Source organism: Flavobacterium sp. (genome assembly GCF_044357305.1).
Lineage (GTDB): Bacteria > Bacteroidota > Bacteroidia > Flavobacteriales > Flavobacteriaceae > Flavobacterium.
On record NZ_JBIKPS010000005.1, the window covers coordinates 115,343 to 170,631 of the forward strand.

The 55,289-nt window shown below is 32.5% G+C and carries 45 protein-coding genes and 1 tRNA gene (1 of these 46 cut by a window edge); 25 read left to right on the forward strand and 21 right to left on the reverse strand.

Translation table 11 applies throughout. The annotated features are described in order from the left end of the window. The 5 genes from coaBC to ACIQ2J_RS05590 all read right to left on the reverse strand — a co-directional run. Positions 1-783, reverse strand: partial view of a bifunctional phosphopantothenoylcysteine decarboxylase/phosphopantothenate--cysteine ligase CoaBC gene (gene coaBC / locus ACIQ2J_RS05570; RefSeq protein ID WP_396167409.1) — the 5' portion only. Its footprint begins 426 nt before the window's first position; the window shows 783 of its 1,209 coding nt (coding positions 1-783); the start codon lies at positions 781-783; its stop codon lies off the left edge, out of view. A gap of 21 nt (positions 784-804) precedes the next feature. After that, positions 805-1,110 carry a DNA-directed RNA polymerase subunit omega gene (locus ACIQ2J_RS05575; protein WP_396167410.1) on the reverse strand — a complete coding sequence of 102 codons (306 nt, stop codon included), beginning with the start codon at positions 1,108-1,110 and terminating at the stop codon, positions 805-807. Between the two features lie 8 nt (positions 1,111-1,118). Further along, positions 1,119-1,913 (reverse strand): outer membrane protein assembly factor BamD, encoded by a 795-nt coding sequence (locus ACIQ2J_RS05580; RefSeq protein WP_396167411.1) that lies wholly within the window; start codon positions 1,911-1,913, stop codon positions 1,119-1,121. Positions 1,914-2,034: 121 nt separating this feature from the next. Further along, positions 2,035-2,910 (reverse strand): 4-hydroxy-tetrahydrodipicolinate synthase, encoded by an 876-nt coding sequence (gene dapA / locus ACIQ2J_RS05585; RefSeq protein WP_396167412.1) that lies wholly within the window; start codon positions 2,908-2,910, stop codon positions 2,035-2,037. Positions 2,911-2,912: 2 nt separating this feature from the next. Next, a complete protein-coding gene (locus tag ACIQ2J_RS05590) occupies positions 2,913-3,431 on the reverse strand; it encodes a DUF6913 domain-containing protein (RefSeq protein WP_396167413.1) in 519 nt (172 codons plus the stop codon). A gap of 47 nt (positions 3,432-3,478) precedes the next feature. Here ACIQ2J_RS05590 and ACIQ2J_RS05595 point away from each other — a divergent pair, with 47 nt between their 5' ends. Beyond that, complete coding sequence (locus tag ACIQ2J_RS05595) at positions 3,479-4,258, forward strand: 5'-nucleotidase C-terminal domain-containing protein (protein WP_396167414.1); 780 nt, start codon at positions 3,479-3,481, stop codon at positions 4,256-4,258. 4 nt (positions 4,259-4,262) lie between these two features. Next, the gene (locus ACIQ2J_RS05600; RefSeq protein WP_396167415.1) at positions 4,263-5,174 is read left to right on the forward strand and encodes a bifunctional metallophosphatase/5'-nucleotidase; all 912 of its coding nucleotides are present in this window, start codon (positions 4,263-4,265) and stop codon (positions 5,172-5,174) included. A 37-nt stretch (positions 5,175-5,211) separates the two neighbouring features. On the opposite strand, the gene ligA is transcribed toward ACIQ2J_RS05600, so the two are convergent. From ligA to rpsF, 5 genes are all read right to left on the reverse strand, one after another. Next, entirely contained in the window at positions 5,212-7,212 is a 2,001-nt protein-coding gene (gene ligA / locus ACIQ2J_RS05605) for an NAD-dependent DNA ligase LigA (protein ID WP_396167416.1), read from the reverse strand. A 74-nt stretch (positions 7,213-7,286) separates the two neighbouring features. Beyond that, a complete protein-coding gene (locus ACIQ2J_RS05610) occupies positions 7,287-7,757 on the reverse strand; it encodes a DUF6495 family protein (protein ID WP_396167418.1) in 471 nt (156 codons plus the stop codon). Positions 7,758-7,912: 155 nt separating this feature from the next. After that, positions 7,913-8,353 carry a 50S ribosomal protein L9 gene (rplI, locus tag ACIQ2J_RS05615; RefSeq protein WP_396167419.1) on the reverse strand — a complete coding sequence of 147 codons (441 nt, stop codon included), beginning with the start codon at positions 8,351-8,353 and terminating at the stop codon, positions 7,913-7,915. Positions 8,354-8,418: 65 nt separating this feature from the next. Then, complete coding sequence (gene rpsR, locus ACIQ2J_RS05620; protein ID WP_007138295.1) at positions 8,419-8,715, reverse strand: 30S ribosomal protein S18; 297 nt, start codon at positions 8,713-8,715, stop codon at positions 8,419-8,421. A 2-nt stretch (positions 8,716-8,717) separates the two neighbouring features. Next, positions 8,718-9,059 carry a 30S ribosomal protein S6 gene (gene rpsF / locus ACIQ2J_RS05625; RefSeq protein WP_353083631.1) on the reverse strand — a complete coding sequence of 114 codons (342 nt, stop codon included), beginning with the start codon at positions 9,057-9,059 and terminating at the stop codon, positions 8,718-8,720. Between the two features lie 172 nt (positions 9,060-9,231). On the opposite strand from rpsF, the gene ACIQ2J_RS05630 reads away from it, so the two are divergent. Further along, positions 9,232-9,930 (forward strand): LytR/AlgR family response regulator transcription factor, encoded by a 699-nt coding sequence (locus tag ACIQ2J_RS05630; RefSeq protein WP_396167420.1) that lies wholly within the window; start codon positions 9,232-9,234, stop codon positions 9,928-9,930. Here ACIQ2J_RS05630 and priA read toward each other — a convergent pair. The 3 genes from priA to nadC all read right to left on the reverse strand — a co-directional run bounded on the left by priA (position 9,924) and on the right by nadC (position 14,345). Then, positions 9,924-12,398 (reverse strand): primosomal protein N', encoded by a 2,475-nt coding sequence (priA, locus tag ACIQ2J_RS05635; protein WP_396167421.1) that lies wholly within the window; start codon positions 12,396-12,398, stop codon positions 9,924-9,926. The genes ACIQ2J_RS05630 and priA overlap by 7 nt on opposite strands. A 108-nt stretch (positions 12,399-12,506) precedes the next feature. Continuing rightward, positions 12,507-13,454, reverse strand: a complete 948-nt coding sequence (locus tag ACIQ2J_RS05640) for a YihY/virulence factor BrkB family protein (protein ID WP_396167422.1) — start codon at positions 13,452-13,454, stop codon at positions 12,507-12,509. Positions 13,455-13,487: 33 nt separating this feature from the next. After that, positions 13,488-14,345: a carboxylating nicotinate-nucleotide diphosphorylase gene (gene nadC, locus ACIQ2J_RS05645; RefSeq protein ID WP_396167423.1), complete on the reverse strand. Its 858-nt coding sequence runs from the start codon at positions 14,343-14,345 to the stop codon at positions 13,488-13,490. 395 nt (positions 14,346-14,740) lie between these two features. Here nadC and ACIQ2J_RS05650 point away from each other — a divergent pair, with 395 nt between their 5' ends. From ACIQ2J_RS05650 to ACIQ2J_RS05700, 11 genes are all read left to right on the forward strand, one after another. Then, positions 14,741-15,634, forward strand: coding sequence for an ABC transporter ATP-binding protein (locus tag ACIQ2J_RS05650; protein ID WP_396167424.1), 894 nt, complete (start codon positions 14,741-14,743; stop codon positions 15,632-15,634). 34 nt (positions 15,635-15,668) lie between these two features. Then, the gene (locus tag ACIQ2J_RS05655; protein ID WP_396167425.1) at positions 15,669-16,484 is read left to right on the forward strand and encodes an ABC transporter permease; all 816 of its coding nucleotides are present in this window, start codon (positions 15,669-15,671) and stop codon (positions 16,482-16,484) included. A 180-nt stretch (positions 16,485-16,664) separates the two neighbouring features. Further along, positions 16,665-21,740 (forward strand): T9SS type B sorting domain-containing protein, encoded by a 5,076-nt coding sequence (locus ACIQ2J_RS05660; protein WP_396167426.1) that lies wholly within the window; start codon positions 16,665-16,667, stop codon positions 21,738-21,740. Positions 21,741-21,745: 5 nt separating this feature from the next. Continuing rightward, the gene (locus tag ACIQ2J_RS05665) at positions 21,746-21,898 is read left to right on the forward strand and encodes an SsrA-binding protein (protein ID WP_396167427.1); all 153 of its coding nucleotides are present in this window, start codon (positions 21,746-21,748) and stop codon (positions 21,896-21,898) included. A 95-nt stretch (positions 21,899-21,993) separates the two neighbouring features. Next, positions 21,994-22,067: transfer RNA gene (locus ACIQ2J_RS05670), tRNA-Arg, on the forward strand. 203 nt (positions 22,068-22,270) lie between these two features. Continuing rightward, the gene (locus ACIQ2J_RS05675; RefSeq protein ID WP_396167428.1) at positions 22,271-23,260 is read left to right on the forward strand and encodes a cation diffusion facilitator family transporter; all 990 of its coding nucleotides are present in this window, start codon (positions 22,271-22,273) and stop codon (positions 23,258-23,260) included. An 88-nt stretch (positions 23,261-23,348) separates the two neighbouring features. Beyond that, a complete protein-coding gene (locus tag ACIQ2J_RS05680) occupies positions 23,349-24,113 on the forward strand; it encodes an NYN domain-containing protein (protein WP_396167429.1) in 765 nt (254 codons plus the stop codon). Between the two features lie 136 nt (positions 24,114-24,249). Then, entirely contained in the window at positions 24,250-26,112 is a 1,863-nt protein-coding gene (locus ACIQ2J_RS05685) for a U32 family peptidase (RefSeq protein WP_396167430.1), read from the forward strand. 69 nt (positions 26,113-26,181) lie between these two features. Beyond that, positions 26,182-26,436 carry a type II toxin-antitoxin system Phd/YefM family antitoxin gene (locus tag ACIQ2J_RS05690; RefSeq protein ID WP_396167431.1) on the forward strand — a complete coding sequence of 85 codons (255 nt, stop codon included), beginning with the start codon at positions 26,182-26,184 and terminating at the stop codon, positions 26,434-26,436. Next, positions 26,433-26,687, forward strand: coding sequence for a Txe/YoeB family addiction module toxin (locus ACIQ2J_RS05695; RefSeq protein WP_396167432.1), 255 nt, complete (start codon positions 26,433-26,435; stop codon positions 26,685-26,687). The genes ACIQ2J_RS05690 and ACIQ2J_RS05695 overlap by 4 nt, the downstream gene beginning before the upstream one ends. 8 nt (positions 26,688-26,695) lie before the next feature. Next, positions 26,696-28,831: a DPP IV N-terminal domain-containing protein gene (locus ACIQ2J_RS05700; RefSeq protein WP_396167433.1), complete on the forward strand. Its 2,136-nt coding sequence runs from the start codon at positions 26,696-26,698 to the stop codon at positions 28,829-28,831. A gap of 18 nt (positions 28,832-28,849) precedes the next feature. Here the strand turns inward: ACIQ2J_RS05700 and ACIQ2J_RS05705 are convergent, their stop codons facing one another. Then, positions 28,850-29,944, reverse strand: coding sequence for a hypothetical protein (locus tag ACIQ2J_RS05705; RefSeq protein WP_396167434.1), 1,095 nt, complete (start codon positions 29,942-29,944; stop codon positions 28,850-28,852). Positions 29,945-30,093: 149 nt separating this feature from the next. Here ACIQ2J_RS05705 and ACIQ2J_RS05710 point away from each other — a divergent pair, with 149 nt between their 5' ends. Further along, the gene (locus ACIQ2J_RS05710; RefSeq protein ID WP_396167435.1) at positions 30,094-31,779 is read left to right on the forward strand and encodes a hypothetical protein; all 1,686 of its coding nucleotides are present in this window, start codon (positions 30,094-30,096) and stop codon (positions 31,777-31,779) included. A 3-nt stretch (positions 31,780-31,782) separates the two neighbouring features. Here ACIQ2J_RS05710 and ACIQ2J_RS05715 read toward each other — a convergent pair whose 3' ends face one another. The 4 genes from ACIQ2J_RS05715 to ACIQ2J_RS05730 all read right to left on the reverse strand — a co-directional run bounded on the left by ACIQ2J_RS05715 (position 31,783) and on the right by ACIQ2J_RS05730 (position 35,373). Continuing rightward, positions 31,783-33,009, reverse strand: coding sequence for a hypothetical protein (locus ACIQ2J_RS05715; RefSeq protein WP_396167437.1), 1,227 nt, complete (start codon positions 33,007-33,009; stop codon positions 31,783-31,785). A gap of 536 nt (positions 33,010-33,545) precedes the next feature. Further along, positions 33,546-33,953: a response regulator gene (locus ACIQ2J_RS05720; RefSeq protein ID WP_396167438.1), complete on the reverse strand. Its 408-nt coding sequence runs from the start codon at positions 33,951-33,953 to the stop codon at positions 33,546-33,548. 76 nt (positions 33,954-34,029) lie between these two features. Further along, positions 34,030-34,209 (reverse strand): hypothetical protein, encoded by a 180-nt coding sequence (locus ACIQ2J_RS05725; protein WP_396167439.1) that lies wholly within the window; start codon positions 34,207-34,209, stop codon positions 34,030-34,032. A 138-nt stretch (positions 34,210-34,347) separates the two neighbouring features. Then, positions 34,348-35,373, reverse strand: a complete 1,026-nt coding sequence (locus ACIQ2J_RS05730; protein WP_396167441.1) for a threonine aldolase family protein — start codon at positions 35,371-35,373, stop codon at positions 34,348-34,350. Between the two features lie 47 nt (positions 35,374-35,420). On the opposite strand from ACIQ2J_RS05730, the gene prfB reads away from it, so the two are divergent. Next, a protein-coding gene (prfB, locus tag ACIQ2J_RS05735) for a peptide chain release factor 2 (RefSeq protein WP_396167442.1) occupies positions 35,421-36,516 on the forward strand; the annotation gives its coding sequence in 2 pieces (ribosomal slippage) (positions 35,421-35,483 and positions 35,485-36,516; 1,095 coding nt in all). Positions 36,517-36,617: 101 nt separating this feature from the next. Here prfB and ACIQ2J_RS05740 read toward each other — a convergent pair. Next, on the reverse strand, positions 36,618-37,943 hold the full coding sequence (locus tag ACIQ2J_RS05740; RefSeq protein ID WP_396167443.1) for a tetratricopeptide repeat protein: 1,326 nt from the start codon (positions 37,941-37,943) through the stop codon (positions 36,618-36,620). A gap of 104 nt (positions 37,944-38,047) precedes the next feature. Further along, positions 38,048-40,645 (reverse strand): DNA gyrase subunit A, encoded by a 2,598-nt coding sequence (gene gyrA, locus ACIQ2J_RS05745; protein WP_396167445.1) that lies wholly within the window; start codon positions 40,643-40,645, stop codon positions 38,048-38,050. 262 nt (positions 40,646-40,907) lie between these two features. Between gyrA and ACIQ2J_RS05750 the strand changes: the two genes are divergently transcribed. The 8 genes from ACIQ2J_RS05750 (at position 40,908) to ACIQ2J_RS05785 (ending at position 50,046) form a co-directional block, all read left to right on the forward strand. Next, the gene (locus ACIQ2J_RS05750; RefSeq protein ID WP_396167459.1) at positions 40,908-43,451 is read left to right on the forward strand and encodes an ATP-dependent Clp protease ATP-binding subunit; all 2,544 of its coding nucleotides are present in this window, start codon (positions 40,908-40,910) and stop codon (positions 43,449-43,451) included. 36 nt (positions 43,452-43,487) lie between these two features. Then, complete coding sequence (locus ACIQ2J_RS05755) at positions 43,488-43,733, forward strand: hypothetical protein (RefSeq protein WP_396167446.1); 246 nt, start codon at positions 43,488-43,490, stop codon at positions 43,731-43,733. Beyond that, the gene (locus ACIQ2J_RS05760) at positions 43,730-44,128 is read left to right on the forward strand and encodes a retroviral-like aspartic protease family protein (RefSeq protein ID WP_396167447.1); all 399 of its coding nucleotides are present in this window, start codon (positions 43,730-43,732) and stop codon (positions 44,126-44,128) included. Before ACIQ2J_RS05755 ends, ACIQ2J_RS05760 begins: the two co-directional genes overlap by 4 nt. A gap of 76 nt (positions 44,129-44,204) precedes the next feature. Further along, positions 44,205-45,575, forward strand: a complete 1,371-nt coding sequence (gene rimK / locus ACIQ2J_RS05765; protein ID WP_396167448.1) for a 30S ribosomal protein S6--L-glutamate ligase — start codon at positions 44,205-44,207, stop codon at positions 45,573-45,575. A gap of 29 nt (positions 45,576-45,604) precedes the next feature. After that, positions 45,605-46,120 (forward strand): DUF421 domain-containing protein, encoded by a 516-nt coding sequence (locus tag ACIQ2J_RS05770; protein WP_396167449.1) that lies wholly within the window; start codon positions 45,605-45,607, stop codon positions 46,118-46,120. A 4-nt stretch (positions 46,121-46,124) separates the two neighbouring features. Next, positions 46,125-46,715, forward strand: coding sequence for a TMEM175 family protein (locus ACIQ2J_RS05775; RefSeq protein WP_396167450.1), 591 nt, complete (start codon positions 46,125-46,127; stop codon positions 46,713-46,715). A 95-nt stretch (positions 46,716-46,810) separates the two neighbouring features. Further along, entirely contained in the window at positions 46,811-47,293 is a 483-nt protein-coding gene (locus ACIQ2J_RS05780; RefSeq protein WP_396167451.1) for a T9SS type A sorting domain-containing protein, read from the forward strand. Beyond that, positions 47,293-50,046 carry a hypothetical protein gene (locus tag ACIQ2J_RS05785; RefSeq protein WP_396167452.1) on the forward strand — a complete coding sequence of 918 codons (2,754 nt, stop codon included), beginning with the start codon at positions 47,293-47,295 and terminating at the stop codon, positions 50,044-50,046. The genes ACIQ2J_RS05780 and ACIQ2J_RS05785 overlap by 1 nt, the downstream gene beginning before the upstream one ends. A 53-nt stretch (positions 50,047-50,099) precedes the next feature. On the opposite strand, the gene ACIQ2J_RS05790 is transcribed toward ACIQ2J_RS05785, so the two are convergent. Beyond that, on the reverse strand, positions 50,100-52,496 hold the full coding sequence (locus tag ACIQ2J_RS05790; protein WP_396167453.1) for a TonB-dependent receptor domain-containing protein: 2,397 nt from the start codon (positions 52,494-52,496) through the stop codon (positions 50,100-50,102). 226 nt (positions 52,497-52,722) lie between these two features. Here ACIQ2J_RS05790 and ACIQ2J_RS05795 point away from each other — a divergent pair, with 226 nt between their 5' ends. Further along, positions 52,723-54,504: an ABC transporter ATP-binding protein gene (locus tag ACIQ2J_RS05795; protein ID WP_396167454.1), complete on the forward strand. Its 1,782-nt coding sequence runs from the start codon at positions 52,723-52,725 to the stop codon at positions 54,502-54,504. The last annotated feature ends 785 nt before the right edge of the window (positions 54,505-55,289 follow it).

Genomic DNA, 55,289 nt, shown 5'->3' on the forward strand with positions numbered 1-55,289 from the left:
ATACATTTCTTCGGCAGAAACTACTTTAATTAATTGAATTAAATTGTTTTTTACCGTAATACTATTTGGACCTGAAACTAAAATAACTTCGGCACCAAGATTTACAGCAGCTTCTGCTATGTCATAACCCATTTTTCCAGAGGAATGATTACCTATAAAACGCACGGGATCTATTGCTTCGTATGTGGGACCTGCAGTAATTAGTATTTTTTTTCCTTTTAGAGGCAATTTACTAGATAAATCGGCCTCTAAGAAAGCAATAATATTTTCTGGTTCAGCCATTCTGCCCTCTCCAGTAAGACCACTTGCCAATTCTCCAGTTTCTGCTGGAATAAGAATATTTCCAAATTTATGCAATCTATTAAATGATGCAATTGTGGAAGGATGTTTGTACATATCCAAATCCATTGCAGGAGCAAAATAAACTGGGCATTTTGCCGATAGATACGTGGCAATTAATAAATTATCGCAATTGCCATTTACCATTTTAGATAGTGTATTGGCTGTTGCTGGCGCAATAATCATAATTTCTCCCCAAAGTCCTAACTCCACATGATTATTCCATTTAGAACCTTCTTCCTCATTATAAAATTTGGAATATACCGGATTTTTGGATAAAGTAGAAAGCGTTAAGGGGGTAATAAAATCTAAAGAAGCAGGTGTCATTATCACTTGGACATGAGCACCTGCTTTTATAAATAACCGAACCAAGGCTGCTGTTTTATAAGCGGCAATACCACCAGAAATTCCCAGTATTATTTTCTTACCACTTAAAACAGACATAGTTCTTTATTATTTGTTAGTCTATTTATAAAAAATCTTCCCGTCTAACCATTCTTGCACTGCAAGAGCATGAGGTTTTGGAAGTTTTTCATAAAATTTAGACACTTCAATTTGTTCTTTGTTTTCAAATACTTCTTCTAAACTATCGTTATAAGTAGCAAATTCTTCTAATTTTTCAATCAATTCTTTTTTAATTTCCGAATTAATTTGATTTGCTCTTTTAGCAATAATAGTTATCGCCTCATAAACATTACCGGTTGGCTCTTCAATAATATTTTTATTATACGTTATTGTGTTTACTGGTGCAGTGGTCTTCTTTAAATCCATGGACATTTTTATTTAGAAAATTGTTGTAAATCTTTATCAATATTAGCTAACATTTCATCAGCTTTTGTTTTAAATTTTGAATCTGCTTTAAATTTTGTCAAACTAGTATAAGCTAATTTTGCGCTTCTTAATCGATCTTCCATTTTAGATGGAATACTATTTATAGCTAATTTATAAGCTGAATCGAACTTATAGTATAATGCTTCTTCTTTAAACGGAGTTCCTGGAAAATCAGAAATAAAATTATCAAAAGCTATTTGTGCAGCTTTAAAATCGGAAATAGTATTATATTGTTTAGCATTTTCAAATGCTTTCTTTTCAATTTTATAACGCAACCCTTTCACTAAAGCATTTGCTTCCGGTAAATAAGTTGAGTTTGGATAGGTGTCAATAAAATTTTGCAATTTATCCACGGCTTTATCTGTATCGGTTTGATCTAAGCTATATACAGGCGATAGTTTGGTATAACATTGTGCTCCCAGAAAAAGAGCTTCTTCTTGTTTTTCACTTTTTGGATAACTAGAAGCAAAACTTTCAAATTGGTAGCCAGCTAGGTAATATTGTTTGGTTTTGTAATAGGCTTGCGAATACATATAAAACAATTTCTCCGCTTGTGGTTTTCCTTTATAGGAAGGAGCTATTTGCTCAAACAATCGAATCGCTTTTTCGTGTTTTCCTTTTTCGTACAATTTAACAGAAACAGTGTATTTTTCAGCAATATCTTCTGATTTTAATGCTTTTTGATATTCGCTACACGACGAAAATAAAACAACTAATACTATAAGTGAAACAATTTTTTTCATTTTTATTTTTATGAATGCAGTTTTAATTCAGAATTATTAGTCCTTAAAAAACGAACTGCAAAATTAGTTAATAATTAGATACTATGAAAGATTTTTTTTTATTGTTTTTAATTAGCAAAAACTACAATGATTTTACAAAATTTGAAATTCTATTTGCTAAATCTTCATTGACATTTACTAGAGGTAATCGCACTGTATTTTCAGATAACCCTAGTGTTTTATGGATTTCTTTGATACCCGCAGGATTTCCTTGTTCAAAAATCATATCAATAACATCGGCTAATTGATAATGAATTTTATAAGCCTCATCTACCTTTCGTTCTAAACCTAAACGAACCATGTCGGAAAACTGTCTTGGAAAACCTTCTCCTATCACCGAAATAACACCACTTCCACCAGCTAAAACCATTGGCAAAGTAACCATATCATCGCCAGAAATTACTAAAAAGCCTTCGGGCTTTCCTTGAATTAATTTCATAGCTTGCACTATATCTCCAGCGGCTTCTTTTATAGCTACAATATTTTTAAAATCAGTAGCCAAACGAATTACCGTTGCTGGAAGCATATTACTTGCAGTTCTACCAGGAACATTATACAAAATAACTGGTACTGGAGAAGCTTCGGCAATAGCTTTAAAATGGTGATAAATACCTTCTTGAGTAGGTTTATTGTAATAAGGAGAAACCGAAAGAATTGCAACAAAATCAGAGAAATCTCTGGTTTTCAGTTCTTCTACAAGTTGTAGGGTATTATTACCACCTACGCCAAGCACTAAAGGCAGTCTTTTTTGGTTTGCCGATAGTATTGTTTGAATCACTAATTCCTTTTCTTCTTGACTTAAAGTAGCGTTTTCAGCTGTAGTTCCTAAAACTACAAGATAATCAATTCCATTTTCAATTTGAAAATTTACAATTCTGGTTAACGCTTCTGTATCTACAGAAAAGTCTTTTTTGAATGGGGTTACAAGTGCAACTCCAGTTCCTATTAATGATTGCATAGTTATAGTTTGTTAAGTATTTTTAAATATTTAAATAATTCGGAAACAAAAACTTTATAATTTTCGGCATTAGTATCCACCATAAAATGGTTTAATCGTTTATCTATGGAAGTAAAACCAACTTTAAATTTTGCTTTAGAAAGATGGGTAACTAGCAACAATGCAGATTTTTCAATATCGTAATAGCTAATTAACAAATCTAAATCTTGCTGAATAAATTCAGAAACTTCCTTTTTATCAATTGTGGCAATCCAACTTAAGTTTTTGTAAGAAAAAAAAGGACTATCAAAAGTTTCATTTTTCTTAACCACATTTTTAAAAACTAGTGTAGTAATATTCTCTTTTAAAATTCCATTCGTTATTAGTTCTTCTATTAGCGCTTCTTTTTCATAAAAATAGGTTTCATCAAAAACAATTCCGACTTTTTTAATAGGAGAATTACTTGCCAAATGCTTTACATTTAGTAACTTTTTCTTAACAATTTTTTTTGTCCAAAATTCCTTAATTTTATTCCAAAACATAGTACTTTTACAAGATTACAAATTTAACTGATTTTAGTCGTATAATAATGGTAAAACTAAAAAACTATACCGTTGTAATGAAACATTTTGTTTTATTATTAACATTTATTTTCCTAACAGCTTGCTCAAGTCATCCGTTTTATGTTTCTAAAATTGAGGGAAAGAAAATTAGCATTAGCGACAAGCAAACTGGAGTTTCTGAAATTGAAAACTACATCAAACCATACAGAGAACACATTGACAAGGATTTAAGCGAAGTTTTAGCTTATTGCCCAGAAACCTTAGAAAAATCAAACGGAAAATGGCAAACCAATATTGGTTGTTTTCTTGCCGATATTACTCTTGAAAAAAGCAATCCTATTTTCTTACAAAGAGAGCATAAATCAATTGATGTCTCTTTTTTAAATCATGGCGGAATTAGAACTATTATCCCAAAAGGAAATGTTACTGCTAGAAATGCCTACGAAGTGATGCCTTTTGAAAATAGTGCTGTAGTAGTTGGTTTAAAACAAGAACAAATTTTAGAAATTGCCAATTATATTATTTCCGAAAAGAAACCGCATCCGTTAGCAGGAATGACATTTACAATATCTAAAGACAACCAACCTATTAACATTTTGGTGCAAGGTAAACCTCTTGAAAAAGACAAGATTTATTATGTAGTTACTTCCGATTATTTATCCAATGGTGGCGACAATATGAACTTCTTTAAAAATAATGTGGAAAGACACGATTTAGACTACAAGCTACGCAACATTATGATTGATTATTTTAAAGATGTGGATACCTTGAAAATTAATAACGATATAAGAATCACTAAAGAATAGCACTATGAAAAGAAGAGATTTTATTCAAAAAACAGCTGCGAGTTCTGCTTTTTTAGGCTTAACGGGTTTTTCATTAAGTAGTTTTAAAAGTGAAAAAGTAAAACATATCACCATCCTTCATACGAACGATGTACACAGTTATATTGATGCCTTTCCGGCAGACCATCCTAGAAATCCTGGAATGGGTGGTGTGGCTAAAAGAGCTGCCATCATTGAAACCATCCGAAAAGAAAACAAAAATGTTCTTTTATTAGATGCTGGAGATATTTTTCAAGGAACACCTTATTTTAATTATTATGGCGGAGAATTGGAATTCAAATTAATGAATATGATGGGTTATGACATTGTAACCCTTGGAAATCATGATTTTGATAATGGAATTGAAGGTTTGCTTTCGCAAATGCCAAATGCTAAATTTGATTTTGTGTCCAATTATGGTTTTAAAAATACCGTCTTGGATGGCCATGTAAAACCTTACAAAATAACGCATGTAGATGGTGTTAAAATTGGAGTTTTTGGATTAGGCATTGAATTACAAGGCCTAGTAGACAAGAAAAACTGCAAAGAAACGGTTTACAACGACCCTATTGAATCGGCTACGGATATGGCACGAATTCTTAAACACGAAAATAACTGCGATTTAGTTATTTGCTTATCGCATATTGGGTATAACTATAAAGAGGATCCGAATAAAGTTTGCGATCTTATTCTTGCCAAAAAAACTAAAAATATTGATTTGATAATTGGAGGGCATACCCATACATTTTTAGACAAACCGGTAATTGAAAAAAATCTAGACGGAAAAGAGGTACTAATTAACCAAGTAGGTTGTTACGGATTGAATTTAGGGCGTATTGATTTTTATCTTACTTCCGATAAAGAAATTGCAAGCCAAGGAAAATCTATTTTGGTGTAAACATTGATTTATTTAAACAATACAAGGGTAATGCAATTTATGCGTTACCCTTTACCATTTCTACAAAATCCTTTTCGGAAATTATTGGAATTCCTAGTTGGTTGGCTTTTTCCAATTTAGCAGGACCCATATTATCGCCTGCAATAACAAAATCGGTTTTGGCAGATATCGAACTCGCCACTTTACCACCATTGTCTTCAATAGCTTTCTTTAATTCGTCTCTGGAAAATAGTTCAAAGACTCCCGAAACCACGAAGATTTTTCCAACTAATTTATCCGTCGCATTGGGATTGAATTTTTCCACTAATTCCAATTGAACCCCAAAGTTTTTTAGGCGATCAATAATTTCACAATTTGTTTTGTTTTCAAAAAACTCTATAACGCTTTGGGCAATGCGTTCGCCAATTTCATCTACTAGAATCAAATCCATAAGCGATGCTTGACGTAAGGCTTCAATAGATTTATAATGTTTGGCTAATTTCTTAGCAACGGTTTCTCCAACATAACGAATTCCGAGAGCAAACAAAACCCGTTCAAACGGAATTTCTTTCGATTTTTCGATGCCATTAACTAAATTCTCAGCACTTTTTTGGGCCATTCGTTCCAATGGAATTACTTGATCTACAGTCAATTCATACAAATCGGAATAGTCTTTAACCAATCCATTTGCATAAAGCAAAGCAACTGTTTCACCTCCCAAACCTTCTATATCCATGGCTTTTCTGGAAATATAATGCTGTATTCTACCTATAATTTGTGGCGGACATCCATAAAAATTAGGACAAAAATGATTGGCTTCTCCTTCTTTTCGAGTTAGTTCGGAATGGCATTCTGGGCAATGGGTAATGTATTTTGTTGGTTCTGCTTGAGAACCTCTTTGAGCAACTCCAATTATTTTCGGGATAATCTCACCTCCTTTTTCTACAAAAACAGTATCCCCTACTCTAATGTCCAGTTTTTCAATTTGGTCTGCATTGTGCAACGAAGCACGTTTAACGATAGTTCCTGCTAGCTGCACCGGCTCTAAATTAGCAACTGGAGTTATTGCACCTGTTCTTCCAACTTGGTACGAAATAGAATTCAAAACGGTAGTGACTTGTTCCGATTTAAATTTATATGCAATAGCCCATCGAGGGGACTTAGCAGTGTAACCCAATTCATTTTGCAAATTAAAATCATCTACTTTTATTACTACACCATCCGTTTCATAAGGCAAATCGTGACGGTGTACATCCCAATAATTAATGAATTCAAAAACTTCTTCCAGATTTTTTGCCAATTTAGATTGGGTAGGAACTTTAAATCCCCAATTTCTAGCAACTTCCAAGCCTGTATGTTGTGTAGAAAAAGGTAAATTGTTTCCAATAATAAAATACAACAAGCAATCTAATGGTCGTTTGGCAACCTCGGCACTATCTTGTAATTTCAAACTTCCTGAAGCCGTGTTTCTAGGGTTGGAATAAGGTAGTTCACCAATATCCAATAATTCCTGATTCATTTTTTCAAATCCTTCTAAAGGCAAAATAATTTCTCCACGAATATCAAATTTAGGAGGATAATTTCCGGTAAGCTGCAACGGAATAGACTTTATCGTTTTAATATTATTCGTAACATCATCCCCTTGAAATCCATCGCCACGGGTAACTGCTTTTAATAGTTTACCGTCTTGGTAAGTGATGGATATGGATGCACCGTCATATTTTAGTTCGCAGGTATATTGCAAAGGAACGTTTCCTAAAACCTTTTGAATTTTAATTTCCCAATCTTGCAAATCTTCTTTAGAGTACGAATTGTCCAACGAATACATTCGATTTTCGTGCACTACGGTTTGAAAATTTTTAGTAATGGTTCCTCCAACACGTTGCGAAGGAGAATTAGCATCAAAATATTCAGGATGTTTTGCTTCTAAATCTTGTAATTGTTTTAGTTTTTGATCAAATTCAAAATCGGAAATTGTAGGCTTATCCAACACATAGTAGTTGTGGTTGTGCAGGTTAAGCTCCTCTCGTAACTCTTGAATTTTTTGTAGAATTTCCATAAAAAAATAATGGCTAAATTAGTTCGTTTCGCGTACTAAAATAGCCATTTATTTTGAATTTAAAAGAAAAAAAATTATTGAATAATCGTACTTATTTGAACATACAATTGGCCATCGCTTAAAATAGCACCTTCGGTTATTAAATTAAAAATAGCAGCATTGCGTTCTTCTTGGTATTCTTTTTTACCCAAATGCATTTCTACCGTTTCCGTAAATAAATTATCGCTCAACCAAACCATACCTTCTTTAGCCATAAAATCTACATCGGTAACTAAGGATTTTATCACCATCGATTCAATTAATTTCTCTTGACAATGGAAAAGAAAAATATGATTTTTAGAAAAATGTTCTAAATATTGTGCGTTGGTTAAGACATTATCCCAAATTAAATCGGAGAAAACATCCAGCTGCTGTTCGGCAACTTCTGGAGTATTGGTTTTTATGGTATCCCATTCTTTTTTATCAATAGACTGGGTTGCTAAGAAGGTTGCAAATTCCTGATGCAGTTCTTCAAATTGTTCTTTGGTTAATCTTTTGTATTTCATAATTGAGTTTATGAGTTTAGAAGTTTATGAGCTTAGAAGTTTAACATACTTCTAAAATACATTTTTATGCTTGGATTAGAATACATTGTTCTTCGAAAATAATTAAAAAAAAATCCCGATTTGCATCGAGATTTTTAATTTAGTATAATGAGATATTAAACCTCAGCTACAATTTCGTAAGGTAATTCAACTACTACATCTCTGTGTAATCTTACAGAAGCTGTGTATTTACCAGTACGTTTAACAGTACCGCTAGTGATGAATTTTCTTTCGATAGTTTGTCCTGCTTTTTCTAAAGCTGCAGCGATATCGATATTGGTAATAGAACCAAATAATTTTTCACCACCTGCTTTTGAAGTAATTTTAATATCTAAAGCTCTTAATGCATCTGCAATTTTGTTGGCATCTGCAACTACTTTAGCTTCTTTATGTGCTTTTTGCTTCAAGTTTTCAGCTAATACTTTCTTTGCAGAAGGTGTTGCTAATTGAGCAAATCCTTGTGGAATTAAGAAATTACGACCGTAACCAGCTTTTACTGATACGATATCGTCTTTAAATCCTACGTTTTGAACGTCTTGTTTTAATATAAGTTCCATGTTGTTGTCCTTATTATAGAAGTTAGGTTCCCTTTTACGAGAAACCAACAACTGTTGATTTTAAATTATTTTAATAAATCGGCTACATACGGCATTAAAGCTAAGTGACGCGCTCTTTTTACAGCAACGGACACTTTTCTTTGATACTTCAATGAAGTTCCTGTTAAACGACGAGGAAGAATTTTTCCTTGTTCGTTAACGAATTTTAATAAGAAATCTGCATCTTTATAATCAATATATTTGATTCCAGATTTTTTGAAACGACAATACTTTTTAGTTTTGTTAGTCTCTATGTTCAAAGGCGTTAAATATCTAATATCTCCGTCTTTTTTTCCTGAAGCTGATTGTTGTAATGTTGCCATGATTAAGCTTTTGCTACTTTAAGTTTTTCTCTTCTTCTTTCTGCCCAAGATATTGCATGTTTATCAAGACTTACAGTCAAGAAACGCATAACTCTTTCGTCACGTCTAAATTCAGTTTCAAAAGCAATTAATACTTCTGGTGACACTTGGAATTCAAATAAATGGTAAAAACCACTTTTTTTGTTTTGGATTTCGTAAGCTAATTTTTTTAAGCCCCAATCCTCTTTGGATACCATCTTTGCTCCTCTACTTGTAAGAAAATCTTCAAATTTGCTTACTGTTTCCTTTACCTGAACTTCAGATAAAACGGGATTTAAGATGAAAACAGTTTCGTAATGATTCATAATAAATATGTTTTTAATTATATAAAATTGGGTGCAAAAGTAACAATAAATTATTAATAAACAAGCGAAAACCAATATTAATCGCTAAAGGACTAAAAAAATCTACAAACATTAGGTAGAACTAAAAAAAAAAAATACTTTAGCGTATCAATATCAAAAAGTTGTATAAATAATGAAATTAAACTGTGTAGTTGTTGACGACAGTTCTTTACAGAGAATAGTCATTACAAAATTGGTTAACAATCATCCAAATTTACATTTAGTAGGTGATTTTTCAAATGCCATCGAAGCAAAAAATTGCATTACCGTAAATTCTGTAGATTTAGTTTTACTAGATATAGAGATGCCCATAATTAATGGGTTTGATTTTATTGATGGATTAAAATTAAAACCTCAAATTATCTTCATTACTTCCAAAGCGGAATATGCATTAAAAGCATTTGATTACAACGCTACCGATTACCTTCAAAAACCTCTTTTATTAGAACGTTTTAATGCTTCTATAAAAAGAGCGATGGATCTTTATTTAATGAAACGGGAAAGTATTGAAGAAGAAGGAGATCATATTTTCATAAAAAGTAATCTGAAAAAACTTAAAATATTCACTAATAAAATTAAATGGATTGAAGCTTATGGCGATTATGTAAAAGTAGTTACCGAAGAAGACACAAACCTTGTCTTATCAACTATGAAGTCTTTTGAAAAAGATTTGCCTTCCGAAAAATTTATAAGAGTTCATAAATCCTACATCATCAACATAGGAAAGGTGGAGCGCTTTAATAGCAAGTTTGCAGAAATTGGCAAGACCAAAATTCCGCTGAGCAGAAATAAAAAAGAAGGCTTGATTAAAGCCTTAGCAATAGATCAATAATAATCTACGTTTGCAACAACTTTTATAACTCTATATTGAGCAATAGCTTCAAAACTATTTAGAATTTTCTGAATAGTTTTTTTTGTATTTAACAAAGAACCGTTTTGCGGAATTTTTATCATAATAGTTCTAATATATTCATTGCGGATTCTATTAATTCCTGGTTCTTCTGGACCAAGCACAGGCATTTGCAAATTTTGCTGCACTACTTGGTACAACCACATAGATCCTTCTTTTAATTTATCGAAATCCTTGTGTTTTAAAGTAAGTTTTATCAAACGAAAATACGGCGGATACCTGTAAATAAGTCTTTCATAGAGTTGTTCTTTATACATTCCTTCGTAATCATTATGAGTAACCTGCTGGATTACATTATGATTAACATTATACGTCTGGATAATAACTTTCCCACGTTTATCTGCTCTTCCTGCCCTACCCGCTACTTGAGTCATCATTTGGAAACTTCGCTCAAAAGCTCTAAAATCAGGATGGTACAGCATCGTATCGGCATTCATAATTCCAACCAAAGTAACGTTGTCAAAATCCAATCCTTTGGCAAGCATTTGGGTTCCAACCAAAATATCTATTTCTCTATTTTTAAAACTATCAATTAATTTTTCAAAACTATATTTCCCGCGAGTGGTATCTTGATCCATTCGTTTGATGTTTTTGGTGGGAAATAATTCTGCTAATTCCAATTCAATTTGCTCGGTACCAAAACCTTTTGCCGAAATATCAACACTAGAACAGGCATGGCAATTGGTAGGTTTTGCAATAGAATAGCCACAATAATGGCATCGCAATTGGTTTTTGAATTTATGATAGGTCAAACTCACATTGCAACTGGTACATTGCGGAATATGTCCACAGGTAGTACATTCCAAAACAGGAGAAAAACCACGTCGATTTTGAAAAAGAATAACTTGTTCCCCCAAACTTAAAGTGTCGGTAATTGCCTCAATTAAAGTAAGACTAAAATGTCCTTTCATTCTTTTTTTGAAGTAATTTTCTTTTAAATCTACCAATTCTACTTCGGGCAAAGGCGCTTTACCAAAACGTTCTTTAATGGAAATCATTCCAAATTTTCCAGATTGGGCATTAAAATACGTTTCAATACTTGGTGTTGCCGAACCTAATAAAACTTTTGCTTTTTGGGCTTGCGCCAAAACTATTGCCGCATCTCTTGCGTGGTATCGTGGTGCCGGATCTTGCTGTTTAAAGGTTTGCTCGTGTTCTTCATCAATTATAATCAAACCTAAATTGGAAAAAGGCAAAAATAAAGCCGACCTCGCTCCTATTACAATTTTTGCTTTATCCGATTTTTCTAGAACTTGGTTCCAAACTTCCACCCTTTCGTTATTGGAATATTTCGAATGAAAAACAGCAACTTCATTTCCAAAATGCTGCGTTAATCGAGAGACCAATTGGGTAGTAAGTGCAATTTCGGGTAACAAATACAATACTTGTTTGCCTTGCGCCAAATAATCTTCAATAAGTTTGGTGTAAATTTCGGTCTTTCCGGAAGAAGTTACTCCATGCAAAAGCGAAACTTCTTTAGTTTTAAAACTTTCTCCAATTTCAATATAAGCCTGCTGTTGCGCCTCACTTAAAACTAGATTTGTCTCTGTTTTATTTCTATCAAAATTTACTCGGTCTTGTTGTAAATGGTATTCTTCAAAAATATTTTTATCAATTAATGCTTTAATTACCGCTGACGATGCTTGAGAAACTTCCGTTAATTGTTTTACCGAAATTGGCTTTTTTTGCTTCGCCAGTTCGCTTACGCTTGTGCCTTTAGCATTCAACTGAAAATAATGCATCAGTAAATCCTTTTGTTTGGCTCCTTTTAAAGAATCCAATAATGCCATCAAATTCGCATCGGAAGTATAATCCTCATGCAAACGGATGTATCGAATTAACTTTGGTTTGTATTCTTCCTGCATTTCTTCTTGCAAGGAAAGTATGTTTTTGTTGAGCAGTTTTTGAACAATAGGAAAAATATTTTTCTTGTTCAGAATTGCCATAATATCTTGCACTTTCAACGAACTTTGCTGTTGAAGTGCTTCGTAAATCAAGAATTCATCATCGGATAATTCGTTGACTTCAATAACAGCATCTTTACTAGGTGAGATTATAGTTTCGCTTTCTAAAATAAAAGCCGATGGCATTGCACCTCGATACACATCTCCAATCGAACACATATAATAAGAAGAAATCCATTGCCAATGGGCTATTTGAAATTCATTTACAATGGGTTTTTCGTCTAATATCTGATGGATTTCTTTGGCTTCGTATAATGTAGGCGGCACCTGATGGAGGTCAATTACCAAGGCCGTATATATTTTGCTTTTGCCGAAAGACACCGCAACACGCATTCCTTTTTGAATATAATTATACTCGGCTTCCGAAACTCTGTAGGTGAAAGTTTTTGGTAATGAAAGCGGTAAAAGTACTTCGATGAAATGCATTTTAAGTTTTGGGTTTATTGTATATTGTTTATTGTTTGTTGTTTGTTGTTTGTTGTTTGGAGTTTATTGTTTGGAGTTTTCAGTTTTCAGTTTTCAGTTTTCTACATACTAATTACTGCTTATTGTTTCCAATTCTCTTTCGTGTTTTTGCTTTAATCGATTGATGGTAGCATTTAGTTCAAATCCTAAAAGCAGAATCATACTGTTAATCCATATAAAAAACATTACAATTAATAAGGTTCCAATAGAGCCGTAGAGTTCATTGTATTTGGAAAATTTAAGAACCCATATTCCGAAAAAATAAGAGGTTACAATGGTTAAAAGGGTAGTGAATACCGAGCCTATCGAAATAAAAGAGCGTTTTCTGTCTTGTTTGGTTCCGAATTTAAACAATAAGGAAGTGGTAATAAGAATCATTAAAACCACAAAGGCATACCTTCCCATTTCTATTAACGGGATATTATCGGACAACACATCTTGAATTTTTGTTTTTTGAATGAAAACTTCAAATATTACTATGGCTGCAACAGTTATTATCAAAATTAATGAAAGTATGATTGACAATCCCAAAGAGATGAAATATTGTCGGAAATATTTACGTTTTAAGGTTACGTGATGCGAACTTTCAAAACCTCCTAAAATAGCATTAACGCCATTTGCCATAAGGAAAATAGCCATAAAAAAACCTGTAGATAATAAGCCCGAATGGCTGTTGTGTAAGATATCGTTTAATATTTTAGATACGGCATCAAAGGTGGTTGGAGGCAAACTTTGATGTACAAAATTCATGAAATCTTCTTGAAACCCTACTATCGGTATGTAGGGAATTAAGTTTAAAATAAATAAAGCAAACGGAAACAGCGCCATAAAAAAACTGAAAGCAATGGCGGTAGCACGATAGGAAACCGCACCTTCTACAATTCCGATAATGTAAAGCTCCAATAAATCATAAAGCGATAAGCCGTGTAACCAAGGTAATTTTATAGATTTACCTAGCAGGACTAATTGCCTCACTATCGGAATTTTCATTAATTTATCTTCAATTTCTATACTCATATTTTTATTTCCAAAAAGATACTTGCATTTTGATTAAATTGCTTTCAAACTCAAATCCATGTTGTAAACCGAATGGGTTAAAGCACCTGAGGAAATATAATTTACTCCGCATTCAGCATATTCACGAATAGTTTTTTCATTAATATTTCCGGAGGATTCTGTAAGACATTGGCTACCTATTAAAGCAACTGCAGTTTTAGTATCTTCAAAATTAAAGTTATCAATCAGTATTCTATAAACACCATCGTTTTGTAGGATTTCTTTTATTTCATCTAGATTTCTAGCTTCTACAATTATTTTTAAATCCTTGTTATTGGATTTCAAATATTCTTTGGTTTTGGTAATTGCATTGGTTATTCCACCTGCAAAATCAATATGGTTGTCCTTTAGCATAATCATATCGTACAAAGCAAAACGATGGTTTTCGCCACCACCAATAGTCACTGCCCATTTTTCGCAAGCACGAAATCCTGGAGTTGTTTTTCTAGTATCTAAAATTTTGGTGTTTGTACCTTGTAGAATATCCACATACTTCTTGGTTTTAGTAGCAATAGCACTCATTCGTTGCATCGAATTAAGAACCAAACGCTCCGCTTTCAGTATGGATTGGGAACTTCCGGAAACATAAAAAACCACTTCACCATGTGTAACCGAAGCACCATCTTGAATAAGAGTTTCTACCTTTAAATTAGCATCCACAAAATTAAAAATCATTTTTGCAAATGCTACTCCAGCAATAATTCCGGCATCTTTCACTAATAGTTTGGCTTTTCCTTCTGCCGAAGCAGGAATACAAGACAAGGAAGAATGATCGCCATCGCCTACGTCTTCGCGAATAGCATTTTGGATTATTAATTGGAGTTCGTTTTGAAATTGTATTTCAGAAATCATAATCGTAATTTGAAATGCTAAAATAATTAAAAATCTTGATTAAAAAGTAGATAAAAAGGTAAATTGATTTAAAGTTTCTAAAATTAAAAATACACCTCCAATCAAAAAAAAATATACATGTTATAGGATTTTTTAAAAAAAATATTTATATTTACCTATTAGCAATTTATAAAAATACTAACCATGGCAAAAAGTCAAGACGCAAAGAAAACAGAAAAAAAAGAACCTCTTAAAACTGCAAAAGAGAAGAAGGAAGAAAAAAGAATTAAGAAAAATACTCCTAAAAGAGATTAAAACAGTACTCCTCAATTGTATTTCAGTTGGGGAGTTTTTTTATTTCAAAAAACCAAGTAACAATTTCCATCCTTTCTCGTCTTATTTTAAAATAATATTCCTTGGAAACAATACTATCAATAAAAAATCTGCACAAGCGTTACGGCAAAGTACATGCTGTGAATAACGTATCATTTGAAATACTAAAAGGAAATGTCTATGGCATACTTGGCTCTAATGGCAGCGGAAAATCGACGACTTTAGGAATTGTATTGAATGTTGTCAATAAAACCTCGGGAGAATATTCTTGGTTTGATGGCGCTATGCAAACGCACGAAGCCTTGAAAAAAGTTGGCGCTATTATTGAACGACCAAATTTTTACCCCTACATGACGGCAGAGGAAAATTTGAAATTAGTTTGCAAAATTAAAGGCATCGATTACTCTAAAGTTACCGAAAAACTAGAAGTTGTTGGTTTGCTAGAGCGAAAAGACAGCAAGTTTAACACCTTTTCTTTAGGGATGAAGCAACGATTGGCAATAGCATCGGCATTGTTAAACGATCCTGAAATATTGATTTTAGACGAACCTACTAATGGTTTAGATCCGCAAGGAATTCATCAAATTAGAGATATTATCAAGCACATTGCAAGTCTAGGAACTACTATTTTATTAGCATCGCATTTATTGGATGAAGTAGAAAAAGTATGTACTCACGTTGTGGTATTACGTAAAGGAGAAATCTTATATTCTGGAAATGTAGCAGGAATGGCGTCTGGCAATGGCTACATTGAAGTGCAAGCAGCAAATACAAAAGCATTAATTGCAGCACTAGAAACTTACCCACTCATTGACCGTATTACCGAAGCTAATGGAAAAGTAGAAATATATTCGAAAACCGATATCGATACTGCGCTTTTAAACCATTTTTTGGTAGATAAATCTATTTACCTCAACCATTTAGTGCAACGTAAAAATAGTTTGGAAGATCATTTTTTACAATTAACTGGTAAATAAAAGCAAAAGAACTCTTTATTCTAAAACAAAAAAAATGAAACGATTACTCTCTATAGAATTACAAAAAATATGGAAAAACAGAGCCGGCAGGGTATTAACTATTACTTACTTTGGGTTACTTAGTTTAATTGCTTTGGTGGCTTCCATAAAATTTGATGTTGGTCCGATTCACATTGACATTGCCGATCAAGGCGTTTTCAACTTTCCTTTTATATGGCATTTCAACTCGTTTATTGCTGTGTTTGCCAAAGTATTTTTTGCAATAATTATTGTGTCGATGATGTCTAACGAATACAGTTATGGCACTTTGAAACAAAACTTAATTGATGGCATGAGCAAACAGGAATTTATTGCATCTAAATTCATTACAGTGGTAGCATTTTCGTTAGTTTCTACCATTTTTGTGTTTCTGATATCCTTAATTTTAGGTTTGGTTTTTTCATCTTATACCGAAGTGGGAATCATTTTCTCAAGGATGGAATATTTAGTAGCCTATTTTGTAAATCTGGTTGGTTTTTTTTCCTTTTGTTTATTTATAGGAATACTAATAAAGCGTTCGGCTTTTGCTCTAGGATTTCTATTTATTTGGTTTCTAATGGAGTGTTTCCTGGTCTATACGAAATTTGGATGGAGGCATTCTTTCAATAGATTCTTACCATTAGAATCCATGTCACAACTATTAATTGAACCCTTTACCAAACTATCGGCAATAAAAAACATCAATTCCCAAATTGGAATAATAAATGTAAAAAATTATGATGTTCATTTCACAACCATCCTAATTGTTTTAACATGGACTGCTATTTTCGTTTATTCCTCTTATTTACTTTTGAAAAAAAGAGATTTGTAGCATTTTAAATACCTAATAAACTGCATTTTTTTTCTAGTATTTTAAAAGTAAGACCTATTAAACCCTAAACCGTTTTTTAGGTCTTACTTTTTTAAAAATTGTTTAATTACAAATAGAAACAAATGTTAAAGGAAAAATTTCTATTAAAAAATATTTAAAAAAAATAGTACTTTTATGCCCATGAAAAAGACCCTACTTCTATCTATTATAATTACTGCATTATTTTCAATAAATTGTTACTCGCAATTTAGTAAAACGCATTATATACCACCTTTATCCAATTCGGATAATCAAGAGCCTCAGGGTCAGTATATTTATATTTCCTGTCCAAGCGTAACGCCTGTAAGTTTTATTATTCAAGAAATTGGAGGTACTATTATTTCTGGAACTGTAAGTAGAGATACTCCATATATATATAATATCGGTTCAGATTTTGACACACAATTATTAATTTCAAGAAGCGATGTAAACTCTATAAAAAATAATAAAGGATACATCATTAATGCTCAAGACTTAATCTACGCCAATGTAAGATTAACTTCTACAACTCAAAACTATCAGGCTGGAGGCTTAGTTTCAAAAGGTGGTGCAGCACTAGGAACTCATTTTAGAATAGGTGGGTTTATTAATACAGGAGCGCCCTCAACAACATCCAATCATTATACTTTTGCTACAATATTAGCAACAGAAAATAATACTACCATTTCATTTGCCGATATAAAACCTGGAGTGCAACTTATTAATAATACGGCTGCAGGAAGCAATCCTTCCAATATTACATTAAATGCAGGACAAAGTTTTGCCATAGCTGTAGAGGGTCCGAATGTTGCAAATAAAGACGGCTTAATTGGAGCTTCTATTACTTCAAACAAACCAATAGCAGTAAATTGTGGCTCTTTTGCAGGTAGTAATGGTTCAACATCCAATCTAGATTTAGGAATGGATCAAATTGTGTCTGCAGAAAGGACTGGAATGGAATATATCTTTGTAAAAGGTTCTGGAGTAGATGTAACCGAAAGACCTTTATTGATAGCCGATCAAGATACTACCGAAATTTACCTAAACGGAAGCACAACTCCCATTATAACTTTAAATTCGGGTCAATATTTGGCGCTGAGCGGATCCGATTTCTCTGCCGATGGTAATCTGTATGTAAGAAGTTCCAAAAATATTTTTGCCTATCAAGGAATTGGTGGTTCTAATAGCCAAGCCAATCAAAACATGTGTTTTGTTCCTCCGTTAAGTTGTCAAACGCCTAAATCAATAAACAACATACCACTTATTAATGAAGTTGGTGATTTAACAGATTTTTTAGGAACCGTTTGTATAGTAACTAAAACGGGGGCAACTTTAACTTTTATTATCGATGGGGTAAATTATTCTTTTGCTACATTACCATCAAGCCTTAACATAAATGGTCCTTTGAATGTTACCGGGAACCCTGATTTTGTGACTTACAGTATTGAAGGATTGACCGGGAATGTTTCGGTTTTTTCTACTGAACAAGTATATGTTTCTTATTATGGAACGAGTGGTGCCGCTACTTATGGTGGTTATTATTCTGGTTTTACTTTTAAACCAGAAATTGTATTCCAACCTACGGTCACTAACCTATCAGATTGTATCCCTAATATAAATCTTAATGTAAATTCAATTAGTAACTTTGATGTTTACCAATGGTATTTTAATGGAAACCCTATTTCAGGAGCAACTTCTAATAACTATATTCCTACTCAGCCAGGATATTATAAGATTAAAGCATCACTAACTGCCTGCGGAATTGATTTTTATTCCGATGAAATTCCGGTAAGTTCTTGTGCATTTGACACCGATAATGATAGTGTAAATGACAATATTGATATTGATCTCGACAATGATGGTATTACAAATTGCAACGAATCACTAGGAGATCAAGTTATATCTCTAGCAAATACAACTACAGGAACTATAAATGTAGGTACCTATTCCAATACTTTTAATGGAATTATAACCACCTCAACAGCAACAAGTACAACGCCATTCACTGGAAGTTCTGATGGAAGTTTTATTTCCGATGTTCCTATAGGGAAAACCAGTTTTGTAAAATACACCATGAGTTTTACACAACCTATTTCATTGGCTATGGAATATGTTACCACTGCAAACTCAACTGATTTATTAGATTCCAATGGTGATTTTATCTTGAATTCTCCTATTAATAAAACCATAACGGTATTAAATCCAGACAATCAATTATTGATTGATACTAATTATGATGGAATTTATGAAAGTGGTGTCACCCAATATTCCTCTTTTGAAATTCGCTTCCGACTTAATAGCACGGTTCCATTAGCAGCAGGAACAGGAACTTTCCAATTTTTGACTAATAATTCTAGTACCCTAATTTTTACACATAAAAATCTTTCAGAAACCATTGGTGACAAAGCAACTTTCAAATTAATTGTTACTTGCCTAGCTAAAGATTCCGATGGAGATGGTGTTCCAGACCATGTCGATTTAGATACTGATAATGATGGGATTTTAGATCCTATAGAAGCACAAGGCGCAATTTATACCTCTATTTCTAACGTGGATACAAATCATGATGGAATGGACGATGCATTTGGAACCGGAATAACTCCAGTAGATTCGGACGCCGATGGAGTTGCAGATTATTTAGATTTAGATTCCGATAACGACGGAATTTACGATATAAACGAATCGGGTTCAACAGCATTAGATGCTAATTTGAATGGTGTTATAGACGGAAGTGCTTTTGGAATTAACGGTTTAGCAGATGCAGTTGAAACCTCACCAGATAACGGAGTTTTAAATTACACCCTTGCCAATACAGATTCTGATGGACTTAACAATTATTTGGATAACGACAGTGATGCTGATGGATGTTTAGATGTTATTGAAGCTGGATACACACTATTTAATGCAACCTTTGGCACATTAGGTCTTACAGCTCCGCCAACAGTAAACGCAAACGGAATTGTAACTAGTGGCCCCGCTTACTTAGTTGCAAGTCAAGATTATGTTATTGGAGCTCCAATAACCATTACTGTACAACCCCAAGCTATGGTAACCTGTGAAAATCAAAGTGCTACTTTTACTATTACTTCCAATACTGTTACTTCCTACCAATGGCAAGTATTTAACGGAACCACATGGGCAAATGTGGTTAATAATGCTATTTATTCTGGAGCAACTACTAACACAGTATCAATTTCAAATGTTAGTCCATCCATGAGTGGTTACCAATATAAAGTTATTTTAAATAAAAACGGAAATAAATGCGGAAGTGAATCTATCCCAGCTGCACTAACAACATATGCTTTGCCGGTAGTAACAAGTCCTATTACCTTAAAACAATGTGATGATGATATTGATGGAATATCCGATTTTAATTTAACCGTAAATAACTCTCAAATATCAACCAATTTTGCCAGCGAAACGTTCACTTATTTCACAACACTAGCCGGAGCAAACACTAATGATCCCTTGGTTAAAATACCTAATCCTATAGTTTACAACAGCGGAAGCGGAACCGTTTGGGTGCGAGTAGAAAATATACACGGCTGTTTTAGTGTGGCGCAAATAAATTTAATAGTTTCGGTTACCCAAATAAACGCTGCAACTTTTCATAGATATTTCACTCTTTGCGATGATGCTGTTACCGGAATTTCAACAGATACGGATGGAACTTCCTTATTTAATTTTAGTAGCGTAACTAATGACATCAATGCTATTTTGCCGATACCAAGTACCAATTATACTATAAAATATTATGCAAATAATGCCGATGCTTTAGCGCAAATTAATGCAATTAACCCAAGTGCGTATAGAAACACCACTATAAACCAACAATTAATTTATGTAAGAATTGATAGTAATAATTACCAAGGATGTTTCGGATTAGGCCCTTTTATAACTTTAACAGCAGAAGCACTTCCTATTGCAACCCCTATTAATGCTACCAATACCATAAGACATTGTGATGACGATCAAGATGGCGTTTATATTTTTGACACTTCTACGCTTCAAGCAGCAATTTTAAATGGTCAAACCAACAAAACAGTAACTTATTACGATGCAACTGGAACTGTAATAAGCCCTATTACAACCTTCACAGTAAATACTACCCAAACTATAACTGTTAGAGTTACTAATAACCTTACTCAAGCAACCGATGGACCTTGTTATGACGAAGAAAACATAACTTTTATTGTTGATAAATTACCTCAAATTTTCACTGTTCCTCCAGCTCAATTAAACAAATGTGATGATGAATCCGATCCGGCTTTACAAAACGGAAGCTATCCATTTGACACCACTAGCTTTGAAAGTATTCTTTTAGGAGCACAAACTGGGATGAACATTACATTTACTTTACAAAATGGGCAAGTACTTCCGCACCTTCCAACAACATTCAATACTGCAACACAAAATGTAGTAGTAACTATTACCAATCCAATAAATCCGAGTTGTCCTGCAACTGCTACTTTAAATTTTGTGGTTAATCCAATTCCAAATATTGATTTAAATCAAAATGGTTGGGCAAACCAATTAGTGTGTACTAACCTTCCAACCTTTACCGTAACTATAAATGCGGGAGTTCTTAGCGGAACACCTATTAGCAATTACACCTACCAATGGTATTTAAATACTGTTTTAATTCCTGCAGCAACCAATTATTCTTTAACCGTTAATGCTGGAGGTACCTACTCTGTAATAGTTACAAATGCAACAGGCTGTACCGAAACTAGAACTATTGAAGTAACTACCTCAGTAATTGCCTCTATAGACCACATTAATATTGTAGATTTATCTGATTTAGATACTGTAGAAGTTATAGTTACCGGAAATGGAAATTATGTGTACAGCATTCAGGATCCTTATGGACCCTACCAATTTTCTAATTTTTTCGAAAATGTTCCTATGGGAATCCATACCGTTTACATAAAAGATTTAAATGGATGTGGTATTGCACAACAAACTATTTCCGTCCTTGGTGTACCAAAATACTTCACTCCAAATGGTGACGGGTTTAACGATACTTGGAATATCAAAGGCGCTAGCTATAAATTTTATTCCAATTCGATAATTCAAATTTTTGATCGCTACGGAAAATTTATCAAACAAATTTCCCCAGTAGGAAGTGGATGGGATGGTCTTTACAATGGTGCATTAGCTCCAGCAGATGATTATTGGTATAATATCCAATTAGACGATGGCAGAACCACTAAAGGACATTTTAGTTTAAAACGATAATGAATATGCAACTAGTTTTTAAATTTATTGCCCAATTAAACAAACTCTTATTACCAAGTTTCACCAAAAAACAACTGGATATCACCAACGCCAAAAAATGGCAAATGGCTCTTATTGGCTGGCGGTATTATGTAACTAAAAGAGCATTAGGAAATTAAATAATACAATAATAATTAAGCAATAAGTAATATTTAATTTTCTTCAAATGATTTGCAGATAACATAATAATCCCTATATTTGCACCCACAAAAAAGGCCTCGTGGCGCAACTGAATAGCGCACTTGATTACGGCTCAAGAGGTTACTGGTTTGAATCCAGTCGAGGTCACTAAGAAAATCCTTAAACGCACTGATTTCAGTGGTTTAAGGATTTTTAATATTAATAAATGTACGATTTTTGTATTGTTAGATAAATAATACTTGTATAATCATTACTAATATTTAAAAAATACTCAAAATTTCAATTTGACCTACTTATTTAATTAAAAAAGACTTTGAATTCATTACTTTTGATGCAAATTAAAACTCCTAATGTACAAGTCTAAAGAAAATTTTGAAATTCAAAAAAAACTAACTTTCATTATAGTATTTTTGTTTTTAATCAAATTAACCGCTTGGTATTTTACTAATTCTGTTGCTATATTAACCGATACTTTAGAATATACCATCAATGTCATTAGTGGTTTTATTGGACTATACAGCTTGTACCTTTCTGCCAAACCAAAAGATAAAAACCATCCTTATGGCCACGGAAAAGTAGAGTTTCTATCGGCAACTATTGAAGGAACCCTAATGATAGTTTCAAGTTTTGTAATTATCTACGAAGCTATAAACAATTTAAAACATCCACACGAACTAAAACAACTTGATTTCGGGATATATTTAGTAGGGTTAACAGGAATTATCAATTACATAGTTGGTCATTTTTCTATAAAAAAAGGCAAGAAAAATAATTCCTTAGCACTAATTGCAACAGGAAAACACATGCAATCCGACACCTACGCAACCCTAGGCATTGTAATTGGTTTAATTCTAATTTATTTCACGCATTATACCTGGATAGATAGTGTTGTAGCATTTGTTTTTGCTGTCATCATAATTGTTGCTGGATATAAAATATTACGCACCTCTATTGCTGGAATCATGGACGAGGCCGACGATGAATTGTTAGAAAAAATGGTAGGTTATTGCCAATCTAAACGTCGCGAAAATTGGATTGATTTGCACAATTTAAGATTTATAAAGTATGGAGGAACACTACATCTAGATTGCCATCTTACCATTCCGTGGTATTTCAATATTCACGAAGGGCATTTGGAGGTTGATGAATTAGAGAAAATTGTAAAAAACAACTTTGGCGACAGTGTGGAACTGATGGTGCATACCGATGGTTGTTTGGAGTTTTCTTGTGAAATTTGCAGCAAAAAAGAATGCCATGTGCGTAAACACGAATTTGTTAGAACCATTGAGTGGACTATTGAAAACATTTCGTTAGACAACAAACACCGAATAGATAATTAATCCTCCGTTTTTCTTATTCTAGTCGTTTCATATTTTTTAATTATTTTTTTTCTATATTTATATCAGAAATTAATTCTATTCTTTGCTTATGGAAACCAAATTAGACTTAAAACTTGCAGTATTAATTGATGCCGACAACGTTCCTTATGCTAACGTAAAAGAAATGTTTGAAGAAATTGCTAAATACGGCACACCAACTTTCAAACGTATTTATGCCGACTGGACCAAGCCTACCGTTTCTGGATGGAAAAATGTTCTTTTAGAAAATGCCATCACTCCTATTCAACAATACAGCTACTCCACTGGGAAAAACGCAAGTGATAGCGCATTAATAATAGACGCCATGGATATTTTATATACTGGAAAAGTGGATGGCTTTTGCATTGTTTCTAGTGATTCTGATTTTACCAGATTAGCAACCCGCCTTAGAGAAGCCGGCATGAAAGTAATTGGAATTGGTGAGAAGAAAACCCTTACACCATTCATTACCGCTTGTGATAAATTTATTTATATTGAAATTTTAAAGAAGCAAACTTTTGAAACACCAACAGGCACTAAAAATACAAAACCTTCCAGAAGCTCTAAAACACAAAGCAACAATGCTATAAGCAAAATTGATCCTAAAATAATTCAATTATTTTCAGATAGTATTGACGATTTAGAAGATGAAAATGGATGGGCATTTCTTGGAGAATTAGGCAATTTAATGCTTAAAAAGAAACCCGATTTTGATCCAAGAAATTATGGCTTTCCTAAAATGTTAGCGCTTATTAAAAGCATGAACCAATTTGTAATTGACGAACGGGAAAGTGGAAAAAATAACATCAAGCACATTTATGTTAGAAGAAAATAAGTAACCCACCTAGTAACTTAATGAGTCTTTATAAAATAATTCGATTTACGATTAGAAATCTCCAATAAATTATTAGAACTTTGCACACTTTTTTATCGTAAAACACAACAACTTACGATTAAGAGATTCCCAACAAATGAAAAAGAAAATAGAAATACTTGCTCCTGCTAAAGATTTAATTCAAGGAATGGCAGCCATTAATAGTGGTGCCGATGCAGTTTATATAGGGGCTCCACAATTTGGAGCACGTTCCAACGCTACCAATTCTATTGAAGATGTGGCCGAATTAGTAAAATATGCCCATTTGTTTTACGCTCAAGTTTTTGTTGTTATCAATACCATTCTGTATGATAACGAACTAGAAACCTGTAGCAAGATGATTTGGGAGTTATACAATATAGGTGTCGATGCCCTTATTGTGCAAGACATGGCAATCATGGAAATGGATTTACCTCCAATTATTTTACACGCTAGTACGCAAGCCAATAATCGAGATCCAAAAAAAATAAAATTCTTGAAAGAGGCAGGAATGAAACGTGTGGTTTTGGCTCGTGAATTAAATTTGCATCAAATAAAAGAAATCAGCGATACGACAGATGTAGAATTGGAATTTTTTGTGACGGGTGCCTTGTGCGTGTCCTTCAGCGGAAATTGTTATATGAGTGTTGCCAATGGTGAACGGTCTGCTAACCGCGGATCGTGTGCACAAAATTGCCGTTTGCCTTACAATTTAATTGATGGAAATGGCGATACTTTAATAAAAAATAGTCACCTTCTTTCTATAAAAGATTTTGATGTTTCCGATCAAATTCCGAATTTAATTGAAGCCGGAATTTGTTCGTTCAAAATTGAAGGTCGATTAAAAGATATTGTTTATGTAAAAAATAACGTTTCTTATTTGAGACAAAAATTAGATAGTTTTTTAGAAGGTAATTCCGATAAATATACCAAAGCATCTTCTGGAAAATGCACTTTTACTTTTGATTCTTCATTAGATAAAAGTTTCAATCGTGGGTACACCGATTATTTTGTAAACGAACGATACCAGTCTATCGGATCTTGGGAAAGCCCAAAATCAAAAGGACAATACATTGGAAAACTAATTCAAACTGTTGGAAATTCCTACCAAATTGAGAATGGTGAATTGTTAAACAATGGCGATGGTCTTTGTTTCATCAATGAAAATAACGAAGCCGACGGAATATATGTTAACCGCGCCGAGAATGGCTTTGTGTTTCCAAATGTATTGAAAGAAATTAAAGACGGCACTTTTATTTATAGAAATAATGATGCCGCTTTTATTAAAGTTGTGGAGCGGGAAGATAGTGCTGTTCGAAAAATTAGCATCTCCTTATTATTATTTGAAAATGAAAATGGTTTCGAATTAACTGCCACCGATGAAGACGGAAACGTAAGTTCAGCAACTTTAGTACATCCAAAAGAGGCAACCAAAAACAACGAATCAATTGAAGAAAACTTCAAAATTAATTTGGCTAAAACAGGTTTTACTCCTTATATAGTAGATGAAATTACAATTCAATTTTCTGGAAATTGGTTTCTTCCTATTTCCAAAATAAATGAAATGCGAAGAACAGTATTAGAACAACTATCTGAAACTCGTTTGGCAAATTACCATAGAGAAGAACAACCCATCGTAAAAACATCGCATCCTTATCCCGAAGAAAAATTGGACTTCATGTATAATGTTGCCAACAAATTGGCACGCAAATTTTACGAACGCCATGGCGTAACCGAAATTGAAAAAGCATTCGAATTGCAATGGGATCCAGGAAAATCTCGGGTAATGACTACCAAATATTGCATCAAATACGAATTAGAAAAATGTCCAAAATACCACAAAGATACTTTAGGCGTTAAAGTTAAAGAGCCTTTGGTATTAAAACAAGGCGAATTGGAATACAAATTGAAATTCAATTGCAAACCTTGCGAAATGGAAATTTGGGAAAAAGATGCCGAATTTGAAATTGAAGAAGATTAGTTTTAAAAATAACTTAAATAAGTACTTTTTTAAGTTATTTTTTATTAATTTTGAGAAAAACAAGTACTTATGAAAGTAATAAATTATACTGACTTACGTCTTAACTTAAAAAAATGGATGGACAGTGTTACCGACGATAGCGAAGAGATTATCGTAAAACGAAAAGATAATAAAGATTTAGTTTTAATTTCGCTTGATGAATACAACTCTTTAAACGAAACCAACTATTTACTGTCAGGAAAAAATAGAGACATTTTATTGAATTCTGTTAAAGATGTTAGAGAAAATAAGGGATTAATTCAAAATGAATTAATTGAATTATGATACTTTCATGGCAAAATCAGGCATGGGAAGATTATCTATATTGGCAAAAAACAGATAAATCAAAACTCAAAAGAATAAATGAATTAATAAAATCTTGCCTAAGAACCCCTTTAGAGGGTATTGGAAATACTGAGAGTTTAAAACACGATTTACAAGGATTTTGGTCAAGAAGAATAGATTCTGAACATAGGCTAGTTTACACTTTTCAAAATAAAAATATTATCATCGTATCTTGCAGATACCACTACTAAATAAAATCATGACTAAAAAAATCATAGCATTCTTAAGTTTATTTATTGTGCTTTCAACACAAGCACAAGTAAAGAAAATCACTCTTGAAGAGGGAGTTTTGCAACAAGGAAGAAAATTTGGAGCTGATAAACTAACTGGTTTTCAATGGATTCCAAACACAACTAAGTACGTTTATTATACCGATGCTTGGTCAAAAATGGTTACTGCTTCTACTGCTGATGCAAAAGCTACAGAACTAATTACTTTGGCAGAAATCAATTCGGTATTAGGAACCAAACTGAAAAATTTCTTTGGAACACAATGGATAGATGCTACTACCCTTTTAATTTCAGAAAACGGGAAGTATTACTCTTATTCCTTGATTTCAAAAAATGGAAAAAATATTCAGGAAACTTCTGAAAAATCAGATAATCTAACTTTTGATTCTAAAAAGGAGAATTTAGCATTCACAGAAGATAACAATTTATATTTCTTCAACAAAAACAAAGAAAAAGTTGCTGTCACATCTAATTCAGATAAGAATATTGTATCTGGTCAAACTATTTCTAGAAGTGAATTTGGAATTTCGGGAGGAATTTTTTGGTCGCCAAACTCAAATTATTTAGCATTTTACCAAAAAGACGAAACCGAAGTTGCCGATTATCCATTACTGGACATTACTGAGACTCCTGGTAAATTAGTGAATCTTAAATACCCAATGATTGGACAAAAATCAGAAAAACCAAGAGTTGGAATTTATAATCTAACAACGGGGAAAACTGTGTTTATTTCTCCTAAAAGTGGTGATGTAAATGATTATGTAACCAATCTTTCGTGGTCACCTGATGAAAAATATATTTTGATTGCCGAATTAAATCGGGGTCAAAACGACATGAGTTTGAATGTGTATGATGCAAATACCGGTAATTTTGTAAGAACTATTTTGAATGAAAAAAATAATGCGTGGGTAGAACCAGAGCATGACGCCTATTTTCCGAATGCTAAATCTAATAATTTTGTGTGGTTTAGTGAAAAAGAAGGATTTCAAAATCTGTACTACTATTCTATTGAAGGAAAATTAATCAAACAATTAACCAATAATAAATTTCCTGCAAGAGAAATTATAGGATCTAATCCAGCTGGAACTGAACTATATTTTAAAGCCACAGGCGAAAACGGAACCAACATGTTGGTGTATAAAGTTGATTTAAATGGCAAACAAACATTAATCACTAAAGATTTAGGAGTTCATAATGTAGCGATTTCAACGGATGGAAATTGGTTTTTTGATGAATATTCCAATCATGCAACACCATCGAAATCAATTTTATATAATAAAAACTTAAAAGCTACTACTTTATTAGAAAGTAAAAATAAATACGAAGGTTATGAAATGGGAACTTCCGAAATCAAAACCATCAAAGCAGCCGATGGCACAACCGATTTATATACACGATTAATCAAACCAAGTAACTTTGATCCTTCCAAAAAATATCCAGTAATGGTTTATGTTTATGGTGGTCCGCATGCTCAAATGATTACCAATTCGTTTTTGGATGGTGCTAATCTTTGGATGTATTGGATGGCAGAACAGGGTTATTTAGTTTTTACAGTAGATAATAGAGGTTCTGATAATAGAGGATTTGCTTTTGAAAGTGTAATTCATGGAAGATGTGGAACAAACGAAATTGAAGACCAGATTAAAGGAGTGGATTACTTAAAAACATTACCATACGTAGATGAAAATCGTTTGGCAGTGCACGGATGGAGTTATGGAGGATTTATGACAACTTCGTTAATGTTAAGAAAACCAGACGCTTTTAAAGTTGGAGTTGCCGGTGGACCAGTAACCGATTGGAAATGGTATGAAGTTATGTATGGCGAACGATATATGGACACACCTGCAGAAAATCAAAAAGGATTTGATGAAGCAAGTACACTTAATTATGTAAATAATTTAAAAGGGAAATTGCTTTTAATTCACGGAACCAGTGACGATACGGTAGTGATGCAGCACAATTTTGCTTTAGTGAAAAAATTTGTGGAAGCAGGTAAGCAAATAGATTTCTTTCCCTATCCAATGGCGAAACACAATGTGCAAGGGAAAGACCGTGTGCATTTAATGACTAAAGTTTTGAATTATATTATTGAGAATAATAAGTAATTCAAATCCAATTAATTTTTAAAGGTTTATCGGACGGTAGAGCAATAATCCATTTGCTGAAAAATAGGGAAGAGCATATTGCAGTGGTTTGTCAAAAACATTTTTGGGTATTTTAGAGAATTCATCTTTAAAAATATTTTTTAATTCAAGATGATAATCTAAACTTAATGAAGAATAACAGAAAACTTCTGCTACGGTATGAAAAACAATTATTTTAAAATCTGAGTCATGAGTGATAGTTATGATTTTGCAATATTCTAATAATTCATTAGCATATTCTTCAATTTCTTTTTTTGTTTTATTAGTAATTTCTAAAAACCATAATTTATAGGCTTTGAATCTAATAGTTGGAAAAATAAAAATTTTCTCTAAATCTTCCTGATTAATAGTTGTTGAAACAAAGGTTTTTTTTCCTATTATTAGTGCTTCCGGAATATTTTTTGAAATAAAATAATACCGAAATAATACCGATTGGGAAAACACAAAATCTTGTAAGGACTCTAAGGAGTCGTTCTTTTTTATTTCGTTCGGATATAATTTATAAGCATATTCATAATTTTTAATTCGGAAAGCTGGATCAAAGGCATCTTCTAAAACATATTCTTTAACAAATTTATTTTGGATGAATTCTTCAAAAAAAAGTTCCGGTTTTTTTGTTTTCAACAAACTATCATAAACATCTAAAGCTACATTTACTTTATAGGAATGCTCTTTATTTTGAATACTATTAAAGAAATCCCATAATGGCTTATAGCTTTCATTTTCAATACAATGAAATAATAAAGAATCGTTTTCTTGATTTCTTTTTTTCATTATAATTCCATCATTATAAGAGTTAGATTCTACAGTATCTATAAAATTTTCCCAAGAATCATATCCGATAAAACGTGCCAATACCGTTAAAGTATTTTTGTAAGGAACAGCACCATTATAATTAATAAATAAACGGTATAATGTTGTCACTGAAATACTTCCAAAGCCTTCTTTTAAAAGAATTTCGCTTAGCTTTTGGCAATCTGACTTATTAGAAACTACAAAAAAAAGCTTAAGTGCAAGCTGGCTTTTTAGTTCTAATAGAGTATAAGTATTTAAAGTGAATCTTGTTTTAGACATGTGTAAAAAATTTCATACAAACTTAACTATTTTTGATGAGTTGATAAACAATATTTTTTTTGCTCAAAATTTTAATACTTATCTTTGTTACATAAATTATTACTAATTGTTAATTTATAATAAATTTAAACAGAACTTTTTATAAAAATTTGAAAAAAAAGACACGAAATTCTTTGAAGTTTTCAACTCATTTATTTTATTCTAAAAATGAATCATGGTGGTTGATAGGCTTTTCAATGTTACTTGCAGGTGGGATAATTGTAGAACCTCAGTTAATTTGTTCTGCATTAATTAAAGGCCAATTGTCGGACATGTGGCTGTATTGGAGTGCCGCAATCGGTTCGGCCTTTAGCGTTTCCTTTTTCGCTCATTTATGGCAAAAAATCCCTGTAAAAACTGAAAATGAATTTTTGCTTTTTCGTTTCTCAGGATTAGGAGCTAAAGTTCTACACCAATTTAGAAGCTTGTATTTAGGTGTTGTGGTAATTCCACTTATTATAAGTTTTAACGTGTTAGCTTTTAGTAAAATTTTAGGGTCTATTTTAAATTTAGAACTTCATCAAGCCATTTTAGTATTAATGCTTTTATTAATTATTCTAACCTTTTTTAATAGCTTGAGAACTCGACTTCGAATGGATTTTATATTGTGTATAATTTTCATTATTCTATTCACTATTATAATATTAAATCTATTCTATTTAACCGGAGGATTAACTAATTTATCCAACACTGTTAGGTCTTCTAAAATTAATTTTACAATCATTCCTTCTATAGGATCTAAAACCTTTAATGCTTTCCTAGTTTTTATTTCTGTTCAATGGTGGTCTGCAAATTTATTAGATTATCCCGATATGAATGGGCAAAAATTAATGGCTAGTAAAAACAGTGAAAACATTGTTAGAAGCATCTTCTTGCCCTCTTTATCCATTGTGCTTTTTAGGGTATTGTTATTTACTTTGCCTTTTATGGCAGTAGTTTATGGATATACTAATAACTGTAGCGATAGCGAATTGGCATTTACTTCACTCTTTACAAAAACATTACCATCTTGGATGCTATTATTTGTTTTGATACTTTTTATGATCCCCTTTTTATCCATCGTACAAAATCTGCAAAATTGGGGCGGATCCTTATTAGTAGAAAATTTCTATAAGCAATTTATAAACCCAATTGCAGATGAAAAAAAACTTAACAAATTAGGGGTGTTAGCGATGAATTATTTAATAATTTCTGCTAGTAGTATTGCATTTTATTCAAATTCGTTAGTAGAAATAACTAAATATTTACTTGCAATTACTGCTGGAGTTGGACCTGTTTTTATGTTACGATGGTATTGGTGGCGTATTAATGCCTGGTCGCAATTATCTGCAATGCTTGCTGCACTAATCTATCCTCCTCTTTTAGATTGGTTAGTAGACAATAATAGTACTACACATTTACTATTAATCCACTTAGAAAGTAAATTAGGGATGGAGTATTATCCTATTAAACTAATTGTATTAACAATTATAGTTTGTAGTACTTGGCTGACAGTTACTTTTCTTACAAAACCAACGGACAGATTGGTATTGGAAAATTTTGCCAACACCATTAAACCTGGTGGTTTCTGGAAGGGTTTTGGCAGTAAAAGTAAAAGTTTTTCTAAAGCAAGAATATTGGCATGGCTATTACAAAGTGCCAATAGTTTTATTGTATATTTTATGTTTTGGAACTTTCTAATCGGAAATTATAATGTTTTTATAATATTATTATTAATTTTCTGTTTAAGTTTTTTTATAGCATACAAATTAATTCAGAAAGCTAATAATCTTTATGAAATGGAATTACTAAAATAAATACTAATCAATTAATTTTAATAACCATACAGCTCCTACTTTATTACAAAAGGATTTTAAGTTTTTTTTCATTATTTTTTTATTATCCCCTGTCGCAAAAATTGAGGCAGTAGCTAATTCTATTGCAATTTTCTCATTACTATCGTTTTCAAATAAAGCATATGATATTCTAAAAGGAGTATATATTATTTTATTTTTAAAATATTTCGATTTATAAATCCAATACAGCTGAATTACATATAAAGACATGTAATGGTTATCTTTTTTCTGATTAATCATCAATAAATCAATATAATCATTAAATTCTTTATGTATCAAAATCTCATTTTTTAGATCAAACAACAATAATGCTTTAAGCGATCTAGAAATAATCCAGCAACTTTCATTATGGCAGTATATTTTAGATTTATTTAATACTCTATTTAAATGTTCTTCCCAAGTGTTTTGTAAATTTCCGTTAAAGCCATCTATTAGAATTAAACATTCTAACCACCTAGATAATTCATGAAAATGACATTTGTTTTTATCTAGAGAAACAATCAATTCCTCAAACAAAGGAATGGAATTGCTTGGCTTTAGTTGTTTATTTGCTTTTTGACTAATATCGAAACAATAAACATATAACTTTTTATAATCATCTGTAATTTGAGGTAAATAATAACGAATTAACGCATTTGAAAAATAGTTGTTTAAATTATTTTCATCCACAAAACATTCATAAAAATACAACTGCCCAACACCGATTTTAGATAAGATATCAAGTAATTCATTTTGTTTATTGCTTGATCGAACATAATTCCCTATAATTTCAGCTGCAGTAAACAATGTTGTTGTATCCGTTGATCCCTTAGATTTTTCAAGAATAATTTTTAAAGAATCAAAATCTTCATTAATCAAAATTAATTGCAATATAGATAAGGAAAACCCATCTGTTGCTTCAGTTAAAAAATAATTGGGATCAAAAGGAATATTAGTTTGACTAATACAAAAATCCTCCCAATTGGAATAATTTACAAATTGTGACAATAAATTTAATGTACTTTTATAAGGAGACCTATAGGGCTTTATTAATCCGAATAATCGTGAAATTGTATGAGAAGATATTTTTATTTTATTTTCTTCTAAAATTACACAACATTTTTTCGAGTCGGAAATATGATTTATCTTAAAGTTTAACTGCTGCTCAATTTGACTACATAAAGAGATAAGATAAGGGTTAGTCAAGTTCATTGAAAAATATAGGTTATAGGAATATTAAAAATTCTTAATTATGAATTGAATAATTTGGGCATTTTTTTATTAGTTTAAACATTTATGTGTAAAATTTAAATAAATTTATCTAATTTGTTTAACATAAAATATGAAATAAAAAAATATTCGTGTTAATTATACAATAAATTAGTAACTTGCAGCAAGTTAAACTAGATATTGAAAAATAAACAAACAAATTATGTAATTAATCGGGATGATTATTACTATTAATCGTATTATTAATATTGGGTTATTATTTCCATTAATAAATTAATATTGAGTTTGTTTTTTAATGAAACAAAATTATAGTACTTATTTACAATGAAAAGCAGAAGGAAAACTAAACATAAAAACAAAAATAAAAAGACGAAGTTTGTATTTGGCATTTTATTAATTACTGGTTTTATTATAGCCGTACTATATTTATTGATAGAATTGTATACACAATTCATGTTTACTAAATAATTTTAAATAATATTATATACATTATTTTTTAAACAACTTTATTCTAAAAATCACGAATACATCTCTTTGATTGCTATTATCCCATCCATCATAAGTGGTTTTGCAAAATAATTAGTAACAAAATTATTGTTTTTAGCTTTCTCTACATCTTCTGGATTAATTGAAGAACTTAGTATAAATATTTTAACTTCAAACTTTATTAATTCATTTATTTTTTTAAACTTTTCTAAAAAAGCCCAACCATCAACATCAGGCATATTTATATCTAAAAAAACATATACCATATCACTTTCAGAATGGGTGTCCTCAAGCTTAATCATACCCTCTAAAGCAGCATTGCTATTACTAAAAGTAAATACATTTCCACCTAATTCAAGTTTTAAAAACAAACTCTTGTGAAAATAATTTATTGCTAAATCATCATCAATTAAAACTACGCTTTTTATATTATTTTTCATTTTTTAATATATATATTGAAATGGTAAAATTAAATTTCCTACCAAATCATAAAAAATTGCTCCAAAATTTTCAGATTCAATACTTAGTAATAGTACTTAATTTTAATTCCGGAAGCAATAAATTTATTGGGTGTAAAGAAAAATTATTTTCAGAAAATTCTAGAAATTGCAATCCAATTTCATTAATAAATGCAATTAGATTTTCTTTAATTACCATGATTTTTGGTAGTGAAATAAGGACGAAAAAATCTAACATAATTAAAAGTTTAATTAATTGAACAAACAAGAAATTAAATTTAAAATTACAAATTGAATAATCTAATTCAAATCGTTGAAAGAATTAATTTTTAAGTTGAAAATACATTAAGTATCGATTAATAAAAAATAGCTTTGGTTAAAACTGCATTTTTCCTAATGCTTCCATTACATAATTATGCATTACTTCTTTATAATCTAAGTGGGTTACAATTCTTAGCTTACCAAGTCCCATGGAACTAATAAATATGTTTTTTTGTTGTAATTTTTCAATTACCCATTTTTCTTCTAATGAAGGACGAACTGAAAATATTAAAATATTGGTTTCTACAGGCTCTACCTTTTCTACCCAATTCAAAGTACTCAATAATTCACCCAATTCTTTTGCTCTGCGATGATCTTCTTCAAGTCTTAAAATATTATGCTGTAGGGCATACATTCCTGCAGCAGCCAAATAACCCGCTTGACGCATTCCTCCACCAAATATTTTACGGATGCGCAAAGCTCGTTTCATATCGGCTTTACTTCCCAATAACACAGAACCTATTGGTGCTCCAAGTCCTTTAGATAAACATACCGAAATGGTGTCAAACAATTCTCCGAATTGCTTAGGATGTTGTTTTTTAGCAACCATGGCATTCCATAATCGAGCTCCATCTAGATGGTATTTTAGATTATTATCTATACAAACTTGTTTGATTTTTTTTAATTCCAAAATATCATAACAAGCTCCTCCCCCTTTATTGGTAGTATTTTCAATACTAACTAAAGAAGTTAAGGGTGCATGATAAAATTCGGGATCGTTTATGGCATTTTTCACCAATTCGGCAGTGACCATTCCGCGGCTTCCATCTACCAAACAACAAGATACGCCACTATTAAAAGAAGCTCCACCACCTTCATAATGATAAATATGCGAATATTTATCACAAATTACTTGTTCTCCTGGGTTGGTATGAAGTTTGATTGCCGTTTGATTTGCCATAGTTCCAGAAGGAAAAAACAAAGCAGCTTCCATTCCAAATAATTGGGCAACAGCAGTCTCCAATTCATTTACCGTTGGATCTTGTTTATAAACATCATCTCCAACTTTGGCATTAAACATGAACTGCAACATTTCGTTGCTAGGTTTTGTTACTGTATCGCTGATTAAATTTATTTCCATATCAAATTTTGAAGCATTATATTTGCGTTTACAAATTTACATAATTTATGACAAATACCGAACAAATAAAAGGTATTGTAGAGCGTCTTGGTGCGTTGAGGAGGTATCTTTGACATTGATGCCAAGCTTATCGAAATAACCAATGAAGAAGAAAAGACCTTTGCACCCGACTTTTGGAACAATGCCAAAGAAGCAGAAATACTAATAAAAAACTTACGCCAAAAGAAAAAATGGGTGGAAGATTTTGAAAAAGGTATAGCATTGGCAGAAGAACTTCAAATTACTTACGAATTTTTTAAAGAAGGAGATGTTTCGGAAGATGAACTAGATGCGCAATATGATTTGACTAACACTCATATTGAAGATTTAGAATTTAGAAACATGCTTTCGGAGGAAGGTGACAATATGAGTGCCGTGCTTCAAATTACAGCAGGTGCTGGAGGAACAGAAAGTTGTGACTGGGCATCGATGCTAATGCGTATGTACATGATGTGGGCAGAAAAACAAAAGTATAAAATTAAAGAATTGAACTTTCAAGAAGGAGAAGTTGCCGGAATTAAAACGGTAACACTAGAAATTGAAGGGGATTTTGCTTTTGGCTATTTAAAAGGTGAAAATGGCGTACATCGATTGGTACGAATTTCTCCTTTTGATAGTAATGCCAAACGTCATACCTCTTTTGCATCGGTTTATGTGTATCCTTTGGTAGATGATACTATTGAAATCGACATAAACCCAGCGGATATAGAAATCATTACTTCTAGATCAAGTGGTGCTGGCGGACAAAATGTGAACAAAGTAGAAACTAAAGTACAATTATTTCACAAGCCAACAGGAATTCAAATTCAGTGTTCAGAAACCCGCTCGCAACAAGATAACCGGCAACGAGCTATGCAAATGTTGAAATCGCAATTGTATGAAATTGAATTGAAAAAACAATTGGCACAACGTGCAGATATTGAAGCTGGAAAAATGAAAATTGAATGGGGATCTCAAATTCGAAATTACGTAATGCAACCATATAAACTAGTGAAGGACGTTCGTTCTGGATATGAAACTAGCGATGTAGATGGCGTTATGAACGGTAATATTGATGAATTTTTGAAAGCCTATTTAATGATGATGGGGCAAAAGGAAGAATAGTTTCCAAATAAATAAATTTTAGAATTCTTAATTCAAGTTATACCTAAACTAAATAGCCGACTTTACAGGTCGGCTATTTAATGAAGTATTAATTTAATAGATTAGTTTTCAGCTTTTAAAGCTTTTACTTTATCTGTCAATTCAAGGTAATTATATACAGATTTTAAATTACTTTTAACCAAATCATCTTTAGGGTTTAACTCGTGAGCTTTCTCATATAGAGGCATTGCTTTAGTAAATAATTTTTGTCTTTCTGCTTTTAATACATTATAACGTTTTAATTCACTATCACTTGTTCCCTTAATTTTATTCATATCTTCCACAAGCTTAGCATCTGGTTTTAAGACAATATCGGCTAAGTTTAAATAAGCATCTATAAAATCTGGTTTTAATTCGATGGCCTTTCTATAATATTTTTCAGCATCTTGAAATTGGTTAGAGTTGGCGCTAGTAACTCCTAAATTAAAAAACAAAACCTCATCGTTAGGACTTTTTACAAGAGCCTCAGAAATTAATCTTTTATAATTTGCAGTATCATTTAATTTAAGATAAATATTAGCCTCACTAACAATTAATCCGGCATCTTCTGGATTTTCTTTTCTTGCCTCTTGTAGTGCAACTTTAGCTTCTTCAATTTTTCCTTGATCGATCAATATTAAAGCAATATTTCTAACTATTTCTCCTTTTCTTGAAGGAATAATTTCATCTCTTGGAGAAATATGCGTTCCTAATTTAACAAAATTATCTCTTACATTCTTGGAAGGATAATTTTCTTCGATTCCCGAAGCTTTATTTTTAGCATAATACAAAGTTCCTTCTCCAGTATAATTTAATGTTTTTAATTCTTGGTAATATTGTAAAGCTTTAGCATAATCATTACCGTTAGTAGCATAATTAGCAGCATAATATAATGTTTGTTGGTCTTTTTTATCTAACTGGTATATAGAATATAAAACATCTGCAGATTCTTTGAAATTCTTATTATCACCTAATTTAATTGCGAAATTTATAAGCTCTGGTTTAAATGAAGTTATTGTTTCGTTTATATCATCCGTTTGGATTTTTTTACCAGTCTTTTTTTCATAATCTAATGTAGCGTTTAATCCAGAAGCTAAATCGGAAATAGATTTAGGATTAACAAACTTCAACAAAGCCATTTGAATTTGTGAAGGAGCCATCGTTTTATCAATAGCATTATATTCCAATACAGGAATCATGCATTTGTAAAAATTAGCATAAACTTTATCTGCTTCTTCAACAGCTAATGGTTGCACTTTATCTGCAAGCGATTTAAATTCAGCCAAATCATCTCCTTTTATAACCTCTTTGTTATAAATCTTTTTTAATGCTTTTAATTCGTCTTTCTGAGCGAAAGAGGTAACAGAAACTAATAATGCCCCTGCAATTACTATTTGTTTAATTTTCATAACGGAAGTTTTAATTGATTTTACAAATTAATAAAAAAGCCATGCTATCTAAAATAGTATTAGTTTCATGGCTTTTTTTTATCTCATTTTAATAATTTATTTATTTATTCTTCAGAATCGTCTTCGTCTGCAGCTTCATCTTCTACTTCATCTACTTCTTCGTCTTCCGAATCGTCTTCAATTATTGCATTAGGATCTATTTCTAGTTCTTCTCCGTCAGCAGCAATTGCTTCCTCTTCTTCATCTTTCATAACCTTAGTTACGGCAGCGATAGAATCGTTTCCTTTGATATTTATCAAACGAACACCTTGAGTTGCTCTACCCATAACACGAAGCGTAGAAACATCCATTCGTATGGTTAAACCCGATTTGTTGATGATCATTAAATCATCGGCATCGGTAACGGAATTAATAGAAACTAATGCTCCTGTTTTTTCGGTTATGTTTAATGTTTTCACACCTTTTCCTCCACGATTGGTTATTCGATAAACTGCTTCCCCTTCGTCTTCTAGTTTGGTTCTTTTTCCATAACCATTTTCAGTAACAACTAATAATTGCGTTTCATTAATGTTATTTTCATCCACAGAAACCATCCCAATCACTTCATCCTGATCGTCTCTTAAAGTAATTCCTCTAACTCCAGAGGCAGTCCTACCCATTGGACGAGTTTTAGCTTCTTCAAAACGAACTAACTTACCGGATTTAACAGCTATCAAAATTTGACTATTTCCATTTGTTAACTCTGCCGCTAACAATTCATCACCATCTTTAATGGTAATTGCAGCAACACCGTTTACTCTAGGTTTAGCATATTTCTCTAAAGAAGTTTTCTTAACTTGACCTTTTTTAGTCGCCATAATTACATAATGGTTCTTAATATAGTCTTGGTCTTTTAAGTCTTGCGCGCAAATAAATGCTTTTACTTTATCATCACTTTCAATATTGATAAGGTTTTGTAATGCTCTACCTTTACTTGCTTTGGTTCCTTCTGGAATTTCGTACACACGCATCCAATAACATTTACCTTTTTGGGTGAAAATTAATAGATAGTTGTGGTTGGTTGCAACAAATAAATGCTCTAAGAAATCTTGATCTCTTGTAGCAGCCGATTTTTGTCCCACTCCTCCTCTATTTTGTGTTTTATATTCGGTTAACGAAGTACGTTTAATGTAACCTGCATGCGAAATTGTAATTACTACGTTTTCATCGGCAATTAAATCTTCAATACTTACATCACCACCAGAATATTCAATAACAGAACGACGTTCATCGCCATATTTATCGCGGATTTCAATTAATTCTTCTTTAATTAATGCCATTCTAAGTTCTTTACTAGCAAGTAAATCTTTTAAATGGTTGATTAACTTCATTATTTCTTCATATTCTGCACGCAATTTATCTTGTTCCAGACCTGTTAATTGTCTTAAACGCATTTCAACAATAGCACGCGCTTGAATTTCCGATAATTGGAAACGTTCAATTAATTTCCCTCTTGCTTCTTCTCCATCTTTAGAAGAACGAATTAAAGCAATAACTTCATCAATATTATCGGAAGCAATAATTAAACCTTCTAATATATGCGCTCTTTCTTCTGCTTTTCTTAATTCGTACTGCGTTCTTCTGATAACAACATCGTGACGGTGTTCTACGAAGTAATGGATCAAATCTTTTACGTTTAACATTTGTGGTCTTCCTTTTACCAAGGCAATGTTATTAACACTAAAAGAAGATTGAAGTTGGGTATATTTATATAAAGTATTCAAAACTACATTCGGAACTGCATCGCGTTTTAATTCATAAACGATACGCATCCCAGTTCTATCCGATTCATCCCGGATGTTTGAAATACCTTCAATTTTTTTATCATTAATTAAATCGGCAGTTTTTTTAATCATGTCTGCCTTATTCACTTGGTAGGGAATTTCGGTTACAATGATTGCTTCTTTACCGTGAATTTCTTCAAAATTAACTTTGGCACGAATAACGATTCTTCCACGACCTGTTTTAAAAGCTTCGCGAACTCCTTCGTAACCATAAATAATACCTCCAGTTGGAAAATCGGGAGCTTTAATATGCGTGATTAACTCATCAATTTCAATGTCGTTATTATCTATATAAGCAAGAGTACCATCAATAACTTCTGTAATATTATGAGGCGCCATGTTAGTCGCCATACCTACTGCAATTCCAGATGCTCCGTTTATTAACAAATTAGGAACACGAGTTGGCATTACGGTTGGCTCGTACAAAGTATCGTCAAAATTCAATTTGAAATCTACTGTTTCTTTGTCAATATCTGCCATTATGTCTTCTGACATCTTTTTCATTCTAGCCTCAGTATAACGCATTGCTGCAGGGCTATCTCCATCTACCGAACCAAAGTTACCTTGACCGTCTACTAATAAATAACGCAAACTCCATTCTTGAGCCATACGAACCATGGCATCATAAACTGAAGTATCTCCGTGTGGGTGGTACTTTCCTAATACTTCTCCAACAATTCTGGCAGATTTTTTATGGGCAGATTTGGAAGTTACTCCTAGGTCATACATTCCGTACAACACCCTTCTATGAACTGGCTTTAAACCATCGCGAACATCGGGCAGTGCTCTAGATACAATAACCGACATCGAATAATCGATGTAAGCTGATTTCATTTCGTCTTCAATGTTAATAGGAATTAACTTTTCTCCGTCAGACATATTTATAAATTTTAAAGTATATTAATTTTCAATTCAATCGTGCAAGTTACATTTTTTTAATTCTTTTAAAAGTGTTTTCAAATACTTATTTCAATGATTTATTAACAAATTAGCAACCCTAAATGGTTAATAAATTACCAAGTTGGGAGCGTCATATATAATTATTTTTTTGTCAATTTACTGACAAGTGTTTTTCTTAGGAATAGTATTTGTGTTAACGACAGTAATTCACTAAATTTACAATTATAATAATAAAACAATGATGGATGATAATTTTTCTCCTAGAGTAAAAGATGTTATAACCTACAGCAAAGAAGAAGCTTTGCGTTTAGGACACGATTTTATTGGCACAGAACATCTTATGCTTGGTATTTTGAGAGATGGTCATGGCAAAGCTATATCTATTTTAAATAACCTTTCGGTAGATTTAGAACATTTAAGAAAGAAAGTGGAAATACTAAGTCCACCGAATCCAAATACCGAATTGAGTTTAGAAAAGAAAAACTTACACCTTACCCGTCAAGCAGAACGGGCGCTGAAGACAACTTTTTTAGAAGCAAAAGTTTTTCAAAGCACTTCAATTAGTACGGCACATTTATTGCTTTGTATTTTGAGAAATGAAAATGATCCAACAACTAAGTTACTCAATAAACTTAAAATAGATTATGAAGTAGCTAAAGAACAATATTTAGATATGACACCAAAAGAAGAAAATTTTTTAGAAAATTTGCCAAAAAACGAATCTTTTAATGAGGATTCAGGGCATGATGAAGGTTTAAAAGGAGAAAGTTTTAACAATCCTGCTAATAAATCCAGTAAGAAATCTAAAACTCCAGTCCTAGATAATTTTGGTCGCGATTTAACCGAAATGGCCGAAGAAGGAAAACTAGACCCTGTTGTAGGTCGTGAAAAAGAAATTGAACGCGTTTCCCAAATTTTAAGTCGAAGAAAGAAAAACAATCCATTGTTAATTGGAGAACCAGGTGTTGGTAAATCTGCCATTGCTGAAGGTTTGGCCTTGCGTATTATCCAAAAGAAAGTATCTCGAATTTTGTTTAACAAAAGAGTCGTTACTTTAGATTTGGCTAGTTTAGTTGCGGGTACCAAATACCGCGGACAGTTTGAAGAACGCATGAAAGCCGTGATGAACGAGTTGGAGAAAAACGACGACATTATTTTGTTTATAGATGAAATTCATACTATTGTAGGTGCTGGTGGCGCTACGGGCTCGTTAGACGCGTCAAACATGCTTAAACCTGCTTTATCCAGAGGAGAAATCCAATGTATTGGCGCAACAACTTTAGATGAATACCGCCAATACATCGAAAAAGATGGCGCATTAGAACGTCGTTTTCAAAAGGTAATTGTTGAGCCAACTTCGGTTCCAGAGACTATTTTGATATTAAATAATATAAAAAACAAATACGAAGACCACCACAATGTAACTTACACACAAGAAGCAATTGAGGCATGTGTTAAATTAACCGATCGATATATGTCGGAACGATTTTTACCAGACAAAGCTATTGATGCTTTGGATGAGGCTGGTTCTAGAGTTCATATCACCAACATTGATGTTCCTAAACAAATTTTAGATTTAGAGCGCCAGTTGGAAGAAGTTCGGGAACTTAAAAATTCGGTGGTAAAAAGACAGAAATACGAAGAAGCTGCAAAACTTCGCGACGACGAAAAGAAACTTGAAAAAGAACTTGCCATAGCACAAGAACAATGGGAAGAAGATTCTAAAAACAATCGTATAGAAGTTACAGAAGATAACGTTGCCGATGTAGTTTCAATGATGACTGGAATTCCGGTAAATCGTATTGCACAAACGGAAAGTAACAAATTAGCTAGACTACCCGAGTTACTTCAAGGCAAAGTAATTGGACAAAATGAAGCGGTAATGAAAATTGCGCGTTCCATTCAAAGAAATCGTGCTGGATTGAAAGATCCAAATCGACCAATTGGTTCGTTTATTTTCTTAGGACAAACAGGTGTAGGTAAAACCCAATTAGCGAAAGTTTTGGCAAAAGAATTATTCGATTCTGAAGATGCTTTGGTTCGAATTGACATGAGTGAATACATGGAGAAATTTGCAATTTCCAGATTAGTTGGAGCGCCTCCGGGATACGTTGGTTATGAAGAAGGTGGTCAATTAACCGAGAAAGTTAGAAGAAAACCCTATTGCGTAGTGCTTTTGGACGAGATTGAAAAGGCCCATCCCGATGTATTTAATATGATGTTGCAAGTTTTAGATGATGGGTATTTAACCGATAGTTTAGGACGTAAAATAGATTTTAAAAATACGATTATCATCATGACCTCTAACGTTGGTGCACGCCAATTGAAAGACTTCGGACAAGGAGTTGGATTTGGTACTGCTGCCAAAGTAGCACAAGCGGATGATAATTCAAAAAGTATTATTGAAAATGCTTTAAAGAAAACTTTTGCTCCCGAATTCTTGAACAGAATTGATGATGTAATTGTATTTAATGCGTTAGAAAAACACGATATAGACCAAATCATCGAATTGGAATTGGAAAAATTGTATGCCCGAATTAAAGAATTAGGGTACACTTTAAACCTTTCCGATAAAGCAAAAGCATTCATTGCTGAAAAAGGTTTCGACAAACAATTTGGTGCGCGTCCTTTAAAAAGAGCGATACAAAAGTATGTGGAAGATTCTTTGGCAGAAGAAATTATCACTTCTAAAATTGGTAGTGGCGATGAAATCTTTATGGATATTGAAGAAGGTGCTAGCGAATTAACCGTAAAAGTGCAGAAAAAAGAAGAGCCTACTAGTTAATTTTTATTTGAGTCGAAAATTATTTAACGAAGAAATATGGAAAGCATAAGTTTTAAAGAAATTAAGAAAATGTTTCCTGATGAATGGGTTTTATTAGGAAATCCAATAATGGATGAAAGTAAAGTTTCAATTCTATCTGGAATTCCTGTATTTCATAGTAAAGACAAAAAAGAAGTTTGCTATTTGGGAAGAGACTTAACTAATGACTATAAAACGGTAACCATAGTTTTTGCAGGAGATTTCAAAAAGATCAGACGAAATGGAATTTTAAGACGTTTATGAAAAAGTTTGGTTTTGAATTAATTTCTGAAGAAGATGTCATTATTGTTAATGCAAGTATTTCAGATCATTTTAAATTTAGACTAGCCCTTGATACGGCTGCTACACATTGTACGATTGATAGTAATGTTTTATATTTTGCTGGTTATGATTTAAAAAACAGCAAAGGAGAATATGAAGTAGAAACTGCAAATGGAATAATACGAGTAGAACGTTTTGAGGTTGAAAAATTAGAATGTTTAGGAATTATTAAAAATAATTTTGAAGTACAAGTTTATGATTTCCTTGCTCACGGGATAATATCAGAATACGATGGAGTAATTGGTTTAAACTTTTTAAAGAATAATAAATTTTGTATCGATATTCCCAATAAAGAAATAAGTATAGATTTAAAATAATAATACACATTTAACCACGAAATATTGGAATTTCTATAAAAAATTCCTGTAATTCGTGGTTTTAAATTTACATAAAATGCCTCAAGACAAAATCATATTAGGATCAGAAGAGTGGTGTTCCTTTCCAGAACTTGGAATCCCAGCAATCAAAGCACGTGTAGATTCGGGTGCCAAAACATCGGCTTTGCATGCTATCAACATAGCTCCATTTGTAAAAGAAGGAATCAATTGGGTGAAATTTGATATTAACCCGATTCAGAATAATCTAAAAACGGTTATTCATTGCGAAGCCTTGTTAATAGACAAACGCGTGGTTAAGAGTTCTAGTGGTTTTCGGGAGCAACGCTATGTTATTCAATCCAAAATAAATATTGGAGGTGATCTGTGGGCAATTGAAATGACACTTACCAATCGTGATTCCATGGGTTTTCGAATGCTTTTAGGGCGCGAAGCTATGAGTGGCAGAATTTTGGTAGATCCACAACAGCAGTATTTATTAGGACAAAACACTACCGAGAATCTAAAAGATTTATACGTAAATGCTATTCCTAACAAGTCGGGGTTGCGCATTGGTCTGTTAGCCAGTAATCCCGAATTGTACAGTAATAAACGAATTATGGAAGCGGGTGAAATGCGAGGTCACGAAATGCACTTTCTAAACATCAAAGAATGTTATATGAAATTGGATGCCGATAAACCCGAAATTCATTATCGAGGCGGAAAAGTTTTAGATAATTTTGATGCAGTTATTCCTAGAATTCGTCCGAGCATTACGTTTTATGGTTGCGCATTGACACGACAATTTGAAGCAATGAAAGTCTATTGCTTGAATTCGGCCGCAGCCATAACCCAATCTCGAGATAAATTATTTTCCTTACAATTATTGTTACGAAATGGAGTGGATATTCCAACCACGGGATTTGCCAATTCTCCTTTAGATACGGACGATTTAATTAAAATGGTAGGCGGTTCTCCCTTAATTGTAAAACTACTAGAAGGAACACAAGGAAAAGGAGTCGTTTTGGCAGAAACGAAAAAGGCTGCCGAATCGGTAATTAATGCTTTTAAAAGCTTAAATGCCAATATATTAGTGCAAGAATTCATAAAAGAAGCTAACGGAAAAGACTTACGATTATTTGTAGTTGACGGAAAAGTAGTTGCAGCAATCCAACGAGAAGCAGCACCAGGAGAATTTAGAGCCAACATCCACATGGGCGGTACGGCATCTATTGTAAAACCTACAACAGATGAAAAAAGAATTGCCATTAAAGCTGCAAAAGCAATGGATTTAAGAGTTGCAGGTGTCGATATTATTCGTTCTGCAAAAGGGCCTCTTTTATTAGAAGTAAATTCATCGCCTGGCTTAGAAGGTATTGAAGGTGCTACCAACAAAGATATTGCAGGAGAAATGATTAAAGCAATTGAGAGTAATATTAAGAAGAAGTAGTAATTAGTTATCTAATACAACAATAATAAATGAACCCCTACCTAGACATAATTATTCGAAGTGTTTCCGTATATCTCTTTATGATAATTGCTTTACGGATTTTTGGTAAAAAGGAATTATCCCAATTGAATACTGCCGATGTAATTTTAATTTTACTTATTAGTAACTCGGTTCAAAACGCAATGGTAGGGAGCAATACCTCTCTTTTAGGGGGGATTGTAGCGGCTTTTGCTTTGTTTATTATCAACATTATTTTTAAGAAAACGATGTTGCATTCTAAATTTATTAAAGAAATGCTACAAGACAAGCCTGAAATCCTAATTCATAATGGCAAAATTGAATTTAAAACCATCGCTCATTTAGGGATAACTAATGACGAATTACAAGAAGCAATGCGGGAACACGGGGTTGAATATTATAAACAAGTAAAACTAGCCATGTTTGAAATTGATGGAAGCATCAGTATTATTTCGGGAGATAAAAATTTGAGACAAACCCATCACAAACGAAAAATACATAAAACATTGGGAACTTTAAATAGTTAAGAATATGACTAAAAACAGATTAGAAGCCTTTAGCGATGGCGTTTTAGCTATTATAATCACCATAATGGTATTAGAATTTAAAACTCCACAAGGTAGTACTTGGGAAGATTTAAAACCTCTACTTCCTAAATTTTTAAGTTATGCTTTGAGTTTTATTTATGTTGGAATTTATTGGAACAACCACCACCACATGCTTCATACAGTTAAGAAAGTTAATGGGAAAATTCTTTGGGCAAACTTACATTTATTGTTTTGGCTTTCCCTAATTCCATTTATCACTGGTTGGATTGGAGAAAATCATTTAGCCAAACTTCCAATGATGCTTTATGGAGTGGTTTTATTCATGAGTGGCCTTGCCTACTCTATTCTTCAAAAAATTATTATTAAATCGGAAGGAAAAAATTCAATATTATCCAAAGCTATTGGCAATAGTTATAAAGAAAAAATATCCATTTTCTGTTACCTCACCTCCATAGGATTTGCTTATTTTTTCCCTATAGTTTCTTTAGCAATATATATTTTAGTTTCCTTCATGTGGTTCATTCCAGACAAACGAATTGAACGTTTTTTAGAGGAGGAAAACAAGAATAACTAACTAATTTTTCATTTGATATTGTTTTTTTATTTGGTAAATAAAAGCTCAAACAAATAACAATAAATGTAATACTTTTACAAAAAAATTATATTTTCATGAAAATCAAAAAAATACTGTTTTTTTCTGTGATTTTTACCTCCAATCTACTAATAGCACAAAATTCTATAACTGCTTCAGGAGGAAATAAAGTAGAAACTAATGGAGCCATCAGCTATTCTGTTGGAGAGCAAGTATACGTTACTAATTTTGCGTCAAACGGTTCGGTTTCACAAGGGGTTCAACAACCTTATGAAATTTCTACAGTTTTAAGTACAAATGCAGCTCAGGGAATAAATTTACTCTTGAGTATTTTACCTAATCCAACTTCAGATTTTATAACTTTAAAAGTAGAAAATTATGATTTTGAATCGTTAAACTTTCAATTAGTCGATTTAAATGGAAAGCTTTTCTTTGATGGAAAAACTATAATCAAGGAAACAAAAATAGAAATTGGAAATCTCCCATCTTCAATATATTTTTTAAAGGTTACAGACGGTACTAAAGAATTAAAAACATTCAAAATTTTAAAAACTAATTAATGAATTCAAAATTTACATTTAAAGTTAAAACTGCTTTATTAATAGCTTTTTTCTTTTCTTTACAGTCTATTTATGCACAAGTTCCTCAAAAAATGAGTTACCAAGCAGTTATTAGAAATAGTAATAGCGAACTAATTCTCTCTTCTCCAATTGGAGTGAAAATTAATATTTTACAAGGATCTGATTCTGGTCCAAGCGTTTATTCGGAAACACACAACACAACAACAAATGCTAATGGTTTAGTGAGTTTACAAATAGGAACTGGGTCAGTAGTTTCAGGTACTTTCGCGTCAATAAATTGGAGTACTGGAAATTATTTTATCAAAACAGAAACCGATATAACTGGTGGAAGTAATTATACTATTGTTGCTTCAAGTGAGTTATTGAGTGTGCCTTATGCATTTTATTCTGCAAATGGTTCAACTAGCAGCACTCTTCAAGGAACAAATATTGGTGATATGCAATATTGGGATGGGACTAATTGGGTAATAATTCCTATTGGCCAACCAGGACAAACATTAAAAGTTACTCCAAATAATATTCCTCAATGGTATCAAAGTACACCATCAACAGTAACAACGGATACTGTTATTGATGTACTAGCTTTACAAGCAACATTTACTGGAACAGTTACAAATGCTGGAACAGAATTAGTTTTAAGCCGAGGTTTTTGCTATTCAACTAATCCTAGTCCAACCGTTTCGAATTCTATTATCACATCTGGTGGTGGTTTAGGAACTTTCACGGAATCTCCAATAAATTTATTGCCTAATACAACTTATCATGTAAGAGCATTTTCTACAACAATTGCAGGTACCTCTTATGGTGACGAATTTACATTTACAACATTAAGTGGTATTGCTAGTGTTTCAACAACCGCAGCAACTAACATTGCAGATTGTCAAGCAACTTCTGGTGGAACAATTAATACAGATGGTGGAGCAGGAATTTTAAGTCTTGGTGTATGCTATGGAACTAGTTCCAATCCGACAATTGCCAATGCTATTGCAAGTGGGGATGGAAATGTTCCATTCACTGCAACATTAACAAATCTTAATTCAAATAGCACCTATTATTATAGAGCTTTTGTAACCAATGGCGTTGGAACTTTTTATGGTAATCAATTTAGTTTTACAACGCAAAATATTTCAACAACAGTTACAACTCAAGCTGCAACATCTATTAAAACTTGTTCTGTTATATTAAATGGCACTATTACTTGTAGCAGCCCTTCTGCTATACAAAATCAAGGTATTTGTTATAGTACAGCAGCGCATCCAACAATATCAGATACTTATACCACATTAAATACTGAAATATCAAGTTTAATTCCCAATACAACTTACTACGCTAGAACATTTGCAACAACGTGTTCAGAAACTATTTATGGCAATGAAATAAGTTTTACAACTGCAAATAATACTTTGGTTGTAACAACTTCTGCTGCAACAGGAATAACTAATTGTTCGGCAATATTAAGTGGAACAGCAGCTGCAACTACCCAAGCAGAAATAAGTAGTAAAGGATTTGTCTATAGTACAACAACAAATCCAACAATTGATAATGGAAGTTCTAATGTTGGAGTGAGTGATAATCAATTATCTGCTACTTTATCGTGTCTAACAGCAGGGACGTATTATGCTAAAGCTTATGCAACAAATTGTGTTAGCACTATTTATGGTGACGAAATAAACTTTACAATACTACCTAATACAGTTACAGTTATTACCAATCCTGTTTCAATCATTAAAGCCTGTTCTACAACATTTTCAAATATTACTATCAATAATAATTTAAATAACTCTTGTGTTATAAATAAAGGAATATGTGTTAGCACAAATCCTAACCCAACTATTTCCGATATATTAGCTTCTTTTGACGGTAATGACTTAACATACCATTGCGATTATATTCTTTTACCACAAACTTCTTACTATTTTAGAGGTTATGCAAAATTGTGTGATGGGACAATCGTTTATGGAAATCAACTTACTTTTTCAACATTACCTAAAATAACTACAATTACAACAAATCCAGCTACAAATATCACTGCGGGAACTGCTGTTTTTAATGGATTAGTTATAGGAAATACTATAGATTATGTTTATTCTGGTTTTGCTTATGGAACAAGTCCAAATCCAACTTTTGAAACTCCAGATTATTCAGTTGGAAATAATGTTTTACAAACCTCTACCACTATGATTAATCTGAAAGCCAATACAACCTATTATGTTAGAGTTTGGGTCGTAGGTATTGATGGCACAAACTGTATTGAAAAAATGTACGGAAATCAAGTTAGCTTTACCACAGGAAGTTCTCCGCATGTTGTTGGAGAGAATTTTGATGGTGGAATGATTGTTTGGTTAAATAGTAATAACACTAGTGGTTTAATAGCAGCAACAACCGATCAGGGTATTGCACCTTGGGGATGCGAAGGAACTTCTATTTCTGGTACATCTGCTATTCAAGGATCAGGACAAGCGAATACCAATGCTATCACAACTGGCTGTACTACTGCTGGAACAGCCGCAAAAATCTGTAGCGATTTAGTCTTAAATGGAAAAAGTGATTGGTATCTTCCATCGGAAGCGGAACTAATACTAATCGGAAATTTAAACTATTTTGAATCGGGAAATTATTGGAGTTCTACTCAAAAAAATGCTACACAAGCACGATTTGTGAATGAATCTACTGCAAGTGATTTTAACAAATCACAATCTAATTTCAAGGTAAGAGCAGTAAGAAATTTCTAGTAAAATTGTAATAAAACAAAAAAGCCGAAGATACAATCTTCGGCTTTTTATTTTTACATCATTCCACCACCTTGGGTTTCGTTTTTATCTCGTTGTTTTCTTTGTAATGCAGCATTTTTACCTCCGCCAAAACGGTAGTTGAATCCTAAGTAGACAGTTCTACTTTCCCAATTAAAAGAGCCTTGTTGTGCATAGGGTAAATCGCCATCAAAGCTAAATTTCATCGTATTAAAAACATCGCCAGCTCTAGCACTTAAAGTTCCTTGTCCTTTCAAGATGTTGTAGCTCGCACCAAGATCCATTCGATACATTGGTTTCCTAAGAAACTGAAGACCTTGCTCTGCCCCGCGATACATTCCAAACAATTGAAAACGTAAATTTTTATTTGCTTTAAAAGTATTGTTAATTCGAGCATTGAAAATATTCGCTTTTCGTTCTACAAAACTAGAAGCAACGGTTCCTCTGATGGTTTTAAAATAAACATCGGTTCCAACATTGGCACTCCACCATTTGGTAAAATCTAGATTTCCAGAAATTTCAGCACCAAACGATTTATTATCTTTAAAATTAGCATACGACATAATATTTACAGCACTATTATTGGGGTCGATGGATACATAACGTGTAATTTCTTGGTCAATAATTCTATAAAAAACTACCGTTGAAATAGATCCAATTTTAGTTTTTTGAGTATAATTTAACTCAAAGGAATTCGTAAATTGTGGTTTTAAATAAGGATTACCGACCGACTTAACTGTTGGCGTACTCCATTCTCTAATTGGATTTACTTGCCCAATACTTGGACGATCAACTCTTCTGGAATAATTGAAATTAATCGAATTTTTATCGGATATTTTATACGATAAATAACCACTAGGATAAAGTGTATTTATTTGGTCGTTAAACGTTTTAATAAGAATTTCAGTAGTATTTCCGTTAGCATTTTCATCTTGCGAATCTACAGCATGAAAATTTGCATTGGCAGTGTAGTTTTCAAAACGAGTTCCTACTTGGAAACCCCATTTATCCCATTGTTTTCCATAGGTGGTATAAGCAGAGTGGATTTTTCTTTCGTATCTAAAATCAGAATAATAAGCGATATTTCTATCAAAACTATTATCCGTATTTTCAATTCTAGTTTCTAGACCTAACTCTAATTTAGAATTATCTTTAAACGGATTGGTATAATCTAAATTGATTTTGGTATTATCGCTCTTATTAGTAATTGCATTCAATTCGGTGTACGAAGTAGGTAAAACTTGAGTTGCAAAAGTGGCGTTTTCATTGGATGAATTATTATTATAATTGGCTTCCAATTCAATATTTTCACCCTCCTTTTTAAATTTATGTTTGAAATCTAAATTATAGGTCCCCGAATTATTATTGCTTTTACTATCGTTTTTTTGAACAATATCACTAATTGAATTGGTAAAATAATCAACGGTTGTAGTGCTATTTCCAGAAGATAAAAAATGATTTTGACTAGTATAAAACGAAACGGTATTGAAATCATTGAGGTAATAATCCAACCCAACTTTATACAAATGCGATGTATTTTTATTTCTAAAATTCATGTCAACAATTTTCTCAGCGCCTGGTTGAAAACTATTAATGTTACCTTTATTTGCTTGAAAACCATGATTAAACCCATAATTTCCATACACATTTACTTTCCCTACTCTATAATTCATGTCTAAAGACGAATTCGCTTTGGGTGTTTTTCCAAAAGTCACGCCATTATTGATGCTTCCATTAAAACCTTTGTTCGCATTTTTATTTAAAATAATGTTGATAATACCACTCATCCCTTCCGGATTGTACTTGGCAGAAGGATTGGTAATCAATTCAATTTGCTTTATGGAAGAAGATGGAATTTGCTTTAAAAGTTGCGCCACATCAATATTAGATGGCTTTCCGTCAATAAGCACTCGTACATTTTCATTCCCTCTCAAACTAATAGCATTCGTTTGCGGATCTACCGAAACCGAAGGAATATTGTTCATGATTTCGCCAGCAGTGGCTCCAGCAGAAATTAAATCCTTTCCTACATTAATTACTTTTCTATCTATTTTTTGTTCAAATGTGGATTTCTCTTTTACAATTTCTACGTCCTCTAATTGATTAGCAGCCTCTTCTAGAAAAATAGAATTTAAATTGATCGTTTTATCTTCTGCAGTTAACGTGATTTTTTGAGTATAATTTTTATATCCAATAAATTGAACTATAACTGTATATGAATCCAAAGGAATATCTTTAATGATAAAACTTCCATTATCCGAAGTCATTCCTCCTGTAATAATTTTATTGTCTTTTTTAATGTTTATATTAGCATAAGGAACCGCTTTTTTGGAAGTATTGTCTACTACTTTACCCGAAATGGTTCCTGTAGTTTGTGCATTAATTGTTGCAATACTACCTAATAGTAGTGTTAGAAATAATCTGAATTTCATGTTTGGGGTTTTAATTTATATTGGGCTTTTGAATCCTAATAGACTATCGAAAGTTGATTTTGTTACAAAAGATTGCAAAGATAATAGGATTCAATGTAATTATTGGTTTTTATATAGAAGGATTAAGTTTTATTTTGAAAGTACGCAATACATTTTCTTTAAACTTTACCATTTGTAAAGGGCTAAAAAACTGCAATATTCTTTACTTTTGCAAAAAAAAATAAAAATGGCTCGATTTGAAGAAAACGATTTACCCAAAGCAAAGATTAATGCAAGTTCGTTAAGCAAAGCGGTATTAATTTTTAAATATGCAGATAATCACAAGTGGAAATTCTATGTAGGATTGGTTTTTTTATTAATGACCGGGGCCACTGCCCTAGCCTTTCCTAAGTTGATGGGGATGTTGGTAGATTGTGTGAAAAACAAAGACAATGCCGAAGCCAATTCAATTGCATTAGGTTTGGTTTGCATCTTATTTTTGCAATCGTTTTTCTCTTTTTTCCGACTTTCTTTATTTGTAAATTTCACCGAGCATACTTTAGCAAACCTCCGTTTGGCGTTGTATAGCAATTTAGTAAAATTACCCATGACGTTCTTTTCTCAAAAACGTGTAGGCGAATTAAACAGCCGCATCAGTTCGGATATTACTCAAATTCAAGATACTTTAACCTCTACTATAGCCGAATTTTTACGCCAATTTATATTAATTATTGGTGGGGTGGCCTTGTTGGCTAGTCAGAGTTTTAAACTGACTTTGATGATGCTTTCCATCGTGCCCGTAGTAGCCGTTGCAGCCGTTATTTTTGGAAGATTTATCCGAAAATATTCTAAAAACGTACAAGATAAAGTTGCCGAAAGCCAAGTAATTGTAGAAGAAACCCTGCAAGGAATTAGCAATGTAAAAGCCTTTGCCAACGAATGGTATGAAATTGCACGATACCAAGGTAAAATTCAAGAAATTGTAACGATTGCCATCAAAGGAGGAAAATACCGTGGTTACTTTGCTTCGTTTATTATCTTCTGTTTGTTTGGTGCTATTGTAGCTGTGGTTTGGTATGGCGTTACTTTAAGCATCAGTGGCGAAATGAGTGTAGGGCAATTAATCTCGTTCGTGCTTTACTCTACTTTTGTAGGAGCATCTTTTGGAGGTATTGCCGAATTGTATGCGCAAATTCAGAAAGCAGTGGGTGCAACCGAAAGAGTTTTTGAATTATTAGACGAAACTCCCGAAAAGATAAATTCGAATCAAAATCAATCTACCGAAAAAATAAAAGGAAATGTGTCCTTTAAAAATGTGTCCTTCTTCTACCCTTCCCGACCGGAAGTTCAGGTATTGAAAGACGTAAATTTCACTGCCAGTTTCGGTCAGAAGATTGCAATTGTAGGACCTAGTGGTGCAGGAAAATCAACTATTTCTTCGCTCCTACTTCGTTTTTACGATATTGCAGGTGGTGCAATTTTAATTGATGATAAAAACATCTACGACTACGATTTAGAAAACCTTCGTGGCAACATGAGTATCGTGCCACAAGACGTGATTTTGTTTGGTGGAAGCATTAGAGAAAACATCGCCTACGGAAAACCAAATGCCACCGAAGAAGAAATTCTACTTGCTGCCAAACAAGCCAATGCCTTCGATTTTGTTAACGGATTTCCTGAAAAATTCGACACTTTGGTAGGAGAACGCGGTATCAAACTTTCGGGTGGCCAACGCCAGCGCATTGCTATTGCTAGAGCGTTATTGAAAAACCCAAGTATCTTAATTTTAGACGAAGCCACTTCGTCTTTAGATAGCGAAAGTGAAAAATTAGTACAGGAAGCATTGGAAAATTTAATGGAAGGTAGAACGAGCATTATCATTGCGCACCGACTTGCAACTATTAGAAATGCTGATGCTATCTTGGTTTTGAACGACGGAAGAATTGCCGAAAAAGGAACCCACAAAGAACTATTGGAAATTGAAAATGGTATTTATAAAAATTTAAGCAACTTACAGTTTAGTGAGTAGTAATTGGTTTCTAAATATTTACTAGTCCTAACAAACCAAATAGTTAGTTTTTGTAAACAACGACACTTTATTTGATTTCAAGACTATTGACTTTCAACACATTTTAGCCTTTCAACTCTTCGTCTGTTTTCTAAACCGCAAGGTTCACAAAGTTTTTCGCAAAGTTCGCAAGAGCAAAAAATAATTATAAATTATAAGTTATGAGTTTTTGGAAACAACGACACTTCATTAGTTTTTAAGACTTTCATCTCTCCATCTATTATCTTTTAATCTCTTTTATAATTAGTGCAATTCGGAGCTACTTTTTAATCCGTTTAATCTGTGTTAATCTGTGGCAAAAAACCTCACTGAAGTCTATCATAGAGAGGCACGAAGCAATCTAAAGAGAAATAAATTATAAGTTATGAGTTTTTGGAAACAACGAGACTTCATTCGACTTTAAGAATTTCAAAACATTTTTTTCTTTCCTCTCTCCGTCTGTTTTTCTTAACCGCAAGGTTCACAAAGTTTTTCGCAAAGTTCGCAAGAGCAAAAAATAATTATAAATTATAAGTTATGAGTTTTTGGAAACAACGACACTTCATTAGTTTTTAAGACTTTCATCTCTCCATCTATTATCTTTTAATCTCTTTTATAATTAGTGCAATTCGGAGCTACTTTTTAATCCGTTTAATCTGTGTTAATCTGTGGCAAAAAACCTCACTGAAGTCTATCATAGAGAGGCACGAAGCAATCTAAAGAGAAATAAATTATAAGTTATGAGTTTTTGGAAACAACGACACTTC

Excerpts from the sequence above, each read along its gene's own strand:
- ACIQ2J_RS05695 (WP_396167432.1), top strand. The coding sequence starts at position 26,433 with ATGATACTTTCATGGCAAAATCAGGCATGGGAAGATTATCTATATTGG.
- ACIQ2J_RS05740 (WP_396167443.1), bottom strand. The coding sequence starts at position 37,943 with ATGAAAATTAAACAAATAGTAATTGCAGGGGCATTATTAGTTTCTGTT.
- ACIQ2J_RS05610 (WP_396167418.1), bottom strand. The coding sequence starts at position 7,757 with ATGAAATACAAAAGATTAACCAAAGAACAATTTGAAGAACTGCATCAG.
- ACIQ2J_RS05755 (WP_396167446.1), top strand. The coding sequence starts at position 43,488 with ATGGAAAGCATAAGTTTTAAAGAAATTAAGAAAATGTTTCCTGATGAA.
- nadC (WP_396167423.1), bottom strand. The coding sequence starts at position 14,345 with ATGATTTCTGAAATACAATTTCAAAACGAACTCCAATTAATAATCCAA.
- dapA (WP_396167412.1), bottom strand. The coding sequence starts at position 2,910 with ATGCAATCATTAATAGGAACTGGAGTTGCACTTGTAACCCCATTCAAA.
- rpsF (WP_353083631.1), bottom strand. The coding sequence starts at position 9,059 with ATGAATCATTACGAAACTGTTTTCATCTTAAATCCCGTTTTATCTGAA.
- ACIQ2J_RS05795 (WP_396167454.1), top strand. The coding sequence starts at position 52,723 with ATGGCTCGATTTGAAGAAAACGATTTACCCAAAGCAAAGATTAATGCA.
- ACIQ2J_RS05775 (WP_396167450.1), top strand. The coding sequence starts at position 46,125 with ATGACTAAAAACAGATTAGAAGCCTTTAGCGATGGCGTTTTAGCTATT.
- ACIQ2J_RS05705 (WP_396167434.1), bottom strand. The coding sequence starts at position 29,944 with ATGTCTAAAACAAGATTCACTTTAAATACTTATACTCTATTAGAACTA.
- ACIQ2J_RS05580 (WP_396167411.1), bottom strand. The coding sequence starts at position 1,913 with ATGAAAAAAATTGTTTCACTTATAGTATTAGTTGTTTTATTTTCGTCG.
- ACIQ2J_RS05665 (WP_396167427.1), top strand. The coding sequence starts at position 21,746 with ATGCAACTAGTTTTTAAATTTATTGCCCAATTAAACAAACTCTTATTA.
- gyrA (WP_396167445.1), bottom strand. The coding sequence starts at position 40,645 with ATGTCTGACGGAGAAAAGTTAATTCCTATTAACATTGAAGACGAAATG.
- priA (WP_396167421.1), bottom strand. The coding sequence starts at position 12,398 with ATGCATTTCATCGAAGTACTTTTACCGCTTTCATTACCAAAAACTTTC.
- ACIQ2J_RS05780 (WP_396167451.1), top strand. The coding sequence starts at position 46,811 with ATGAAAATCAAAAAAATACTGTTTTTTTCTGTGATTTTTACCTCCAAT.
- ACIQ2J_RS05685 (WP_396167430.1), top strand. The coding sequence starts at position 24,250 with ATGAAAAAGAAAATAGAAATACTTGCTCCTGCTAAAGATTTAATTCAA.
- ACIQ2J_RS05675 (WP_396167428.1), top strand. The coding sequence starts at position 22,271 with ATGTACAAGTCTAAAGAAAATTTTGAAATTCAAAAAAAACTAACTTTC.
- rplI (WP_396167419.1), bottom strand. The coding sequence starts at position 8,353 with ATGGAACTTATATTAAAACAAGACGTTCAAAACGTAGGATTTAAAGAC.
- ACIQ2J_RS05730 (WP_396167441.1), bottom strand. The coding sequence starts at position 35,373 with ATGGAAATAAATTTAATCAGCGATACAGTAACAAAACCTAGCAACGAA.
- ACIQ2J_RS05790 (WP_396167453.1), bottom strand. The coding sequence starts at position 52,496 with ATGAAATTCAGATTATTTCTAACACTACTATTAGGTAGTATTGCAACA.
- ACIQ2J_RS05575 (WP_396167410.1), bottom strand. The coding sequence starts at position 1,110 with ATGGATTTAAAGAAGACCACTGCACCAGTAAACACAATAACGTATAAT.
- ligA (WP_396167416.1), bottom strand. The coding sequence starts at position 7,212 with ATGGAAATTCTACAAAAAATTCAAGAGTTACGAGAGGAGCTTAACCTG.
- ACIQ2J_RS05700 (WP_396167433.1), top strand. The coding sequence starts at position 26,696 with ATGACTAAAAAAATCATAGCATTCTTAAGTTTATTTATTGTGCTTTCA.
- rimK (WP_396167448.1), top strand. The coding sequence starts at position 44,205 with ATGCCTCAAGACAAAATCATATTAGGATCAGAAGAGTGGTGTTCCTTT.
- rpsR (WP_007138295.1), bottom strand. The coding sequence starts at position 8,715 with ATGGCAACATTACAACAATCAGCTTCAGGAAAAAAAGACGGAGATATT.
- ACIQ2J_RS05750 (WP_396167459.1), top strand. The coding sequence starts at position 40,908 with ATGGATGATAATTTTTCTCCTAGAGTAAAAGATGTTATAACCTACAGC.
- ACIQ2J_RS05595 (WP_396167414.1), top strand. The coding sequence starts at position 3,479 with ATGGTAAAACTAAAAAACTATACCGTTGTAATGAAACATTTTGTTTTA.
- ACIQ2J_RS05630 (WP_396167420.1), top strand. The coding sequence starts at position 9,232 with ATGAAATTAAACTGTGTAGTTGTTGACGACAGTTCTTTACAGAGAATA.
- ACIQ2J_RS05600 (WP_396167415.1), top strand. The coding sequence starts at position 4,263 with ATGAAAAGAAGAGATTTTATTCAAAAAACAGCTGCGAGTTCTGCTTTT.
- ACIQ2J_RS05640 (WP_396167422.1), bottom strand. The coding sequence starts at position 13,454 with ATGAGTATAGAAATTGAAGATAAATTAATGAAAATTCCGATAGTGAGG.
- ACIQ2J_RS05660 (WP_396167426.1), top strand. The coding sequence starts at position 16,665 with ATGAAAAAGACCCTACTTCTATCTATTATAATTACTGCATTATTTTCA.
- ACIQ2J_RS05590 (WP_396167413.1), bottom strand. The coding sequence starts at position 3,431 with ATGTTTTGGAATAAAATTAAGGAATTTTGGACAAAAAAAATTGTTAAG.
- ACIQ2J_RS05720 (WP_396167438.1), bottom strand. The coding sequence starts at position 33,953 with ATGAAAAATAATATAAAAAGCGTAGTTTTAATTGATGATGATTTAGCA.
- ACIQ2J_RS05770 (WP_396167449.1), top strand. The coding sequence starts at position 45,605 with ATGAACCCCTACCTAGACATAATTATTCGAAGTGTTTCCGTATATCTC.
- ACIQ2J_RS05725 (WP_396167439.1), bottom strand. The coding sequence starts at position 34,209 with ATGTTAGATTTTTTCGTCCTTATTTCACTACCAAAAATCATGGTAATT.
- ACIQ2J_RS05680 (WP_396167429.1), top strand. The coding sequence starts at position 23,349 with ATGGAAACCAAATTAGACTTAAAACTTGCAGTATTAATTGATGCCGAC.
- ACIQ2J_RS05690 (WP_396167431.1), top strand. The coding sequence starts at position 26,182 with ATGAAAGTAATAAATTATACTGACTTACGTCTTAACTTAAAAAAATGG.
- ACIQ2J_RS05785 (WP_396167452.1), top strand. The coding sequence starts at position 47,293 with ATGAATTCAAAATTTACATTTAAAGTTAAAACTGCTTTATTAATAGCT.
- ACIQ2J_RS05715 (WP_396167437.1), bottom strand. The coding sequence starts at position 33,009 with ATGAACTTGACTAACCCTTATCTTATCTCTTTATGTAGTCAAATTGAG.
- ACIQ2J_RS05655 (WP_396167425.1), top strand. The coding sequence starts at position 15,669 with ATGAAACGATTACTCTCTATAGAATTACAAAAAATATGGAAAAACAGA.
- ACIQ2J_RS05760 (WP_396167447.1), top strand. The coding sequence starts at position 43,730 with ATGAAAAAGTTTGGTTTTGAATTAATTTCTGAAGAAGATGTCATTATT.